Genomic DNA, 54173 nt, shown 5'->3' with positions numbered 1-54173 from the left:
TTTTGGCGCGGTGTTGACCAGTCTATCGCTGATGCACCTCGACACGCAGCGATTACCTGCTGCCCGCCACGGCAATACCGTGCGCGCGGGGCTACACTACATTATCCATGAACCCAATGTTCGCGCCCTCTTACTGCGCGCCGGTGCAGTAAGTTTTTTCTATTTCGTCCATATTCCGCTCTTACCGGTCTTTGCACGCGATGTTTTGCACATCGGTGCTGCCGGTTTGGGCTGGTTATCGGCCTCTAGTGGATGTGGTTCACTGTGTGCCGCACTTATCCTTGCCCAGCTCGGCGATCATGCACCACGCGGGAAACTTTTAACCGTTGCAGCCCTACTGTACGCCCCTCTCCTGATCAGTTTTACTCAAACCCGAATTGTACCGCTGGCCCTCCTGCTGATTGGACTGTGCGGTTGGGCAGGTGTTACCACGATGGCGCTCACCAATACCCTGATTCAATTGATCGTGCCCGACGATCTGCGCGGACGGGTAATGAGTGTATTTACCCTGTCACTGATGGGGATGAGTCCGTTGGGTGGGATGCTGGTCGGCAGTGTTGCTGAGCTGGTCGGTAATGTGCCGATGGTCGTCGCCGGTAGTGCCTTCATCGGATGGCTCTTGGTGTTGAGTGTAGAATGGCACGCGCCACAATTACGTCAATTGTAACCGCACCTGCGCAGGCTATGGTTGCCGTTCAATGATTTCAGCAAATCGTTCAAGCGGTTGCAAGCCGATCAGCCGAATCTCGCCTATCTCGAAGACCGGTTGCACGCGAATCCCACGCTGTCGTTGTTCGGCATCCAGTCTTTCGGCTAACTGTCGGGTAGCCCCCTCTGCCATACAGGTATCAAACGTTGTCACAGCAAGGCCTAATTCAGCCGCATACCTGCTCATCAGGTTCGGTAGATCAGCGTCGCGCGTCGTCGCTACCTCACTTTGCCGTTCAAAGAGTAATTCGTGCATCGGCCAGAAAGCATCTTGTTCCCCGGCACAAAACGCCGCCGCAGTGGTCACAAGTGAAGCAGTGCCGTGGTTGAGCACCGGACGGAAGATGTATAAAACTTTCCCCGTAACAACGTAACGCTCGATCAATATCGGTTCGACCGTCAACACGTGACGGCGACACGCCGTTCAGAGAAAGTCTGAATAATCGATCAGGGTGAGCGGCGCTGCCGGATCGCCGAGGGTGAATGCACCATTCGCATCACGGCCAACCAGTGCTCCCCGATAGGTTACGGCTAGCATTGGTGTTGGAGTTGCGGCTACTGCAACGGGAGATGGTGGCGTGATCGTTGGGTCTATCGTACTGGTTGGTTCAACAATGATCGCTGGTGACGTAGAAGGAGTTGCAGTGGGTAACGACGACGGCGATTCGGTCGTCGGTACTGATGAAGTGCAGGCCACCAGAATTAGCAGGATAAATAACCAAAAGAATGAACGTATCAAACAAACCTCCTCATCTAGGTGTGCGGGCCTCTGGCCCGCGTTGTACGATCTGCGAGTGGAACCTATCGTTTCCCCAGGCCCCCCGCAAACACGCTAGCCGGGTGCGCGGGCCGCCGACCCGCGTGGTACGAGCATCACGCGCCATTGCACCGTAACGCACGCTGCGCTGGGTGCGCGGGCCGCCAGCCCGCGTAGTACAAGCATCACGCGCCATTGCACCGTAACGCACGCTGCGCTGGGTGCGCGGGCCTCCGGCCCGCGTAGTACAAGTCGCGGCTGGAACCGATCACTTCCCCAGGTCCCCTACTCACCTCTATCACCTATCCCCCCATCCTACGGCGCCGGTACGCAGGATGGTCGGTCCGTCAACCATGGGGCAAAAGTGATATTACTGCCCACGGCATCGCCAGTCCCCTGCGGATTAACATCAGGTTCATACGGACCAGAAGCGTGCCCCCACCAGTTATTGCGCATATCAAGTGCAATCTCACTAGCAGCCCCGCGACCGATCCCATACGTAAGGTACGTTGGTCGAATCACTGGCGTGTGGCCTTCAAACAGATTTTGCTCGATCCGCAATGGCATCAGGAATCCACCTTCGGGCCTGACCTGTACGGTTTCACTGCGCAGACTTAACCCCAAATCACCCCCGATCAGGGCATTGCAGATCAAGGTACCCTGTAACATACCGTTCGTCGTGAGCTGTACATTTACACTACCATCGCGGAAGAGGTTCCCTTCTATTGTGAGATTAAGGGTTTCGCGTGCATTCTGATTCGCGATCCGCACCATCGGCGCACCAGCACTGAGACGATTACCGCCAATTCGGTTCCCGACGAGCGTTACGCTGTTGCCACGGCTGTACGCCGCCTCAAATGCAGCTCCAAAGGGTACATCATTACCGGCAATTTCGCTCTGCACTAGTTCGAGTCGCGAATCGACCACCAGGACTCCACCACCGTTATCGGTAATCCTGCTAAAACGCACTACCAGCCCGCCTTCTTCACTCACCAGTACGGTTCCACCCAGGCCACCACCACGAATGTCGGTATGCTCAAGCGCAATAAAACCGCCAGGACGGCCATAGATACCACTCCAGCGGGCGCCGGTAGCACCAATAAAACGCACCGGACGGCCAGGTTGGCCGAGAGCAATCAACCGACCACCATCAACATAAATCGAGACTCCCGGCGCCAGACGTACCTCTACGCCTGGTTCAATGATCAACTCGCTGCCGGGCGGCAGTTGTACATCTCGGTTGAGCACGATTGGCCCCTGATCACTCGTCCAGCGCGTGCTGCCACGTAATACCAGCGCCGGTACCGGTGTTGGCAGGGGTGTCGAAGTCGGCAACGGAGTCGCGGTTGGCGGCGGCGGATTGGTTGGGCTGTCATCAATGATGAGATCGGCGCTCGTTGGGGTGGGGGGCGGTGGGAGTGTTGGCGGTGGTGGCGCAGTTGGCAGTGGCGGGATCGTTGGTGGAGGCAGAGTTGCAGTCGGAATAATCGTTGGCGGTGTCGGTGGCGTGCCTTCCGGAACCGGATACGCCGGGACAGCGGTTTCGGTCTGCGTAGCCTCGGCCCGCACAGTTGCAGCCAGCGCAGTCGTTTCCAGCACGACACTGGTCTGGGTTAGAGCCAGGTCTACTGTTGGCGTCGTTGCCACCGGGTAGGCGGGAGGTGTTGGCACCACGCCTCCGGCCGGCGTTGTTGCTTCGGGATATGCAGCGCCCTGCGTCGGTGGACGAGCTAACGGAGAACCCGTCGGTGGCGGCACATTTACGTTGCTGCCAGGCGAAAAGAAAAAGGTGAGAGCAACTCCTAAGCCGAGCAATGTAAGTGCACCGATCAACAACCACGTATCACGGCTCAGACGGGGATTTGGCGCTGATGGTTCAGTCTCGGACACGAATCAGCCTCCGCTCTCATTCAAATGCCTTTCGTGTATCTTATCACATGACGCACGATGACGCTCAACCATACGCCGATCAGCCCTCAAACAATCAACCATGCTAGCTCTGTCAACATCTCAATTGAGGTTAATCCACCGTGCAAACCACGATACTCGAATGACCGACCAGGGGGATATTCCCAAATAATCGCTTCACCGGGCGCAGGTAGAATGACCAGCTCACCCAACCGTGACGCTAGCCGCTCGCCAGGCTTTGGCCCAAAATAGCCGGCTGCCATCAACTCAGCGCCGGTCACAACCGTTGCACGTTCACCGAGCAGGCGCTGCAAGTTTATCTGAACCTCACCAACAACTGCTGGTTGTACATGGAGCACCGTCACCCGCGGCGAACCGGAAGGAGGTAAAGGCCGCCGATCTCCCCCCTGACGGAGAAAACGCTCTAAGTCAGGCCATAGACGGTTAAGCACAATTACTTGCAGCGGATCAACCGCAACCTGCCCATGATCAGCAGTGACGAACAGCACTGCCGGTTGTGGAGCTGACTTTAACACCGGCAAAAGATGCTGCTCAAGCTGATCAAGAGTGGTCACAATTTCGGCATTAACCTGGGCAGATTCAGGACCGTACCGGTGCATCGCAACATCAACAGCATCGATGTATACGTGATAGAAGGTTGGATTCACCTGACGCTCAAACAACGTGTGCAAACGTCCCGCTGCATCAGCAATATGCTGAAACGGTACAACTAACGCACCACGGCACAAGGTACGGGTATACACCGAATGGGCAAGCGTCGTTGGCAACAGCACAACACTATCAACTGCTGCCGTTTTTAACTGGCGGTAGAAGCTCGCCGCAGGGTAGACTTCGCTCGGATCGACACCATACGCAACCAGACCATCGGCCTGGCGCTCGAAGTAGGGCGAGAAGAGTAACGAACCAATGACCGCCTGAAGATGAGGGTCAAAGATATGCCATTCATAAATCCCGCTCTGATCGGCTGCCAGACCGGTATGCAGCAAGGTCACGTGCACCGCAGTGGAAGAAGGAAATGCAGTTGTCAATTGGCAAATCTGCCCCTCAGTAAGGAAGCGGCGCAAAAAGGGGAGTCGTTCGAGATAGCGATGAAAGAAATACCAGCCAAGCGAATCGATCATCAGCAGCACCACCGTCGCCGGTCGTGATGGGAGCGCGTGAGCAATAGGTAGTGGTGGCAGGTCGGCAGCAGCTCCGGTCAGCAGATACGCCATAGTCGATGGAATCTGGGCAAATCCATACGAATTGTACAACGGAACAACCCGATCAGAACCCTGAAATGCAGCGGCTATCGCAGCAGTTGACTCTTCGAGCAGCATAGGAAACTCCTGATAGAAGACGGGTACATAGATACTGTAGCACAACAGAAAGAGAAGTGAGAGCGTCTGAAAAAATCCGCACGCTTATGAACAGATGGAAGGCTGTCGGATTACGTTCGATACGGTTCACTTACAGAGCAGCACCAACAGCCATTACCTCGCTGCCGATGACTCCGCACCCACGCAGTCGTCCAGATACACGAGCTGCCCGCCTTCTTGGTATGGTGAGCAAGGGGAAGACATTGGCTCGCGGATGAGCACATCATCGGGGACGGGTTTGAAACCCGCCCCTACCGTGCGTTGCCGGATACTATCGGCCTCCCCACAAAGAGTGTGGCCGCAGACCACGGTTGGAACAGAAAGCTGCCACTGCTACGCACGTTGCGGTGCGCGTTTCGCGTTCCCTCTCATCTCTTCGCACCTCTGATCGAGAGCTATAGGTTCCCTGGGTGCGCGGGCCGCTGGCCCGCGTCGGCCAGGAATGCTGGAGACGGACATTTCAGCGGGAGGGTTGAGAACCCGCCCCGACAAGGAAGGGACAGACGTTATCGGCGAGACAAACAGTGGTGGGCAGCGCAAAGTCAGAACGGAAAGCCGTGCGCCTCTACACGCACTACGGGATATGGAGAGAAACCCGCATCTTCTTCACGCTGCTACGCACGTTTCGCGTTCCCTCTCATCTCTTCGCACCTCTGCTCGGGAGGGTGAAAACGTTGAAAAGCTCTATCTGGTACAGACGTATCTGGAACACAGATAGCGAATGTGATATAATAGAAAAAAACGTTCTACCAATCTACATCATCTTTTGACGCGGGTATGCTCGCCTCTAAACAAAGGTATCTATCACATGAACGGCATGCTGTACCGCCGCAAAATTCTTTTAGCGTTCATCGACATCTTTGGTGGCACAATCGACAAGCTGTATCTGCAAAAAATGCTTTTCTTGCTTGGTCAGTATCAGGAAAAACCGGTCTACGAATTTATTCCCTACCACTACGGCAGCTATTCATTCACCGTACAGTGGGACATTCATGCGTTGTGTGACAGAGCGTTGTTACAGGAAGATGAGTATACGATCACCCTTGTGGAAAAACAGGATTACCTGCAAGGTCTTCATCCTCGTGATGCTCGGATGATTCAGACACTCTGGTCGAAATACCGAAAGAAATCGAGAAATGAGTTGCTGCGAGAGTTGTACGAGCAGTATCCATACTATGCCACTCGTAGCAAACTACTCAACGAAGTTTTGGGAAAGGAAGCTCAACAACGAGTAGAACAGTGCAGGCATGTGGAACAGCGTACCGTATTATTTACCGTTGGCTATGAAGGGCGCTCGCTTGAGCATTATCTCAATATCTTGATCAGAAATGGTATCAACCTGTTGGTAGATGTTCGGAACAATCCAGTGAGCATGAAACCGGGATTTAGTAAGCGTCAGTTAGAACGAATATGCAGAAATCTTGACATTGAGTACCGCCACTTTCCAGAAGTAGGTATTGTCGCTGAATTACGGAAAGGCCTACAGGCGCAAGATGATTACGACGAGCTGTTCGTTGCATATCGACGCACGATATTGCCGACCACACTCCCAACTCAGCGCGAAATCTTGAACCTGCTCCAGCAATACAGGCGGATTGCCCTTACATGCTTTGAAGCTGAGAGCCAACGCTGTCACCGTCGTCATCTGGCCGAGGCTATCAGCAAGTTACCAGGTTTTACTTACGATGTAATACACCTCTGAGGTTATCGTCATGCGAACGAAGGTGCTGATCACCGTTAAGACGTATCCCACCATCTCGGTCAAATACGATGAACTGGTCCGTACAGCCGGATTTCGTGAGGATGGTTCATGGGTAAGGATTTATCCAATTCCTTTTCGTAAAAAAACCTACGACGAACGGTACAAAAAGTATGACTGGATCACCATTGATTTGGAAAGAAACGAACGAGATTTTCGTCCAGAGAGCTATCGACCAGTACCCGGATCAAAAATAGAAGTTGTCGGCCATATCGATACGAAGCGTTTTTGGGAGGAGCGTAAGCGTATCTGTCTGAAAAAGGTCTACGACAACCTTGCTGAGCTGATTGCAGAGGCAAAGAATCCGCAGATTCGTACATCACTGGCTACTTTCAAACCTACAGAGATCCTTGATTTCTATGCCGAACCAACTGACAGAGAGTGGGATATGAAAAAAGTTGCGCAAATTCAGGCAAGCAGACAACAATTAAGACTATTCTCTGATGAAGAAGAAGACTTGGAGAAAGAATTTGAGATAGTACGGAAGCTTCCCTACACTTTCAAATATCGATTTAGAGATAGTGACGGAAAAGAAAGCAATTTGATGATAGAAGATTGGGAGACGGGACAACTTTTCTGGAATTGTCTGCTGAGACATGAAGGAGACGAACGAAAGGCGATTGAAGATGTTCGTCGAAAGTATTTCGATGATTTTGCTAAGACAAAAGACCTATACTTCTTCTTAGGGACGACGCTACAATATCATCAAAGGGCACCCAACCCATTTATCATCATCGGTACATTTCACCCGCCGAAGGATGAACAGTTGAGAATGTTCTGATAGGTTTAGTCACACCGCCAGCCATAATCATCGCTACGGCGCCGGTACTGCAATCGTGATCAGACGATGCGTAAGTTCAACCGTTCCATCAACGATGACCCGGTCGCCAATACACGATACAAGAGTCAATCGCTCATCACCCGTGGGCAGAATGTATTGCACTTGATCGGGAGTCACGCGCTCTTTGCGAGCCACGACGTAGCGAAACGTTGTCCCATCAGCACTGTAGAGGAATATCTCACTCCCAACAGTCAGGCGATCAATGTTGGCAAAGGGAGCTGGAATCTGAGGAGCTTTGCGAAAGCGCAGCACATGCCCCCACAACACGATATTCTCACCCTGCCCCGGCTTGGCGCTGTAGATGTACCAGCCGACGTCGTGATCGGGAACAACCGGCACATTGTTCGCATCAAGCCCTACCGGTATCAGGGTTCGGTCGAGTTTTATTTCTGGAATAACCAGCCGAACAGGTGTACGGTCGCCTACCGGTGATGGGGTTGCCAGAGGTGTTGCAGTTGCCGACAGCACGGGTGTGGAAGTAGGTGGTGCCGTCGGTGTAACCAAAGGTGTTGGGGTGCTTGTTGGTGGTGACACCGGTGTTGGCGATGGGGTAAACGTAGGCGTAATCGGTGTTGGCGTGATGATCGTGGCGGTTGGAGTATACGCTTTTGGCGAGAAGATCATTGGTGATGGTCTGGTAAGATCGGCGCCTGCGGTCGTTTCGCTACACGCACTCAAGATTAGGCAGCCGGTTAGCACTATCAGTAGCATTCGCATTGTGTTGACCTCGGTACTGTCAGGATACCCCTCTTTAGCCTACCACAAGTTTCCTTCCCGATAGCCCGGGCTGATCGGTTATACTGAGAACAGTGATCGGAAAAGGGCGCAATAGTTGACCTTTTCCCTACAGCGAGAGTCAGGAAAGGCTGCAAGCTATTGCAAAAAAGTTGTTTACCAACACGACTAGATGACACTAGTTAGATTTTCGCGTGATACTACATACTCCATTGGACAAGAACCATGTCAGTTAGGAATGAGAGAAATATGCGCACATTGACGGTATATCATCTTGGTCGTATCGCATATACTGCGGCATGGGATATTCAGCGCCAATTAGCCCACAAGCGTTCGCGCGGTCAGATTGGTGATGCGCTGCTGGTGCTTGAACATCCACCGACAATTACCCTAGGCAACAAGGCACGTCCTGAGCATGTGCTTGCCTCACCTGCCGAGTTAGCCGCACGCGGTGTGGTGGTCGTTCAGAGTGATCGAGGTGGGGAAGTGACCTATCATGCGCCGGGACAACTGGTTGCTTACCCGATCTTCAAACTCTCGCAGCACGGCAGTGATGTTGGCCGCTATGTGCGTGGGTTGGAAGAGAGTGTGATTCGGGTGTTAGCCGACTACGGTCTGATTGGCGAGCGTATCGCGGGCTTAACCGGGGTTTGGGTGCGAAACGGTGCGGCGAAAATCTGTGCCATTGGTGTGAAGCTTAGTGCAAGTGGCGTGACGACCCATGGCCTGGCGCTCAACATTGATCCAGACCTCAGTGGCTTTGAGTTGATCGTTCCCTGTGGGATCATGGATCGCGGTGTAACGTCACTGGCTAACGAACTCGGTATCGTACCATCCTTTGCCGAGGTTACTGAACGACTTATTGCAAGGATGTGCGAGGTGTTTGAACTGGTGCCACGTGAAGAGGTGTTGTTAATGGCATAGCTTGTTTTTCGAGGGTTGACATTTTATATCGAATATCTACTTTTATCTTATCTTTTTAGAGTTTGTATTTACTTCTATTTAGTGAAGACAAAAAATCTCTTTCTTCTCACCGGATTTTGCATTCTCGAATAATGACACCTTTCTTACCATTCATGATACAATAGCAACACACTGGCAATAAAAGATTTGTGCACAACAAACCTTTTCAGCCCAGAGCACTGGCATGTAGTTTCACTATTTGTATCGATTCGGAGGTATGTATGTCGAAAGATACGGTACAGGAGATAGTGGATGAACTTGGATTTGGAGTTATCCCGAATATCTTTGCCCATGCTCAAAGCACCGATATACAGACAGCACTCTGGAAAGCCTTCCGTCATGTGGTGCTGCGTGGAGTGTTGCCGCGTACAGTGAAAGAGATGATGGGGGTAATCATTTCACAGTCTCGTGGATCACGATACGCTGCCGAAATTCATCTGCATGCTTTGATGGTTCAGGGGTTGGAAGCGAGTTTGCTCGATTCGTTACGTCGTGGCGAAATCTTACCGACACTACCCACTCGTGTTCAGGCATTACTCCGTTTTGCTCAGGCTGCAACTGCTTCACCTGATACACATCTTCTGGAGGAACTGCGTGAGTCAGGTCTGAGCGATATTGAAGTGCAAGAGGCAGTCGCAGTCGTAGGGGTATTTGCGTTCATTAATACCTGGACGGATTTGCTGAACATTCCGGTCGATAAGGTATGAGTCTTGAGACGCTGTTAGTACGGTTGCTGCTCTTACACGAAACAGCAACCGGTTATACGAATCTGCCGGTTTCTGGTGTCCTCGACCACGCTCAACGCTATGTAGGCTGGATATTCGAGCTTGGGAAGCTCAGGGTGCTTGATCCTGACTCTGCCCAGGGACTTCCCAGCCGTGGTCGGATTGCCGGGGGATATGGCGCTTACTTTTTCGGCCCTCCTTATCCAATGTATCTTCTCCTTGAAATACCCAATATCGATGATCCAACAGAACTGCGACTAGCAGCTCTCTTCTGTGATTATTTACTTTCGGCTCTGTATGCCGCAGGATATCGCGAAGAACTTGAGCGACAGGCACGATACGATTGGCTAACCGGTTTAGGGAATCGACGTGCGCTTGAGCGGCGATTGGCGGATAGTCTTCCGACAGGATGGGGATTAGCATTCCTTGATCTCGATGATTTGAAAAAGGTGAATGATAGCCAGGGGCATCAGGCCGGAGATCAATTGTTGCAACGTTTTGCTGAAGCCCTGCGGCAGGCAGGGTTTGAAGCTTTTCGCTTAGGCGGCGATGAATTTGCCGTCCTCCTATCCAGACAGCAAGTAGAAAAGTTGTACCAAGTGGTGGGTTGCTTTCAAGTCAGCTATGGATTTGCCTGGGCTGAAGAAGGTTCGGGTGTAGTGTTACTGGCACTAGCCGATCAGCGAATGTACGAACAGAAGCATCGTAAAAAGACCGGTCGCTCAGTTTAGCATGATCTGCGGTACAATATGAATGCCAATTGAATTGTTATCTGATCGTGTGACCTAATCGACGATCACTGGAAGGCGAGAACGCCAATGGCAGAACTTATCCCACTTAGTGATGTAGGTGTGACGCAATCTACACCGACTGCAACCAACCGACCACGTCGCCCTGAATGGTTGAAAGCGCGGGCGCCGGGTGGTGTCAACTATCACGATGTGTTGCGCCTGATGCGCGAAAAGAATTTGCACACCGTTTGTGAAGAAGCCCGTTGTCCAAATATTGGCGAATGCTGGAATCATCGCACTGCGACATTCCTTTTGCTTGGCGATATTTGTACCCGTGGTTGCCGGTACTGTGCCATCGGTAAAGGGAAACCGAAGCCAATTGATGAACAAGAACCTGAACGAGTGGCCGAATCGGTTGCCCATCTGAAGCTGAAATTTGCCGTGCTGACCTCGGTAAATCGTGATGATGTACCCGATGGTGGTGCGCATATCTTTGCTCGCACTATTGAACTGATCCGACAGAAAGTTCCCGATTGCAAGGTCGAAGTGCTCATTCCCGATTTTGACGGCAATTGGGACGCGCTGGCAACAGTTTTAGCAGCCGAGCCGGATGTGCTTAACCATAACATCGAGACGGTGCCACGTCTGTTTCGACGGTTCCGACCGCGGGCAAAGTTCGAGCAGAGTATCGAGTTGTTGGCCCGTGCCAGGGCAGCTCGTCCTCATCTGGTGACCAAGAGTGGTATGATGGTGGGCGCTGGTGAGACAAATGAGGAAGTCTTTGAGGTGATTGATCGCCTGCGTGCGGTTGATGTGAATGTGCTGACGATAGGCCAATATCTGGCGCCTGATGCAAGCTACTGGCCAGTCCATCGCTACGTCACGCCTGATGAATTTGCCGAGTTTCGTCGTTACGCTCTGGCACGAGGCTTTACCCACGTTGAGAGTGGCCCATTGGTACGATCAAGCTACAATGCGCACCTTCATGTTGGTGCAGCTCAACACTAAGCGTTTCCAAGAGCGCAGGGTTCATCGGTAATCTGCGCCCTTGCCTATCATTTCAATGCGGTCGTATGATCGGACGATGCAGCGATTGGGGTGTCGCTGCTCCAGAAAAGAAAGGGTTATACGGTGAGCGAACAGGTATACGATCTGGTAATCCTTGGCTCAGGACCGGGCGGATACGTTGCAGCCATTCGGGCCGCCCAGCTTGGGATGAAGACGGCTATTATTGAAGTTAATGCGCTCGGTGGCGTTTGTCTCAACATTGGATGTATTCCCACCAAAGCGTTGCTGCACAGCGCCGATCTGCTGGAAGAAGTGAAAGAGGCGAAGCGTTTTGGCATTAATGTAGAGCACGTCACCTTCGAGCTGACCGGTGCGATGAAGCATAAGGATACAGTCGTCAAGCAGAGTACTGACGGTGTTGCGTTTTTGATGAAGAAGAATAAAATCGAGGTTGTTGCCGGTCGTGGTCGCCTGATCGGACGAGGTCAAGTACACGTGCAATTGAACGAGGGTGGTGAGCGCGTGCTGGCGGCCAAACATATCATCGTCGCCACCGGTGGTCGGCCTCGTCCCTTCCCCGGCATTCCTTTCGATGGCGAGCGGGTGCTCTCCTCAACCGATATGCTGAATCTGAAAACGGTTCCGGCCAGCCTGTTGGCTATTGGCGCCGGTGCGATTGGGGTTGAGTTTGCGTCGATGTTTCGTTCCTTCGGGAGCGAGGTGACAATTGTTGAAGCGCTCCCGCGGATTGTGCCTAACGAAGATGAAGAGGTAAGCGCTGAATTGACCAAGGCATTCCAGCGTCGTGGGATCAAGACCCTAGCCGGTGCGAAAGTCGAAGGGGTTGATGTCGGCGGTGATAAGATCGTTGTTACCGTAGTGGATAATACCGGCAAACCGCAACAAATTGCCGTCGAAAAGCTACTGGTCTCGATTGGCATTGCGCCAAATACCGAGAATATCGGCCTGGAAGAGGTCGGTGTCAAAGTGAACAGTCGTGGTTTTATCGAGACTGATGGCTTCTTGCGCACCAGCGCCGAGGGGATTTACGCAATTGGCGATTGTACGGCCAACACGCCGTGGCTGGCCCACAAGGCCAGTGCTGAAGGCATTCTGGCTGCTGAACATATCGCCGGTCATCATGTCACCCCAATTGATTATGGCAAGATCGCTGCCTGTACCTACTGCAACCCCGAAATTGCCAGCGTTGGTCTCACCGAAGCTAAAGCACGTGAGCGCGGCTATCAGGTAAAGGTGGGTAAATTCCCCTTCTCGGCCAATGGTAAGGCCCGGGTCATTGGTCAAACCCGTTTCGGCTTTATCAAACTGGTGGCCGATGCCCAGTACGATGAGATTTTGGGCGTTCACATGATCGGCCCGCGGGTGACTGAAATGATTGCCGAGGGTGGCATTGCCCTCAGCCACGAGGCTACCGGCGAGAGCCTGATGCAAACGATCCATGCCCATCCGACGCTCTACGAGGCTATTGGTGAAGCTGCCCATGCGCTGGTGCATGGATCACCGATACATCTCTAAATCCATGGTCGTTCGCGCCGACACCAGGAGAATGGCGAGACTTGCCAATCCTGTCGGTCGCCGTGCCATACGGGGCGTGATCGGAATCTGCCCCGTATGGTATGTTCGTGTGTTGCGCCATCGGCTGCATTCGCTCTCTGCACGGGCGTATCAGCGGTTGGTGTCTCCGGGTGATGACAGAAGCAGGTTTTTTCAGATACGCGCTAAGCTCATACGAAAAGGTCGGCGGTTGATACGCTCATCCTTCCTGCCCCTTCTGCTTCTCAAATAGAGGCAGAGGTGGTATGTGATTTTGGAATCTACATCTGTCGTCACTTGCCATTGCGGTTGAAATTGATATGCTCAACGTGGTTACGATGTAAAAGCAAGGTTTCAGCTATGCGTCGATACCTTCCTCTCTTGGCAGTACTGGTTTTTCTCAGTGGCTGTGCCGGTCGTTCGTTCATCCCTGAGCCGGTGCTGGCTCCCCCCGATGCAGCGGTGCAGGTGCAATACCTGCTCCCACCGACATTTGCTGATGACTACGATGTATTGCCAGAACCGACCCCCTTTGCCGATGCGAAGGGTTTTTTAGTTGCCCTGCGTCCACGTGGTGGGACGGCGACGATCACTATTGCTGGTGGTTCAGCAGCTCGTGGGATATGGGAGCAGTATCAACCGAGCGCGGGCAGTGATCGGGTGAAGCAGACGTTGTTACGAGGCGTACGTGGCATTGCTATCTTTGATCCAGACCTGATTACTATGGCCTGGGTGGCTGAGGGAGTGCCGTATTTTGTCTCGGTCACGACGGCTGATGATAAGACGGTGCAAATCTTTATTAACGCACTGGCCGTGTATGATAAGAGTACGTGGCAACAGCGGGTACTTCAGTAGATATGCAACACCGCTGGGCAGTTTAGGAAGTAGATTCTCGGAGTGATCTGCGACCAACCCTCTGTTGGCTCTACGATACGCACATCGGTACATTGCAGGGGCGGGTTCCTAAGCCGCCCCCATTGCCTGAACCGCAGTCGTTTGCATCAGTTCCCACAAAGCCGCTACATCAGCATGTTCGGTTGGCTCGGCACCGATACTGATGCGCACCATCCAGCGTCCATCGAGCATCGCCGGGGTTACATACGCAGCACCGCTGGCGTTTAGCATACCGACCCAGCGCAACGTATGACGATCAAGATCATCACCACTAAGGCCAGGCGGTTCGTGACGGACGCAAACTGTTTGTAATGGTACCGGTGCTAATCTTCGCCAGTACGGCGTAGCATCGATCTGTTCTGCCAACCAGCGGGCATTGGCGAGGTCACGACGTAAACGAGCGCGTAACCCCTCGGCGCCTTCACAACGCAAGAGAAAGTAGAGTTTCAAAGCGCGGAAGCGTCTTCCTAGTGGAATGCCCCAATCACGATAGTTCGTCACTGCACCATCAGCACTGGTTTGCAGGTAGCTCGGATTCGTCGACATAACCCTGATCAGGTGTTGTGGATCGCGCACGTAGTAGAGCGAGCAATCAAATGCGGCACCCAACCACTTATGCGGATTGAGAACCAGACTATCAGCGTACTCGATGCCCTGCCACAAATGCCGACATTCGGGGAGTATCATCGCTGAACCGGCCATAGCAGCATCGACGTGGAGCCAGATTCCCTCACGCTGACACAGTTCGCCAATCGGTTCAAGGGGATCACAGGCTGTTGTGGCAGTGGCGCCGATGCTGGCAACAACCGCACAGGGTACACGTCCGGCAGCACGGTCGGCGGCAATCGCCGCTTCAAGCGCATCAACGCGCAGTTCAAATTGATTATCGACCGGCAACAGGCGCAGGTTTTCGCGCCCAAAGCCAGCCAGGAGGGCAGCTTTTTCCACCGAGCTATGGCTCTGCGTTGAAGTGTAGACGACCAGCGGCTGGGGAAGAGCTTGCAGGCCACCGCGCACCTGACTATGGTCGCTGGTGCGTTCACGGGCACACAAGAGCGCAACCAGCGTGCTGGTACTGGCCGTATCCTGAATTACCCCACGCCAGGCCTCGCTCAGACCGAGCAACTGCCGCATCCAGTCAGTTGTCAGTTCTTCCAGCTCGGTCAAAGGAGGACTGGCCTGCCAGTTGAGTCCTAACTGACCGAGTCCACCGCTGAGCATATCACCGAGCAGCGAAGCCAGGCTGGCATTGGCCGGAAAGTACCCAAAAAAGCGTGGATGCTGCCAGTTAGAAAGACCGGGAATAATCAACCGTTCAACATCGGCAAGGATGGACTCTGGCGGTTCGGGATGTTCAGGGGGATTCGCCGGTAACTGGCTGCGCAGCTCACCGGGACGCAACTGTGACCAGACCGGTCGGCTGGCGATGGTCCTCCGATAATCGGCGATCATATCGACAATTTGATACCCGAGACGCCGGAATTCATCAGGGTGCATAGTGTACTCCTCAGAACTGTGTAGTGAGTTTACTGAATTGTACCGCATCACAGCCAGGAGACATACAAAACGCGAATCCGTGCAGGTTTGCGCGAGGCAATGCGGAGTGTGCCCAAAGACCACGGTGCTCGTATGCTAACATCACGTGAACGCCGTGAGAGAAGAAGAGTCTTTGTCTGTCAGGCATGATCTTGGCGCGTGAGACCGGCTAAAAGTAAAACAGCCGCCGAAACTGGCGGCTGTCTTATTGGCTCCCCAACCTGGATTCGAACCAGGAACCCGCTGATTAACAGTCAGCTGCTCTACCGTTGAGCTATTGGGGATTGATTTCACCTGAGAGTATAGCACAAGTTGCCAAAACGTGCAAGTGGCTCAATGGGTGTAGCGCCCAACGACCCTCACCTATCCCCTTGCCCTTTCAACAAAGGGGAAGAAGAAAAGGGAACAGCACTGCCTCTCCGATCCGATTCGCCCCCTTTTTCGCCCCCTTTCGGCGGTCGAAACGGGGAGCTACGCACCTCCGCAGATGAGTTGTGAACCCGCCTTTCCTCGCTCTTCGCTGTTCGCCAGACACTCTCTCGTATCTTTGACGTGAAGGAAAAAACATATTACACTTCAAACAACTTTCCTGGTGCTTTCAACCTGCCACTTGCTGTTCTACAATGTCGTTGCTTAACGAGAAAGGAGAGGGACATGATGTCACCACGCGAGTTTATTATGCCATCACAGATGGTGATTGGTTCAGGTGCCGTTGAACAGGTTGGCTCACAATGTGCGAAGCGGGGCTGGCAGAAGGCATTAATCGTTACCGATCAAATTATGCAAAAGCTCGGCGTGGTCGGTCAGGTCGAGCAGAATCTTGCCAACCACGGCATTAGCAGTGTAGTCTACGCCGGTGTCAACACTGAGCCGGTCGTTGAATATGTTCAAGAGGGGTTAGCAGCGTATCGTGAAGGTGGTTGTGATTTCGTCGTCGCCGTGGGTGGTGGCAGTCCAATCGATACGGCGAAAGCGATCGCCGTTCTTGTCACCAATTCCGGCTCAATCGAACAGTACAAGGGCATCGGTAAAATTCCTGTGCCTGGCGTTCCAGTTGTTGCTATTCCCACGACTGCCGGTACTGGCAGTGAAGCTACGATCTACACTGTAATCACCGATCAGAAGACCGATGTTAAAATGCTGATCGGTAGCCCTTATCTGATGCCTACGATTGCGATTGTTGACCCCATGCTAACCATCTCGTCACCGCCGAGTGTAACAGCAGCAACCGGTGTTGATGCGCTAGTGCATGCGATTGAAGCCTACGTTTCGGTTAAACGTCAGCCGATGACCGATGTCTTATGTCTGTCGGCTATTGAGCTGATCGCCGGCAATATTCGCCAGGCCTGGGCAAATGGCAACAACTTTGAGGCGCGCGAGAAGATGATGCTGGGCGCGACTCAGGCTGGAATTGCGTTCAGCAACTCATCGGTTGCCCTCGTTCACGGGATGTCACGTCCAATTGGCGCCTACTTCCATATCGCTCATGGGGTTTCTAATGCGGCACTCCTGGCCGTGGTCACAGAATTCAGCCTGGTCGGCGATCCAAAGCGCTACGCCGATATTGCCCGTGCCATGGGTGAACCAATCGAGGGCCTGTCGTTGATGGAAGCGGCTGATCGAGCGGTTGTAGCTATCCGCCGTCTGGTGCGCGACATTAAAATTCCTTCGCTCCGCCAATTGGGTGTTGAACGCGAACGGCTGATGGAACTGGCTCCGGCGATGGCCGATGCAGCTATCGACAGCGGTAGTCCGGCGAATAATCCACGCAAGCCCACCAAACAAGAGATTATCGAGTTATATGCAAAGGCATACGATGAAGGCGAGCGGATGGCGTAGAGGCCGGTGCGTGACGGGCATTTAGCCATAACAAAGGGGCGTGAGGGTTGATCGTATCACCCTGACACCCCTGACCAATCGTAATACTGGTTACAGATCAGTTACGCCACTTTCGGCAAATGATCGTCGTGCCCTCGCCCTCTTTTGACTTAATATCAAACTCGTCCATCAGACGTTTTGCACCGGGCAGACCCATACCCATACCGCGCGACGTACTGTAGCCATCTTGCATCACCAGATCGATATTGGGAATACCAGGACCCTGATCTTCACAAATAATCTCGATCCCCTTCCGTGAACCCCTCTCAATATCACGCACCGTAACGTTACCGGTGCCCGCATAGAGAAAGATATTTCGGGCCAGCTCACTCACGGCCGTCGCAATTCGTGCCTGATCGATTGGTCCAAAACCGAGCGCCTTGGCCATATCGCGAGCCATGGTGCGCGCGATGACAATATCAAGGTCACTTCGGATGACAGCAGTCTTACTCTGCGCCATCGTCGCTCTCCTCATTGGTCATCCGCTGCATCATAGCCAGACCCTTTTCGAGATTAAGGGCCGTGAGTACACGCGGTAATTCCAGTCCTAACTCAACCAACGTAATTGCGACCGCCGGTTGCAAGCCGGTGAGTACAACTCGTGCACCCATTAGCCCGGCCATCGCGGCAATATCGGCAATAAGCCGACCGATAAAGCTATCAACAACATCAAGTGCTGTTAAATCGATAATAACGCCTTTTGCCCGCGTGTCATGAATCTTTTGCAACAAGTCATCTTTAAACTGTACCGCCGAGGCATCATGTAATGCCACCTGGATCGAAGCGATCAGAATATCGCCAATTTTCAATATCGGAATACGCAGGTTGTCCAAGATGCCGCTCCTCTACCTTTTCAAGTGAGCGTCTGCCTCAGAGCTATATTATCACATAACTGCCAGCACTCCGGCAACGACAAAACTGGCCAGGAGTGGAACACTCAAGTTATCAGTTCCGTGGGGTGAGACTCCTTCGGCAATTGTTGCGGCCAAAGCAGCTACGAGACTTGCGATCAGGGCTGCATTAAAGCCTATCGGTACGCTTTGTGGACTAAGCGCCGATCCTGGCGTCAATAACAAGGTGAGCAGCATCGCCACAAAGCTGGCAGCGAACATAGCTGCCGATCCTTCAAACGAGCGTCGCCCTCGACCAATCTGGTAGTGGTGCCGTCCCCAACGTTTGCCAACGATAGCCGCCAGGGCATCGCCCCAGGTCATAGCCATTGTTCCGGCTGCGGCAATATATCCGCGATCATCAGGGGAATTGGTGCGCCAAAAGATCAGAAATAATAATGTGATTGACAGGGCGAAGTAAACAGTTCCAGGCGTACTGTCGGGCGCATCTACCGATTCCAGGAGCCGAAAACGGTAGAAGATAAAATTAAGCACGATAAAGGTAGCAAATGGGATGATTCCAATCGTCCAGTTTTCAAATAGCGCGAGGACACCGAAGACCCACATTCCGGCGCCAATATGGACGAATTTACGGGTGAAATCTTGTGGATAGCCTCGCCAACGGCGAATGACTTCAGCAATGATGAGGAGCCCAAATGCGTATCCGAATGAGGTCACCAGTCCGATGAGATCGCGTGTACTCATAGTGATGCCGGGCGCTAATGATGGCGAAACTCGCCTTCTATTCTATTCATGTACTGTCAAGTCGTCAATTGACGCCCGGTCATGGTGGTGAACATTTAATGACAAATTGCTATGCCTGTCGTTTAGAACACGGAAGGCTATGGCACAAGGTGGGGTACGGCACGCGGAGGGAGACTGGGAGTCATACCTTCTCGACCACAGGCGAAGACCATCACTGAAATCGCAGCTGTTTTTGCAGTCTTCTCCTCATCGTTTCGGTCTGAAATGTCTCTCGATCAATGATGCATTTTATTATACAGGCAGTTACCCCAACGCGCTCATCGTATAGCACACGAGAACACTTTCCAACGGTCTTTCCCTCTTTCTCTCCCCAAGCGGAAGCGGAAGGGAGCTAGGGAAATTGAGGCGGAGGCACGCCCCGCTGCACGGGCAACGAAAACACTGAAAACCTGACCATGCTCACGCTTTGTCGCAACCCTCAGCTATGGTACACTATCAAGGCAACAGCATATAATATAGAGTAACCTATGCTGGCAATAATCATCGTATCTTGGAATGTACGCGACCTGCTTCGTCGTTGTCTCACTGCTGTGCAATCGTCGCTCGCGGAGGGTAACCTGACCGCTGAGATCATCGTGGTTGACAATGATAGCCGCGATGGAACGGTAGAGATGCTCAGGAAGGAATTTCCTGCCGTGCAGCTTATTGAAGCGGGGGCCAACCTCGGCTTTACTGCCGGCAATAATCTTGCCCTTAGAACACTGCTTAAGCGACCAGATGGCGGCCCGGAGTTTATCCTCTTGCTCAACCCGGACACTGAACCGCAAGCGGATGCGATTCCCCAACTGGTTACTTTTTTGCAAGAGCATCCGGCAGCCATTGCGGTTGGACCCCGTTTACGTTACAGTGATGGCAGTCAACAATCATCACGCCGCCGCTTCCCGACACCGCTGACCATGATCTGGGAAAGTACCCCCTGGGAACGGCTCTGGCCGCATAACCCATGGGCACGTGCGTACCACTGTCTTGACCGCTCTCCCGATCGGGTGCAACGAGTAGGCTGGCTGGTTGGAGCGGCGTTGCTGGTACGAACAGCAGCCATTCGGAAAGCCGGTCTCCTCGATGAACGCTTCTTTATGTACAGTGAGGAACTGGAGTGGCAGTGGCGTTTACAGTGGGGCAGTCCGGTTGCTCCCCCACCTAACCGCTCCCGACGTGAGCATGTTGATGTATGCAGTCAAATCTGGTATCTGCCGACAGCGGTTGTGGTGCACCACGAAGGCAAAAGCAGTGAACAGGTTCCACTTACTCGCCACCGCTACTTTCAGCAGAGTCGTCTGCTCCTGGCCCGAATGTGGTATGGCTGGCTTACAGCAGCCTTATTACGCCACCTGATCTGTTTGGGGTATCAGTATGAATTACTCATAGAGGCAATAAAATTAGCGCTTGGTCACCGCCCTGAACTCCGCCGACAACGAATTGTACTATACCAACAAGTGTTGTACACACTACAGAATGATCGATAATAGCCACCGATTCTCGATATGTATTACGCCACACTGAACGATAATTGGCAGATTCGTCCGCTGAGTGAATTTTCACATGGCATTTACCCGCGCAACGATGACGGTTGGTTACCGGCCATCGTACCGGCACACTGGCAGCAACTGCCCGGCCTGGAAACACACAGTGGTAAAGTTGTCTACCGTTGCCGTTTTCCCTATTCAAAACCAGCCGATTCTATCCCCGATGAACGGTACTGGTTGCGGATCAACGGTGTATTCTACTACCGACACACCTACTTCAATGGTGTTGATTTGGGTGCTCACGAGGGTTACTTCGAGCCAACCGAACACGACATTACTGCGCTGTTACGAACTCACAATACGCTCATTATTGAAATCGATTGCCCGGATGAACACAACAAAGTTGGGAAGCGGATGATCACCGGTGTCTTCTCTCACTGGGATTGCTTCGATCCGCAGGCGAATCCGGGGGGAATCTGGTTGCCGGTTGAACTCCACCGTAGTGGGCCGGTCAGGCTCCATCACGCCCGTTTACGTACCGAGCACTGCGATGCCCACCTCGCCCAGTTGCGCTTCGCCCTCGATCTAGATGCTACTCAGGCCACGCCGATCCAGATTGAGATCAGCTTTGCCCCACTCACCTTTCACGGTGAAACCCAAATCTTTACCCTGCAACGCCGACTGCGCAGCGGCACGCAGACGGTGGCCGGTCTGCTGAAGCTCCGTGAGCCGCGCCGATGGTGGACACACGATCTCGGTCAGCCCGATCTCTATCAGGTAACTGTGCGCATCTGGCTCAATGGTATCTTGAGTGATGAGCAGTCATTTGCGTATGGTGTGCGCACATTCGAGTTGCGCGACTGGATTCCTCACCTTAACGGTGAACGCTTTTTAGCAAAGGGCAATAATTACCCTCCGGGAGATATGCGCATAGCCACGATGAACCGCGAACGGGCCGAGCGTGATCTGGCATTGGCCCGAGATTGCCACATGAATATGCTGCGGGTGCATGCGCATGTCGATCATCCTGCGTTTTACGATGCTGCCGATGCCGCCGGCATATTGCTCTGGCAAGACTTTCCTCTTCAGTGGCTGTACCGCCCAGAAGTGCTGCCGGCGGCCCGCCATCAGGCACGGGCAATGGTCCGTCTCCTCGGCAACCATCCCAGCATCGCAATCTGGTGTATGCACAACGAAGCCATTCATCTCGAAGATACCGCCGATGAATCATTGGCGGCACGTCTGCGTACCTACCAGTCGGCCTTCATTTTTAGCTGGAACCGGGATGTAATGGATGTGCAGTTGAAAAAGATTGTCGAAGAAGAAGACCCTACCCGCCCGGTCGTTCGTTCATCAGGTGAGCCAGACGTACCCTACGTGCGTACCGGTACCGATGCCCATGCCTACTTCGGCTGGTACCGCACCTATGGCACCCTGGCCGATGGAGAAGCTGTTCGAGCGCGTTTTCCCAGCAACTTACGCTTTGTCACCGAATTCGGCGCTCAGAGCTTTCCCAATCTCGAGAGCAGTCTGCGTTTCATGCCCGACCCACTCGACGACGACGCTATCAAGCGCCTGGTCGAACGGCATGGCCTACAGGCTGACATTATGTCGGCGTGGTACCCGTGGCGGCAAGCGAAATCGCTGGCCGAGGTGATCGAGTTATCACAAAATTATCAGGCTGAACTTAACCGGTTCTACATTGATCGGTTACGTTACCACAAATATCGCCCAACAGGTGGTATTATTGCCTTTCTGTTCGTCGATCCGTATCCCGCGGTCTTGTGGAGCGTTATCGATTATTGGCGAGTCCCGAAACGCTCATACTACGCCCTGCGTGACTGTTTCCGACCACAGTATGTCTTTACCCTCATCGAACCGCGCACGTTTACGATTGGCGAGGCAATCGATCTGCCAATTTATGCAGTCAACGATGCCCGTGAACCGCTTGCCGGCGCACAACTAACCATCAGATTGTGCGATCCAACCGACAGCGAACTGGCAACTGTTATCCGCTATCTCGATCTGCCCGCCGATTCGCTGGCGACAGAGATCGATCGGCTGCGCCTAACTCCGATTCGTGCTGGAGACTATACGATTGAGTTACGCCTGAGTGGGGCCGGGCCGGAGTTTACCAACCGCTATCGGTTGACGGTGGTCGCAACGGGCGAGATGACAACCCGGTGATTTTGGTCCGTCCCCGGCCAGATGTGCTACCATCAGAGGAATGCCGCTCCTGTTCCGACAGCGGTCTACTCGATCCCTGTTAGCGCGCCGAATCAGGTGCGTCACCGCAGCGATAGGGGCGGGTTCTACCCCTTGCCCCCTGCAAGCGGGGGCCAAGAGGGTAATGCAAATCCTGGGGGCAATAATGGTCTTTAGCCATACAGCGCCGGATGTAGGTCAGCAGCTCGCGCTCCTGGGGACAAGCTGTCAATCGGTTTCGCCTCTATTCAACCCGTGATAAACATTCTGTGCTATAATGATTACGCAGTGCGTCATACCACCATTTATGTACGTAGGAGGCGAACAATGACGATCGCAAGCGAGCGCGGTATCGATCTCTTTCGTTTCGATGAACTCCTCACCCCGCGCGAGCGTGCACTCCGTGATAAAGTGCGCGCATTTTGTAATGAGCATGTCATCCCGATCATCAATGATTACTGGGAGCGAGCTGAGTTTCCTTTTGAACTCATCCCGCGCATTGCCGAATTAGGCATCGTAGGCGGCACGATTAAGGGGTATGGGTGCCCAGGGTTCTCGAGTGTTGAAGTAGGGATCATCGCCGCCGAGCTAGCGCGTGGTGATGGCAGTGTTGGTACCTTTGTGGGCGTAACCAGTGGTCTGGCCATGGGTGCCATTGCTGCCTGTGGTTCAGAAGAGCAGAAACAGCGCTGGCTACCGGCTATGGCCCGTCTCGAGAAGATCGGGGCATTTGCCCTGACCGAGCCTCATGTCGGTTCTGATGCGGCCCACATCCGAACCACCGCCCGCCGTGTGAGCGGAGGATACCTACTCAATGGCGCCAAACGCTGGATTGGCAACGCCACCTTTGCCGACGTGATTGTCGTCTGGGCCCAAGATGAAGAGACCGGACGGGTCGGTGGTTTTCTGGTCGAAAAGGGCACGCCAGGGTATCGGGCGACAAAGATCGAGGGCAAGATCGCCAAACGTTCGGTGATCAATGCGGATATTACGCTTGAGAATGTCTTCGTCCCGGAAGAGAATCGATTACCGTTTGCGCGCTCGTTCCGCGATACGGCAAATATCCTTAAGAATACCCGCTACGGTGTGGCCTGGGAAGCCGTCGGCCATGCGCAGGCAGCTTACGAACTGGCCCGTGAATACACCCTGCAACGTGAGCAATTTGGGCGTCCCATCGCTGGCTTCCAGTTAGTACAGCAGAAACTGGTACACATGCTCGGCGATCTGACAGCCATTCAATTGATGGCGTGGCGGCTGAGCAAGCTACGTGACGAAGACGAAACGCAAGTGACGGAGGGAATGGCCTCACTCGCCAAGCAATATTGTGCAGCGAAGGCACGCCAGATTGTGGCCCTGGGGCGTGAAGTGCTCGGCGGAAATGGTATTTTGCTTGACCGCCACATTGCCCGCCATTTTGCCGATATTGAAGCTGTTTATACGTATGAAGGTACCAACGAAATCAACACTTTAGTCGTTGGCCGTGAGATTACCGGAATTGCGGCGTTCGTGTAGCGTTTCGTCCCCTGGGAGCGCGGGCCTCCGGCCCGCCTCCGCACCTCGCCTGGGAGTGCGGGCTAACGCCCCTGTACTGATGATTGTGGATGGACCCGATTTGGAACCATAACTCACTGCGTGATCCCCACACCCGGCATCCAGTACCTTCTTTTCCTTTTGCAGCAAGTTCAACATATGCTCTACAATCTGTTATACTACTCTCACGGTAAGGATAGCGTGTGGGGTTGTCATGGAGTCGCAGGTCGCAACGAGTCAGCTCTGTTTTCTCCCCGCCCGTTGGTGCGGTCTACGTCTGACCGCCCGCGGCTTTATGGCGGCTTGACCGCCAGGACATCACATTCCCCTTTGTTCTTTGGATCGAAAATTCCTATCTGTATCCCGGAGATGTTTCAAAGGAATTGGTATTTGAGGTGGTATGATGCCTGAACATATTCTGGTTGCGGTTGCCTGGCCGTATGCAAACGGCCCACGCCACATCGGACACGTTGCCGGTTTTGGTGTACCAGCCGATATTTTTGCCCGTTACCACCGATTACGGGGCAATCGGGTCCTGATGGTTTCAGGAACTGATGAGCACGGTACGCCAATTACGTTGGTGGCCGATAAAGAAGGGACAACCCCCCAGGCCATTGCCGATCGCTACAACAAAATTATCGGCGATGACCTCTACAATCTCGGGTTGAGCTACGACACCTTCACCCGCACAACCACGTCCAATCATTATGCAGTGACCCAAGACATCTTTCGCACCCTGTACGAGCGTGGCTACATTGTTCGCCAAGAGACGTTAGGTGCATTTTCGGTGACGACCGGGCGAACCCTACCCGACCGCTACATCGAAGGTACGTGTCCGATCTGTGGCTATGATGAAGCACGTGGTGATCAGTGCGATCAGTGTGGTAGCCAACTCGATCCCACCGATCTGATCAATCCTCGCTCGAAAGTTGATGGGCAACCGCCGGTTTTTAAACCAACAGAGCACTTCTTCCTTGACCTGCCGGCCTTCGCCGAGCAGTTGCACCGCTGGATAGAACAGCAGGGACATTGGCGGCCTAATGTGCGTAATTTTTCACTCAATTTTCTCAAAGATTTGAAACCACGGGCGATCACTCGCGATCTCGAATGGGGTGTGCCTATCCCGCTGCCGGAATACGCCAACCGTGACGACAAAAAGATTTATGTCTGGTTCGATGCAGTTATCGGCTATCTATCGGCCAGCATCGAATGGGCACACAACAGTGGTCAACCAGATGCCTGGCGTGAGTGGTGGCAGAATCCTGATGCCCGCCATTTCTATTTTATGGGAAAAGATAATATCGTTTTCCACACCGTAATCTGGCCTGCAATGCTCCTTGGCTACGGTGCCGGTGGGTATTACGGCACAACGACAGATGAGCGTTTTGCCGGTGTTCCGCTGCAACTACCCTACAACGTTGTTTCGAGCGAATTTCTGACCATGGAAGGGAAGAAATTCTCAAGTTCGCGCGGGATTGTGATATACGTGAACGATTTTCTCAGTCGGTACGATGCCGATGCCTTGCGCTATTTCCTGACCATCGCCGGGCCGGAGAATCAAGACACCGATTTTACCTGGGCCGAATTTGTGCGCCGGAACAACGATGAACTGGTTGCAACGTGGGGGAATCTGGTCAATCGCACGCTGACCAATGTCTACAAAAACTTTGGGAGTGTTCCGCAACCTGGCCCCCTGACCGTGGCCGACGAACAGATATTGGCCGAAGTGACCGGTGGAATCGACACCGTTGGCGACCTGCTGGCGACGGCAAGATTTAAAGCGGCCTTGAGCGAAGCAATGCGCCTAGCATCACAGGTCAATATCTACCTGAGCGAACAGGAACCGTGGAAGGTCATCAAGAGTGATCGCGACCGTGCAGCAACTATCTGGTATGTGGCCTTACGTTGTGTTGACACGCTCAAGATTATCTTTACCCCCTTCCTACCCTTTTCCAGCCAGCGGTTGCACGAGTATTTAGGCTACGATGGGTATATCGCCGGTCCTCTCTATTTCCGTGATATAACTGAAGCCGATGGTCGTACCCACCGCGTACTGACCGGCGACTACGAGCAGTGGGTTGGTCGTTGGGAAGCTTCGGCGTTACCGGTAGGACAGATGTTACGTCAACCACAGCCATTGTTCAAAAAGCTCGACGAATCGGTTGTGGAAGAGGAATTGGCGCGGATGCAGAGTCGGGCATTACGATGAGGGAGACAAACGGGCGGATTTGGACAAGGAGAGCGGCGGGTTCCAAACCCGCCTGCTACGCTTTTCAGAATAATCACACGACACCAACCAGAGGCCCACGCTCTCAGGCAATCTCGCGAAGCCGAGGTATGCCGGGAGGGTAGATGACAATCATCGTTCACGGCTTTTCGTTTGCAGGCATAAAACCTGAAAACTTCAAAAAGCTATACGTAAGCGGTATCATGATCATGATACTTGACTCGAACATCCTCGCGCAGTTCACAAAATCCTCGCAACTACAGAGGTCTTGCATGCATCGTGTTTGTCTGATAAGTGTCGTGCTTTTGCTCGTATTCAGCATCGGAAACGTATCGGCTGACTCATCAGGACAGAAGATCATCGCCGCATTTTTTAGCGAAACTCACAACTGGATCGCACCACCATTCTACAGTTTCTGGGATCGAAATGGAGGCGTCCGCATATTCGGTTATCCGCTGTCCCCTCCAGCCCTGCTGCATAGCCCTGAGGATGGTCATCTGTGCGTAACCCAAGATTTCGAGCGTCAACGGCTAGAGTATTGTCCTACCCACCCGGAACCCTATCGCGTGGTACCCATCCGAATTGGCGTTGAAGTGTTGCTCAAGCAAGGACGCAACTGGGAAGACCTTCCTAAAGGCACACCAACTCCTGGATGTGATTTCTTTCCTGAAACGGGTCATACCCTCTGCGAACCGTTCCGCAGCTTCTGGTACAGCCATGGGTTAGATTTAGGAATGGGTGGAAGAGCCTGGGTCGAATCACTTGCTCTCTTTGGTTATCCTATTTCGGAACCAATGGTAGAGACGAATGCGGAAGGGGCGACGGTGTTGACGCAGTGGTTTGAGCGAGCACGGTTTGAGTATCATCCTGACAACCCACCACAGTACCGCGTCTTGCTTGGCCTGTTGGGGAAGGAATTATACGGTAGCTATCGAACAGGGGTTGCCTCGGTAAGTGGAATTGTTTATGTCGAGCGCGTTGCCAGAGCGTTTGTTGAGTCAGGCCTTTTTTGGGATATGGTTCATCGGCCAGATAGTGGAGTCAACATTAGCAAAGCGTCACTCTCGATTCGTGGGCCGATCTACCCGTCCGATCATCCTCTGGCTGGAGTCGGCGACAGCTGGTTCAACATTCTGGTTGACATCAGACCGGATAGTACCTTTGCCTCGCCTGCGGATTTTGTGCCGGAAACACCTGGTGGGGTTATGGAAATTCGCCCCGGTATGCTCGAAGGCACCTGTGATAGCGGCGGAAACGCCGCTTTTTTTCCTTACAGTAGTAAGCAGTTTTCAGTTACAGGGAGACAGTCGCTAGAGAATGTGATCTTTCAAACGGATATTGTGTGTAGTGATTTCTTTCCTTGAACATACCTTGAATATCTTCAGCAGTGACACTCCCAGGCCTTTTCGATAACATGTACTTCAAGACCAGATGCTCTCAGCGAGGGTCTGAACATACTCTTTAGCTTGTGTCGGCGTTTCTTATTCAGAAGGGTAGGTTTTGCCTCACCTGTTAAGCAAAGCTTTTGCGGTCATCACACTCCGAGATGTGAAGAGGCAAGGCATACCATACCCCTTCGCCAACCCTATCCAGATCGCGCCATACCTCACTTACCCTAATGCTTTCCTGGCTTCAGCAATCACTTCATCGTAGTCTGGTTCGTCGCCTAAAGATGGTAAATAGTTGACATAGGTTAGCCTTCCGTCACGACCAACGATAAAGACAGCGCGCCGTAGATAACGGCGCTCCTTAATGAGCAGGCCATATTTCAAGCCGAATTCGGTCTCGACCACATCGGAGAGCACTTTTACCCTGTCAATGCCTGCTGCGCCACACCAACGCTTTTGGGTCATCGGAAAATCGGTGCTGATGGTATAAATGATGATCTCATCACTCAATTTGGCTGCCTCTTCATTGAAACGCCTCGTCTCGCGATCGCAGACATTCGTATCGAGTGAAGGAACTGCGGAGAGGATAATAACCTTTCCCTTGGATTCCTGTAGGGGATTTACAGTTGACCAATCAGCAGCATGAACAGTAAACTCGGGAGCAATATCCCCAACCTGTACTTCATCTCCAAGCAAGGTGACGAAGATATCGCCCACTTTGAAAGCATTCTTACGGACAGTGATCATCGTTAGACTCCGTAGCGTGATGCTTATCTAGCGTGCAGCGACGCCAACAACCGACTTACCGCAAAACACGTCGAACGTTTCAAATGTACCTTCTTCACCAAAACCACTCAAACCCCAGGCTGGACGTGGTGCGTCAACGTTGAGTTCGAGCAGGCTGACGCCGTTGATCTTCACCCCGCCTGTGCGTAGTCTACGGGCGATGTGGAAAGCGTGTTCTTCATCTGCTGAGAAGACATATCCGCCCAATCCGTATGGCGACTGATTGGCAAGTTCGATAGCCTCTTCATCTGTTCGGAAGGGATGTATTGCGGCAACGGGACCAAAGATTTCTTCTACAGTATCTTGCGGATTGGCATCCGTCAAGAGCGTAGGGGAAAGGTAGAAACCGTAGGTTGGAACAGAGGCAGTAACATGAATGCGTGCACCTTTGACTTCCAATTCGCGAATGGCAGCTTCTACACGGGTCTTGTGAACCGGATTTGCCAACGGTCCAAGTTGGGTTTCAGGATCGAGGGCATCCCCCACACGCAAGGCTCTCAACTTTTGTAAGGCTGTCTCCAGCACAGGTTCGTAAATTGTTTCGTGAATGAGCAACCGTCCAAGCGCACGACACCATTGACCATTGAGTGTGATCAGGCTGGAGACAATGCCATCTGCTGTTTTTTCAATATCTGCATCAGCTAAGACAATCATTGCATTATTGCCGCCGAGTTCTAGTTGAACAGACTTGAAATCGTGCGCACATGCCGCAGCTACAGCACGACCACCCTGGAGACCGCCGGTGAATGAAACGGCACGTGTGCGTGGGTCATTCACTAATCTTTGCCCAACTTCAGCGCCACCGTTCACAATCTGGAAAAGTCCTCTGGGCAAACCGGCAGCTTCAAGTCCTTCAACTAACAATAGGCAAGAATAGGGCGCCCACTCGCTCGGCTTAAGAATGACAGGACAACCGGCAGCTAATGCGTTGGCTACTTTGTGCGCAGCGAGTGCAGCAGGTGAGTTCCAGGGAACGATAGCTACTGCTACTCCGCGTGGCTTGCGCAAGATTTCGACATCACCACATGGCCCTGGAACTTTGCTAACCGTATATCCTTGACGAAGAACGCCCGCTGCTGCCTTGAATGCCAGCCAGACAATATTATTGACGAAATGAGTCGTACTGAGAATAACACCGGTCGTGTAGGACTCTATGGCAGCGATCACGGGCACAAGCGTCATAAGATGGTTGGCAGCATGTTCAAGTATTTCAGCACGCACTTCAGGTGGGATATTTGCCCACATACCGGTTTGATGCAGCCGAGATGCAGTTTGCAGCGCACGCTCTAATTGCTCTGGGCTGGTTGCTTTTTGGGAAGCAATTGGCTCACCTGTGCTTGGGTTATACACAAACGAACCCAATTCAACCGTTGGCGGAGTCCGTTCACCATCTATGTAGTCGAACAGGACCAGATGTTTTCTAATCTCCTCCAGAGAAGGAACCTTGATTTCCGAGGGTGTCATAGTGTCTCCTTTCCACATATCGCAGAAATCCGGCAGTATGCGTTGCTCGGCTATCATACCCATCAACCGGTGTCACTGCACGACAAATGTCCTCGTCTCTGCTCCTTCAACGATGCTCTTCGCTGCCTCAAGGCGTCCACGCTCAGCAGGAAATCCCATAACCAGACTCATAGCAACATCACGGAACATGCGGGCAATTAAACCACGATTAGCAGTACCACTAGTACCGGTCATTTTCAGAGCCATTTTGGTAACTTCAAAGGCGCATTCAGAAATCATTCCCTTTGCCAGACGCCAGTGCCGTATGACTTCAGTTTTTGACGCAATTGGCGGATCGCTGGTCTCCAACTCAACCTGGTGACGCAGCCACAACCGGGCCGTCTCCAGTTTAGCCGCCATGTTCCCAATTAATTCCTGATGGAATGAACTGGTGGCGATCGGCAGGCCGGTATCTTCGAACTTCATGTGCATCGTTTTTTCTAGAGCGTAGTCATAAGCAGCCTTTGCCGCCCCCAGATAGATCGCTGAAATAGCCGGTTGATTACCCATCAGCGATCCCCGGCTGGTCTCCATTAATCTGACAAACGCATTGGGAATAGTTAGAGCTTCTTCATCAGGCACAAAAACATTTTCTAGAATAATGCCATGAGAAGCAGTGGCGCGCATTCCCAACGCATCCCATGGTGGCCGTTCCCTTACGCCTAGTGCGTTACGAGGCACAAAGAACATGCACAGACCTGCTGCAGTATTGAAATCCTTACGCTTTGCCACCACTAAATACGCATCTGCTACCCCTGTATTGCAACCAAACGATTTAACGCCGTTAAGTACCCAACCACCTTCGACTTGTTCAGCTTCGGTGGAAATCAGCACGGCACTTTGCGAAGATTTGACTGTTTCGCTGGCGAAGTTGCCTAAGAACTGATTTTTGGTTCCCATACGGTGCAGCAAATTCTCAGCGAAGCGCCGAACGATTGGGACCTCTTCAGAGCTGAATTTGCCTTCTTTGATGGCTTCAAGCGCCAAAAGTCCACGTGAGGCTGTCGAGCAATGAAAAAAATAAGCCAGTGCCGTTGAAGGACAAGCGGTTCCCATCGCAAATGTTGCTGCCGCAAGGTCACGTAAACCGCCACCTAGTCCACCGAACTCAGCGGGGATGATCAAGCCGAGCAGCCCTGCATTAGCCAGAGTTTCACGGTGTGGCTCATAAAATCGTCCACTTGCATCTGCTTCTTCGGCATGAGCGCGTAATTCGGGTAGAATCGACTCTACGCGCTCAGCACGTGCTCGTTCAGCGGGTGTGAGATCATCAAATAGAAATTCGGCAGTCAGTTGAGTCATTGTCGCCTCCGTGCTCGAGCTAGAATAACAAGCTGCTGGTTTCAGGTGGTCGCTGGCAGTGTCGTTGGTCTGCGCAGGTATTGTCCGCGGGGAACTCCGACAGTGTTCCCATTCTCGAACACCTTTTGTCCGCGCAAAAAAGTAACCTTCACACGTCCGGTAAGTTCATGCCCCTCAAACGGCGTATAACCCTGCGCCGAGAAGGATTCAGCGGCACGAACGACAAACGTCTCGTTAGGATCAAACAGAACTATATCAGCATCGAACCCTTCAGCCAGATCGCCCTTTGACAGCAGGCCGTAACGCTGGGCAGGATTCCAGCAAACCAGTTCGGCCATGCGATTGAGGGATAAGCCGCGCTTCCTACCTTCGCTGTGCAATCCTGAAAGAAGATACTCCGTGCCACCAAACCCTGATTTTGCGACCCAAATGTCTTCGGGATGTTGGGCGTTATACTTGACCTCTGCCGAACAGCAGGCGTGATCGCTAACCACCCAGTCTACCTCTCCACTCAGCAGCTTCTCCCACAGGAACTCCACGTCCTCACGCGGGCGAATGGGAGGGTTAACTTTTGCCAGCACACCAGTGGGTGCGTCTACATCGAGCAGTAGATGACCAATCGTTACCTCGCGCTTGAAGTTGATGTGTGGGAACAGATCACGCATCATCAGAGCAGCTTCAAGTGCTTTGCGCGAACTTAGATGCAACAAATTAATGTTCATACAGCGTGTTTCGTAAGCCAGATACGCTGCAACGAATACTGCCAATCCCTCGCTATGGGGGGGACGAGCAGCATGATAGGCGTGCAAGCCCTTTAGCTTACCCTCTTTCTGGACGATGGTAGTATAGGCATCCAGAATATCGGCGATTTCGCAGTGCAGACTCAAACTTAGATAGGGTGCATATTCTGGATTCCCCTCTATCATCTCGCTTAACTTGCGCATGATGAACTCGAAATGTGCAAAATCGTATTTCTCATCCTCTTCTAGCATCAAAAAACTGCGCTGTTGGTCTGATTTGCCATGCAATCCATGCCCACCATAAAACATGAAAATTTTGAAGGAAGACACACCAAATTCTCGAAACAAGAATGGCATTTCGTCAATATGAATTCGGTTGATAGGAGCAAGATGGTAGGAGTAATCTACCCAATAGTTGCCTTCTGAACGCCTCAGCACTTCGGGGAAAAATTCGCGATACGGTCCACCCTTGTTAAGATAGTACTGGCCAGTCCGAATATACGTTATTGTGGTCGTCACTCCACCCATTGCAGCAGCTTTAGATTCTGTTACCGCATCTCTTTCTAGCGGCGAGTAAATTCCAACATGCATATGCGCATCAATCAGGCCGGGGAAAGCAAGTAACCCCTGGGCATCATGGATTTGGGCAGCGTGCTCCGCTGGGATTTCGGGAGCGATTCTGGCAATCTTCCCCTGATGAACGGCTATATCCGCTGTAGGTACGTCATTTCGGTTAGGGCGCACGATTCGAGCGTTTTTGATAAGCAGATCGTACATATTCTCCCTCCAAATAGTGCCAGTTTGTTTGATGCGTCAACTGAAAAAGGTTTATTCGGCAGCAATTACACCCGATGTTATCAATTGCTCGATTTCCTCCTGACGTAACCCTATATCGCTCAGGATAGCTCGTGTGTGCTCACCTAGCCTGGGAGGGTTGCATTTCAAACCTGCGCCTGTACTATTGAGAAGCAAGGGTAAACGAGGCAAGTATGTCTGTGTACCGTTAGGTAGAACAACCGGCAGCAAGCTGCAACCTTCAATGAGCTGTGGGTCAGTAAACAGATCCTCTGGTTTAGCTACTGGTGAGAACGGAATATCAGCTTGTTCGCAACGCCTGATCACTTCGGCTTTAGAATACTGCGCAATCATATCTTCTATCGCAGGTAACAACCAATCACGTTGAGCAATACGCTTGTTATTAGTGGACAATCGTTCATCTGCTAGCCAATCAGGTCGCTCAAATGCTTCGCAGAATCGGACCCATTGCTTGTCGCTCGTGACACCGATAAAAACCAGGTCACCTTCAACAGTAGTGAACGTGCGGTAAATTGCCCAGGCACTCACTCGCTCCGGCATAGGCGGTATGGGTTGCTGGCTCAGGGCAGCGTAAGCCATGTGATGCCCCATAATAAAGGCAGCCGTCTCAAACAAAGCGCTACTCACCATCTGTCCTTTACCGGTTCGATCACGTTCGCGCAATGCAGCTAAAATCCCTATAACGCCCATCATGCCAGATGCAATATCGATGATAGATGCTCCTGCACGAAGGGGCTGTCCACGCGGGCCGGTCATGTAAGCTAGACCACTCATCATCTGGACGACTTCATCTAGGGCCAGCCGATTTGCATACGGGCCTGGGAAGAACCCCTTGAGAGAGCAGTAAATGAGACGGGGGAACATAGCCGAAAGCGCTTCATAGCTTAATCCAAGTCGCTCCATTGTACCAGGAGCAAAGTTTTCGATGAGCACATCAGTGCGTTCAAGCAATTTGAAGATAATTTGGCGACCTGAATCGGTCTTAATATCAACAGCTATGCTCTTCTTGTTGCGGTTGAAGAAAGGATAGTAACCTGTGCCAAACCCTTTGAGATTACGGGTAGGATCCCCTGAAGGAGGTTCGACTCGAATCACTTCCGCACCTAGTTCAGCTAGGATAAGCCCACAAGCTGGACCGAGGACGGCATGGGTAAACTCAAGAATGCGAATAGAAGAAAGGGTTTGCAGCGTCATAAGATCCACGTTAATAGCAAATATTAAAGTCCGAATAATTCGGTGGATGGATGATGATTTTTTCAGCAATGGTTTGTTTCATAGACGCTTCTCAACCTGAGGCACGGGTTCGAGCAATTTGTGCATTTTGGCGGGGAGGTCTCTGCCCAAGAACACCTCCATACGGCGCGAGAGACCTGCGACAGCAGAAATGTCGACGCCGGTATGGATGCCCATTTCGTGCAACATGTGAGCGGTATCTTCAGTAGGGATATTCCCTTTGGCTGAGGGAATGAACGGACAGCCACCCAGACCGCCGAAAGAAGTATCAAACATTGTCACACCCGACTTAAGTGCGGAGAGCACGTTGGCAAGCCCCTGACCACGTGTATCATGTAGGTGCAAGACGAGCGGAATATCCCCTGCAAGCGGTAACACTTCCTGAACCATCCGGCGCACCGATTGCGGATTACCCAGCCCTGCCGAGTCGGCCAGTGAGAGTTCATCAATCCCCATTGCCAGAAAGCGACGCGCCATCGAAACCACTCTGGCAGGGTCAATCTTGCCTTCATACGGACAACCGAACGCTGCCTGAACACCTGCGCGTACACGCATCCCATGCTGATGGGCTATGTTGACCATCTCGGCAACTTCGGTCATGCCCTCCTCGATGGTAGTGTTGGCGTTTTTCCGAGCCAGGGCTTCACTGGCAGGTACTCCCATTTCCACTTGCCTGACACCCGCTGCAATTGCTCGTTCTAGACCCTTTTTGTTCAGGACGAGAGCGCTGAACGTCACATCTTTGCGATCTGGAAGACGGGCAAATACTTCTTCGGCATCGGCCATCTGCGGTACGATTTTGGGATGAACAAACGACGTAACCTGTATATGTTTCAACCCGGCATCGGCCAACCGTGTAGCAAACTCAACCTTCATCTCAGTTGGGATGAACTTCTCTTCACGCTGGATCCCATCACGCAAGCCAACTTCGATCAGGGTGGCCTGGAGGGGAACTGTAGGAACCTGTAGCGACTCACTACGCCGCCATAACCGCTTGTAGTACAGAAGTGGCATATCGCGATCTGAGACAAACAGGTCACGCACTTCACCGACGAAAATGGTATGATCTCCACCGTCATACATCGCCCAAACAGTACAGTCTACCCAGGCCAGGGAATCAGGAAGCAACGGACTACCCGTGACCGCAGTTTGGGTCTTTAATCCGGCAAAGCGGTCTTTGACCCCTAATCGCATACCGGCAAAGCGAATAGCAATTTCTAGCTGCTGAACCGAGAGCACGTTAACGGCAAAAATGCCACTTTCTGCAATCGCGTTGTGAGTGAACAACTTCTTATTCAGTGAAACCATTACCAAGGGTGGTTCCAGGCTGAGGCTGCTGAATGAGCTTGCTGTTATCCCTAAAGGCATCTGATTGTATCTGGTCGTCACGATCGTGACACCAGATGCAAATTGTGACATTGCGCGTTTGAAATCCTGAATGTCAACGTTCATTCGTATCTCCTCTTATACCAATTTGGCATATGGTTTTGACCATTATTTCTCACGCCAGGTCAATACACCAAAGGTAGTGTATTTCATTCGATCAGATTGATAAAACTGCCAGACAACACTTAGGGTGAAATTGTCGTCAATAAGAAATTCGCGGCCCTTAATTTTTAAGGCTTCGCCGTAGAAATGCTGGCTGGTATACAGTGCTCTCCCGTAACCGAAACTGTTACCGAACACATCAGGACCTTCAAAAAAGTGACGATTGAGATTGCGATAACGGTTGAATTTATATTTTTTCTCAAATACACCGCTTATCGAAACACTCATCTCAGACCGTAGCAAATCGAGAGGGCGATAATCAATATGAACCCAGTTCACACCGAGCGCTTGCTGGTCAGGGCCATAGACCATCATTTGGCCGCTCCATTCACCACTCTTCTTGGAAGGCAATATATGCGGTTTACGTCCGTTCACCCGTTCCATCTCACAAAAGGCATCGATACGTGCCCGAGTTTCGGCATTGGTGGGATAATCGTGAGCAACCTTGTATATACCGTTAAAGACAGCGCAAATCTTAGGCCCATCGTAAAGGAGTGACGAGTACACCTGCGTTTGCATATCAGGCAAAATGTGAACCATTGTGCGCAGGTCAGCCGTCCAAAGTGGGGAATAGTAGTGAGCATCTACCAGCATACCGTAAGGATGACCTGCGCCGATAAAGTCAGGCCCCAGATAGATGCGGTCTCGGTCTGAGTCGATGACGCCAAAGGCAAATGTATCTGAAACTTCGAAGCGTGCTGCTAACGGGCCGACAGCATCTTGCAGGCGCGTGTCCATAACATAAGTTGTTCTCCCAGTTTCTGGATCGAACACCGAGGCCCGAGAGACCTTGTTGTACCCAATGTGATTGCCCTCTGCATCGAAGATAGAAGGGAATCCATACCACTCGCCCTCAATAGTCTTTTGCCAGTTCGAAGGTTGACCAGACATGGCGCTCTCCTCTATAGAACCCTGGTTTTTACCCTATTCCTCCACACCCTGATTACACAAAATGCTGCGCATCCTCGCACCCATCTCGGCACCGACCAATCGTTCGACTTGTGCCCAAACCTTATCCACACTGGGGTTAAAGATGGCAGCACGGTTCAGACGATCACGCTCGGCCAGATCGCCAGCAGGTAAGGCTTCGACAGGCAGACCATGGTCTACCAGATAGAACCAGTGTTCCAGATACGCATTGACCGGTTCCTGAATGCGCTCAAACGCTGATTCGTTCGCTCGATAGGCTAACATCCAGGGCGACATCAGTGCGTACTGCTTAGGGGTGAGCTGAGCAGGGGTCAGTCCTTCGATTTGCCTGGACCGTTCAAAGATGGGGGTCAGTGCATCAAAGATAGCATTCATGTAAGCCAGATTGGCGCCTAAGTCGGCGCGTGGGATTAAGTCGAGGTGAAAGGCGAAATGTGGGCCTGCCAGAACCGAATCAAGAGTGAAATGTGGAATTGGACTTTCGGGTGCAGTGAAGGCAAAGATCATATGGGAGTCTAACCCGATAGGCGGCACGATCAGCCCGATGTAAACCATCTTGCGCACCTTCTCTCCGCGAAACAAACGAAGTGCACCGACCGGAACCGTGCTCATCGGCGAAGAAAGGCTGATATAGGGCGCGCCAATTTCTGTCATGTTGCAACGGGTTCGTATCTTCTCTAAGGTATTGAGCGAAAGTTGTTGGGGTAGTGACATTTTTTCTCTCCTTAACTACAGGATTGGATGTCCATCAATCACTACTTTTCCTGGGCTGTACTGTCGGCACTTCCTTCATGACCCAGGCACGGGCCAGTTCGGGAACTTCGCGGCGGGATGGAGATGGGATAACTACCGCACGTTGCCGGCCATATTCTTGCTTGATACGGCGAACATCGATCTGCCAGCCTTTATCGATATATTTCTGGCGCATACGGCGATAGGCAATTTGAATTACGTCGGATTTGACAGAAAGCTCGGCGCCAATATCGTAAGGCAACAATTCGGGACGTTGGGCCAGAACGACAGGGTAATCCTGATTGAAAATTTTCAACACACGCTTTAAAGCATCACCATCAGCCCAGTTCCCCTTGAAAAAGGTGCGCATTTGTGTCCACTTGGTAATGGTGGTATATTCGTCAACCGGTATATGACAGTTGAACAACACCATTAATCCCAGCGGCAGATTTACTTCCAATAAAGTGATACACGGCATCCAAAAACCGGTGCGCGTTTTCACATCAGGACGATCTTCCTTGTAAAGGAAATTCCACAATCCCTTCATGTTACGTTTGGGTGGTTTAAGCGTGACTGTTGCTTCTGCACCGTATGGGTGGAGAATAACTTCATAATCGGGAACTTCCGGCTCTTCGCGGTTGCCAAACGCGCCACCGTGTACGAAGGGAGCGTGTGCTATATCAAGACTATTCTCCAGGGCGCGCTCGTAATACACTGGCCACTCGAACTTCCCACGGATGACCTTAAAGCGCGGATCGTCGAAATGTGGTAATTCAGGCAGGGGTGGACGTTCTGCTTCTGGCAGATCACCCAAAAATGCCCAGATGTAACCGTATCGTTCAACCGTTGGGTACGCATCAACCCGCGCTTTCTTAGGGGGAACCAGGTCGGGATGGGCAGGAATTTTTGCACACGCACCATCTGCTTTATATTCCCACCCGTGGTATGGGCAGACAATACAATCACCGCTGATCCAACCGTCTGAAAGTGCACCACCACGATGCACACATAAATCGCTCAGCACGTGTGCTTTTCCATCCGAAGTGCGATAGATGACAAATTCCTGCTCTAAAGCGGTTACACGAACCGGCTTGTCTTTGACAACATGTGAGAATTCTAAAGGCCACCAGAAATTCATGAGCATGGAATTTCCTCCTTTCTTGGATCGGTTCGCTGTTACTTCCTCCGAACAACTATATGCTTTCCATTCAGAGGCTTTTTTTGAAGAAATGCCAGAATCAGTCTGGCAATTTGCCTGCGAATCTGCGCAGCCGGTCGAGACATCGGCATGTCCAGAAAAGAGCGACCTGTTGTATCGTCCAGCGGATGTGCAATAGAAAAGTGATTTGCGCCCTGGATTAGTACATCATATGCCTGACTTCCTGCGGACTCCTGATACGCTTCGTCAAACGTTTTCGCCACCGGATCGTCTGCTCTCTCCTCCATTCCGTATCGGATGCGGCTACCGGCAATGACTCCATCGCGATCGCCACGTAGGAGCAGGGTGGGCTTACTGGCAATCTTTAACACGGTGCCTGCCGCAAAGCCAAGCATCGTGGAAGCCATTGTGTGACCTGCATACGAAAAAACAGCCTTGACCTGATCAAAGAATTGTCCATTTTGGAGGGCTACTGTACCACCTGCAGAATGACCACCCAGAATGATATTGCTCAGATCTAATGCGCGATAGAGAGGGCTTTTCTCATCCTGGTTGAGTCTGGCCAGACAATCCAAAATCGGTTGAATGGCAGGGCAGGTAGGAGCACTGCCGTAGGTGTCGGGTCGCACTTTGGATAGATCAATACCGGGAGTAAGGCCAATAATACCGGGGAGGGTCTCTGCAACATATGTGTAAAGAACTGTTACTAAATTGGCATGTGCCAGTTTGAGTGCCAGCCAGTGATAGCTTTCGATGCCAATGTTAATGCCGTTGAAGAAGAGCACAATCGGCATAGGTGCATGAGACAGATCTGCCGGTATTATACCCGTCATGTACTCTGCTTGACTATCGGTACAACTAGCACGATAGTACACTTTCAGGTATAGCACGTTGAAAGGTTGACTGGCATTTGGTAAAGTGACGGCGTAGTACAGCGAACGAATCATGGCCTCTCCTGGTTATCCATAACCAACACGAGAGCAGTTTTTACCATCGACAAAGTGATGGTCTATGCAGCCAACATATAAACCCACACCTGATAAAGTTTTTCGTCCTGAACTATTTTCCAAAAACCCGCAATCTGCCCACTAACCTGGTCACTGACTTCTACAGCCGAAACGATTTGCCCTGGGTCGGCTACAGCCTCCCACTCAGTTAGCGCACCATAATGTTTTACATTACCTTGCATTCGACTCCGTGTGGCATCGATATCTTCATTAGTCACAGCGAAGTTTTCTAGCAATTCACCTGCTGGTGAGATCACTTGACAGAAGCCGCGAAAACATCGCGGCGAGGATACCGGCTCGATCACCGGAAATCCTTCAGAAACAGGACCGGCAACACCAAGTAACGTAGCGATCTGCTGATTGGCTAAAAAGAATTTTCCGCCCGTTACCTGCCGCCTGGAATTGAGCAGGATTGAGAAAGAGGTAAAATTACAGCCGAAACGCGGCCACATTCCACGTGCAGTAAGAACTCCCTCACACCACAAAAATCCACCGCCAATGACATCTGGCCCAAGGTAGTGACGTGCCCTGCCTACTGGTCTCAAATCGAACACAAATTCACCAACGCGCCTATTCATTATCGAGACAACTTCCTGGGCCTGGGGCGAAATCCCTTCTGCAATTTGCACAGGTTCACATATCTGAACAACCCGAATCACCCCTCCTTGAGGTTGCAACCGGCGGCGCTGACAAATGACACCCACGTATTCACCCGCTGGGGTGTATAAATATTCGCTCACAAGCCAGTCTCCGATAAAGGAAGGTGGTGTATTCATTGTTACTTCTACCGTCTGATGAATGACGCTTGATCACGTGTTAGGATTTGCTATTGCGTTGAAAGTTCATCTGTTTGCTCGAATTCCAGCACTCCAAACTGCGAGCCGATTCGCTGTCCGCCACGATACCAATGCTGAATGATCGCCTTTTGTTTCCCGTCCAGTGTTGTTACTTCACGCTGCCAGCAGCGCAGATGAGCTTCACGATAATAGAACTGACCGCTCAAAGCGCGACCACCACTGAGCGAATAGCTGCCGACAATCGCCGATTCCTCGGTTGCCCATGCCTGCCATTGATTCGTTACAAAACAGGCGCTGTGTGGGTAATCATTGAATGCACCGCCTGCTATCTGCATACATAGGATTTGCGGACTGCGCAATTCTAGCGCTTGAGAATATTCAAATTCACCTAATGATTGACCTGCCTGATCAAGGGCAGTGAGTATGCCGCGCCAGACACCTGAACGGTGCAAAAGGATCTCACCTCGGCCACAGGTAGGATCCTCGCTTAAGTCGTAGTGCGTTCCGCTGACCAGGGTAGGCTGCGGGTCAGGTATATTCTCTGGCACGCGATCGTTTTGCCCCACGACAACGTACATTAGATGCTCACCACGGGACATTTGAGCTAAAGAGAGTTGCAATTGGTCGCCAACGATCATCAAGAAAAATCGTTGGCTCAGCCCAAGAGCAGGCCAGTAGGCGTTGGCATCAACCAGATTCTCGCTGAGAACTTCCGCATAGCCGATATTCGCTGGTCCTTCGTACAAACGATACCTATCCCGCTGTTCAATGAAGTAATGACCACTATGCTTGAATGGCCCAATGAAGGAGACATTAATGCGTATCCGCCCATCGCCCATCAATTGCACATGGCGGTAGTCAGATCCATTACCGAGGAATCTACCGAACGAATCAAACACCTCAGCGTTGCCTACCCATCGCCCAAAACCCTGAAATTGCATAGTCGGCCTGGCCATAGTCATCAATAGTTAACCCTGCGTCAGCCTGTAAAACTGTTTTTGCTTAGGAGTGCTCTCAAAAAGAACCTTGAGATTGGTACCGGGCGGCTGTGGCGCAATGTAACGTCCTTCGACGAAGATCTCGAGAGTGGCTGTTGCAAATACCCACGGCGTGAGAACGTATGTCTCATCAGAACGCGGCGAAATGCTAATCGTATGGTCTCTTCCTTTACCGTCAGGAACATTCAGGAATCTGCCTTTGGTTCGCGACTCGGGATGGGTTGTCTGGAAGTAGAGAGCCAGCGTATCGAAGAACTGCAAAAGTTTGTAGTTATCGAGCAGAGCCTGGTCTTCAACCCAAGGCATTGACACAGGATCAGACCGCAGAATCTCCTTGAGGCGGTTCTGCCGTTCCAGTTCCCGAATCAGCATGGCATCGGCAGCAGGTTTGTACTCAGGAGGGATCTTGTCAATAAAGATGAAATCTGAAAGCCCATAACGCCCGTTGTATAGACCATACGTGTGCATTGAGGAGAGCAAGCCACAAAAAGGATGATATGCCTCATTGAAATCTGGTGAACCCTGGCTGGTTTGAATTAGGTAGGGCAAGGGCGTTTCGGTGAGATGATACGGCAAACCGGTGTCAGGTGATTGCTCACACCGAGAGTCAATCGCAGCCCAACCTTCGTCATGATGCTCGACAACATAGATCACCAGATCGCGAGGAACAGGAGATTTGAACTCCGAATTGCCAAACGCCCGAGCCAATTGACCACAAGTACGAGCATGGTCAACTTGCTCGATAACAAAGCGAGGAAGACCAGATGGTGCAGATTGAACAATCATAGTCGAGCTTCCACTCTCACGAATGAAGAGAACACCTATATACGCCAAGGTTGTTGGATTCTCACGAAATCCTGGATTTGAAAGACGTAAGTCTTTCCATTCTGCAACTTGTGGGTGATAATACGTCGGGTATTAGGGTCCAGGAAGTAGTGGTTATTGAAAACTAAAGTATTTGAGACTTTACTGTCAATGACGAAGACGTAGTTAAAAGGAGTCAGTTCTGTACCTTCCAAGCTAAGCTGGTCACTGACTGCCCAGCAGTATTTTCCTTCTACGAAGATATCGGTGTGAAAGACTGTCTTACCAACCTCATAGAGGTTTTCAAAATCCTCCATCAGATGCCATGACTTGCCAACCTCATTCCAATACACGTCCATGTGAACCGCAGCGGCTTCGATAAACTCTCCTCTCGGGCTGAAAGTCTTGCATAAACCTTCCCAGCGTCCCATAAAGCATTGATAGGGAATGGTTGAAGAGGGGTCGCCATAATTTTTCATACTCATATGCTCCTCACGCCTGAAAATGGTGTATCTCCTGTTTAAGTGCTAATTTGATACTTAAAGCGATCACCGCGATAGCGCGCTTGCAGAAATTCAATAGGTTCACCGCTAGGACTGAAGACCGTGCGTTGAATCATCAGTACTGGACTACCGTGCGGTATTTGAAGTAATTGCTCATCTAGCTCTGAAGCAGCCACTGCTTCTATGGTACGCAGGGCACGACTATTATGCATTTGTGGCAAATGGCTTATGTAATTGAGCGAACCTCCTTCGAGAAGTGCGTTTTCGTTAATTTCTGCGGCAAGCGCTTCAGGCAAGAACGCAATATGATGTCCAATAGGCTCATCGTCAGCCAGGCGTAGACGCCGGATACAAAAAACACGAGTGTCTGACGGCACATTAAGTTGGGTTGCTATTTCCCTGGAAGCTTCCGTAAAATACTTTTCAATAACCCGCCAACCAGGGCGAATGCCCATGGAGAGCATGAATTCGGTCAACGTATGTCGTGCTTGCGGACTGTGAGTCATTTTGGGCGGAGCCACGAATGTTCCTCGTCCACGTTCACGCAAAAGCAAGCCCTCATGAACCAGATCACTGAGCGCTTGTCGAACAGTAATGCGGCTCAGCCCAAACATTTTTTGTAGTTCCTGTTCAGAGGGTATCAAATCGTTCGGCTTCCATTCCCCACTCTCGATTTTCTCAAGTAGGATCTGTTTAAGCTGGTAGCGAAGCGGCAATAGCGAAGTACGGTCAATAGATGTCATAACGCTCTCCTGAAATGTTATAACATTATAACAATAATACATGAAATGAAAGTGCATGTCAAGGCCTTGCAGGCCCATGTAGGACGTTTCGAGGAGATAGGAATGAGCGATAGGGGTGAGTTCCCGACCTGCCCTAGGCAGTGCGTTGATACCGCGATCGATGGTTTCAGCCTCCCACCACAGGACGCAGGTCGGTGACCTTACGCTTCCAGGCAAAGATGTGCGTCGAGAACCATCGTAAGCGAGTGCATGACGTTCGTCAGTGCCTCGCCGGCTCTATAAATTCGACCGGATTTTTTTCAAGGTTCAATAGGATATTGCACTAAAAAATACCAATCCGAAGGTAATTACTCCGCGCTCCGTATATGGGGGAAACTATGACTCAACAGCCTCATGGTCTCCTGACGATGTTGGCAAATTGAAAGGGGATAATTTCCAGAGAGACAGACCTGTCGCTTCGTGCATAACACGCTGGACAGGTACGCCATCATAAGCAGCCAGGGTAAATTCGACGGCAAATGCAGTAGCACGAGCAGCATGACCACCGATCAGGGAAATACCGTTGGGTGCGGTTTCGTCACGAAATGATACAACAAGATGGATGTGGACATGTGGCTCGGAATCAAGCCATGAAATTGTTCCATGACCTGCCACAATTTCCATTGGACGGGCAAAAAAGAGAGGTGGTTTGCGAATTTTGCGGACAAAGTCGTATTCGACGAACTCTACTTCCGTCAATCCACCGAGCAAATCCAGCGTCGCTGCAAAGATTTGTTCTTGTTGCGCAATCCTCGCAAAGGCGGTATGCAAGGACTCGCCTTCCGTTAACGTTCCCATGAATACCCGTATCGCTCGTGTATTGATGTGGGTAAGAGAAATCATGCCGGGAGTCTTCCTTATTTTTACTTTCCAAGAAAATCTTTCGCCCCGTTCAACACCAGAGTTTGGGCAACTCCTAAAATCATGGTAGCACCGCGAGCGATCTGTTTTTCCACTTCAGCTTTTGTCGTAGCAATGATTCCTACAGCGATACCGACTTGTTTACAGATAGCAATGGCCTCGTCTATCTTCTCTTGAACTTCAGGATGATTCGGTCCATCGCTAAAACCCATCTTGAGCGCGAGATCGCGTGGCCCGATCACAACAGCATCTACCCATGGTTGGGAAATCATCACTTCTAGGTTTTGGAGTAAATCAGGGTCTTCGAACTGCAAGATGACCATTGTCTGCTCATTGGAAAATTCAACGTATTGAGACGCTTTTCCGCTGTAGGCCATATATCCAGAAGCCCTTGATACACCAATGCCCCGCTTTCCAACAGGTGGGTACTTTACGGCTTCGATCAGCATTTCTACTTCAGTCTCACTTCGTAGATCTGGCATCATGACACCTACCATACCGGCATCAAGATATTGCAAAACCAACTTTGGGTCTTTGGAACCAATTCGCACCAAGGGGGTCATGCCGGTTAGCTCGCAAACACGAATAACACTGACAGACCGCTCGGGATGCAACAAGCCATGTTCAGCATCAAGGATGTAATAGTCAAAACCTGCCAGGCCAAACAGCTCTGCCAGTTGCGGATCATCGGAAGAAGAGATGATGCCGACAGCCACCTGACCTGATCTCAACTTTAGTTTGAGGCGGTTTTGCTGAATGAACATTACCATCTCCGAAATGATTTTACCTGTGGGTAATTGTTCGATTTAAATAACACATTTCGCTCGAAGAAATTCGAGTTCTTCATCACTTTTACCAAGTAAAATTTGATAAATCTCTTTATTGTGCTGACCAAGTAAAGGTGGTGGTGTGTAACAATCCTCGTAGGTATCTGAAAGCTTAATGGGGTTACCAGGCATCTTAGTAGAGCCACCGAGGGGATGATCTACTTCAATGACCATGTTACGTGCAATAACCTGTGGCTCTGATAGTGCCTGGGCGAGATTATTAACCGGTGCACAGGGAATACGTTTGCTCCGCAACAGCTCAAGCCAATATTTTTGGGTATTGGTGGAAAATATCTCATTTAGTCGCCGGTTAATAAGATCTCTATTCTTCCAGCGCCCTGGTTGCGCTTTGTTTTCTTCGGTATCGATATCCGGAGCATCCACAACTTCCATGAGGGCATCCCAAAAGGTATCGGTAATCACTGCAATAATGATATATCCATCAGAGCAGCGAAATGTATCGTAAGGTACGTGGACAAAATGGGCATTGCCGAGCTTATCGGGGATTTCGCCGGAGAGAAAATACATAGTAGCCATATAGTTTAGTAAACTTATCTGGGCATCGAGCATAGAAATGTCAACATGCTGTCCGCGACCGGTCACGTGACGAGCTTGCAAAGCGGCCAGTACGCCGATCACTGCCATCAATCCGCCACCTAGATCGCCGATGGGAATTCCGGATCGCGTAGGCGGGCCATCCGGTTGACCGGTGATGCTCATGCCACCTCCCATCGCTTGAGCAACTATATCGAAGGCTGGCAGATGTCGGTCAGGACCTGTTTCGCCGAAACCGGTAATTGAACAGGTAATAATTCTTGGGTTGATTTGTGATAGGTGAGCGTAGTCTATCTTCAACCGTTCAGGGACGCCTGCGCTGAAATTATTGAGGACAATATCAGATAATTCGACCAATTCATAAAAAATTCGTAGCCCTTCCTCGCTTTTTAAGTTCAAGGTGATACTTTTCTTGTTCCGGTTGAGCGTCATAAAATAAGCTCCGAAACCGTTCAAGCTATTCTTGGGGTCTTTCTCCAGTAAACGACGGGTTCCTTCACCTGTCACAGGCGGTTCAACCTTAATCGTTTCTGCACCGAGATCGGCAAGCATCATTCCAGCGTATGGGCCACTAAGCATGTGGGTTAGGTCGAGAACGCGAATTCCATGCAAGGCTTTCATAACCTTCCTTCTAGAAAACTCTCGAGTGCGAAAAAGCTGGCCTACGGCCTGGCTTTTGGTACGCTGATGTCATATCGAAACAGCTTGAGCGGTACGCACGGGGTCTGTACCGAAATTGTTACGCACATACTGATACATTTTGGACGTAGCAAACCAAAACACCAGCCAGGAAATAGCATTGATAGATTGCTCAAACCATTGTAAGGCTATAGTCTGCTCCATACGAGCCATGCCATTGAGAACAAAAACGCCAATTAAGTTAAGGATAAGCAGCCAACCTGCCAGTGGCAAGTTTTGGCGAAAGGCAAAGATGATAAGCAAGACTCCTGTCACAGTGGTTGCCAGCACCATGACGCTCAGCAGGAGACGCTCCCAGGCAGGAGAAGATGGGTACGCTATGTAAAGAGCGATGGATCCCGCAAAGGTCAGGGCAATCAGAGTGGCGGGAGGAAGCCAAGCATGGAACGTCTTCTGCTGACGTACCATGCGAGAGGTCTGCCAGACGCTCCAGGCAATAAGTGTGTAGCCTGGCGCCATCAGAACAAACAGTGCGTCATCAAGCAAAGTCAGGTTAACCTGACTTTGCGAGAGCGCCATAACGAGCTTCCAGCTTGCTTTCGACAGCCCTCCTGCCACTGTTAAAAGGACACCTACTGCTGCTACCCGTCCCTGGTGTGGATTGATATGCGCTACCATCCGTACAACGAAGTACAGTCCGATAGCAGCAAACAGAACCGGCAAAAAGTCCACAAGCGCTAAGGAGAGAGTGTAGGTTTCCATCCTAGCCCCCTATCGTTGTTCGTCAGACCAAAAAATCTCCGCGCCGTCAGTACACTAGCCAGGCAAAGCATAACTTCGCCTAGATTGCCGATATAAAATGTGTCGCCCATACCCAGTCCGGCAGCGATGAACATCAGCAATGCTCCGACTGCCAGCCACCACCAACCAGACTTGCGCCACAGAACAACTCCCCACAATATAAGTAGGAGTATTGTCAACAAAGCCGGAATAGGAGACCCTCTTAACCCACCTTCGTTTGTATAACGTAACGTGTCCATTACAACACGCGGCTGCAGATCGAGTGCTAGAACATCTTCATAGACCCCCAATCCTATGAGCAAGGTAGTGAGAACGCAGATAAGAACGTGACTCATTCTTCTCTGTGTCCAACCTACTCCGGCCCGACGCAGAATACCAAAGCCAAAAATGATCAAAAAAGGCGTGGCGATGCCGTGCACCAGGTATCGGCTGGCGTTGAGCGTCTTCAGGAGCGCACCTTCTCCGATGAAGCGACCCAAGAAAATGATCAGCGTATCATAAGCCAATCCGGCAAGGACGATGATCAACAACAGGACATACGACGTTCGTCCGTGACGATAGATCTGTAGCGCCTGCCATGTAAAATAGGCAAAGGTCAATACGATGACGAAGTAAAGCAAAGTTAGCATTTTGTTCTCTCCTTTGTGGTGCGCTCAATCCGCAGCTCCTACCAGAAAAGTGCGAAGTATTTGCGCAACTTCTAAGGCATTTTGATCACAAAGATAGGGACCGGCGCCTGGAATAATACGAATTTGCCCATTTTTCAGGAGCGAATAGGCAGGTTCTGCTGAATCTCGAAGTGTATCGTATTCACCGCTTATTATCATGGTAGGTTGCTGCAGAGCAGATAATTGTTGTTCGACCGGTTGCTCAAAAACCGCCTGATAGGCTCGTTGAGCTACTCTGCGCGCCATCTGGGTGAGCAATACCTCACGGTGCACAATCTCAAGTGGCAGTGAAGGATCACGTTGGCGAATGCGATGCCAAACGGTCGTCAGGTGTGTTCCATCTTCAACAAGTTCTATCGGTTTCAGGCTTGCTCTTAGTCGATCCTTTTGGGCTTCACTGAGTAGCGGCGGGCCAGAAAGTACTACCTTCCGGACAAATTCAGGCTGGGTATAAGCCATCTGGACAGCAATTGCCGCCCCTGTATGATGACCGAATATGTAGCAAGAGGGAACATCCAGTGCTTCTAGCGCTGCATGAAGTGAGGAGGAAAGAAATTCAATAGAGAACCCATCAGGGGGAAGAAACGAATTTCCAAATCCGGGCGTATCAGGAGCAATGGTGTGGAAGTCATCGGCGAGCAAACTCATCAGACGTTCAAACATTTGTCCTGAGCTGGCTGTTTGATGCAACAGTACCAGCACAGGTTGATCAACCTGCCTGAGTTGTCGGTAGTGAATTTGCCCATATGGTGTATCTGCGTAGCCATTACGAATAGTTGACATTTTTACACTCGAAACATTATAATGTTATAACATTATATAGCGTAATGTGAAGACAGATAGCGAACGAACACGACAACCTCTCACCAGCAAATGGCCCGTTGACCTGACTGATGTTACGCCGTGAGTAGAGTGAATATGGCTTTGAGACCGATCTATATGTTATAATGTTATAACATTTGAACGGCCTTGTCAAGACATAGTCCACGTCTGGTTCGCGGCAATCGTATGTGCAGAAAGGAGATTCTACGATGCCAGACCAACTCGGTTATCGCAAAAAGTTTGGCGTGATCATCCCCAGTACGAATACGATCGTAGAGCCTGATTTTTACCGTATGACGGTGCCAGGTGTAACAGCGCATATTTCGCGCATTCACATTCGTAATCAGGACTTGAGCAGTGATGAAGCGTTTGTAAATCTGCTGAAGCAAATTCGCATGGAAATCAAGTATGCTATAGAGCGAGTGCTAACCGCCGAACCGGATTACATGGTAATGGGCATGAGCGCCGAAACCTTCTGGGATGGCGTGGAGGGGAATCGCAGATTTACCAAAATGATTTCCGATTGGGCTGGCGGCCTGCCCGTGGCCACCGGCGCCGAAGCCTGTGAGCGTGCACTTAAGGTGTTCGGTGCAAAGAAGATTGGCGTCGTAACCCCGTATCAACCAATCGGCGACAACAACGTCGTGCGATTCTTCAATGACCTGGGCTTTGAAGTGACAGCTATTAAGGGGCTTCGCTGTCTAACAGCGGTCTCTATCGCTCATGTAACCCAGGATGAATTGCGCCGTGCGCTTATAGAGGTCAATAAAGATGCTGATGCACTAGTCCAGGTCGGCACAAACTTGAGCATGGTCAGTCTTGCCGACGAGGCCGAGCGCTGGCTAGGTAAACCGGTTATTGCGATCAATGCGGCAACATGGTGGATGGCCCTACGTGATAACGGAATTATGGATAAGGTGTACGGATGCGGAACGTTGCTGCGGGAATACTAATACCAATGCTGTCAAGCAGAACCAGGTATCATCGCGAGAGCGTTATATCCCACAATATTCCGCGATGGTCGGGGCACGGCATTGCCGTGCCTCTACAGGCGGTATCGGGGATCGATCAGCGCACACCTTCTAAGACCACGCTCAGGTGTCACGCACTTGCGTGCGGCGCGCCAGCACAGGATCGATCAGCGCACACCTTCTAAGACCACGCTCAGGCACGGCATTCTACAAACGGTTCGGCAATCGTCGGCGCACGGCTGTAGTTGTAGGGGCAAGGCGCTGTCTTTACCCTTGCCCCAGCAACACCCGATAGATAACACGGATCAGCGTGATGCCCAGGTTAACGAAACTCTCAATCCTCTTACGTTCATTGCACATTGCCAGCGCATAAACGCCGAATGCCTGTCCCAACTGCACCAGCAGCGGTGAACAGTTCTCAAGACGGATAGCGGTTAGATTATGTTCGTCGTTCGGGCTGACCGATTTTTCGTATCTCGAGCGCAAAACCGGCGATCTCGTTGGTGCGATTGGCAATCACTTCGTTGATGCCTATGTTACGGCTAGCGCATACAATGTGCTCTGGTATGCACTGCGTTTCGAGTAGATGTGTCGCCTGCACAAAACGCCCATGTATTACGCTGCACGTTCTTCCGGTATGCGGGCACTAAACATGGTATAATAATGGTGTCTCGACCGGTTTTCCCTGAGGAGGATCATTTGTGAGCCGGCGCCTCAATATTGTGCTGCTTGTGCTGGACACCCAACGTTACGACAGACTTTCGTGCTACGGCTATCCTCGACCGACCTCACCCTACCTCGATGAACTTGCGGCTGACGCGACACTCTTCCGTCGTGTCTATGCCACTGCACAGTGGACGATCCCATCACACGCTTCGATGTTTACCGGTCTCTATCCTTCGGAGCATGCAACTAACCAATCGGCGGCGGTGCTCCCTTCTAGCATTCCGACACTGGCAGAACGGCTGCGGGAAGGCGGGTACATGACGGCGGCGTTCTGTAACAACCCGCTGGTGGGCGTCGTTAACAACGGGTTGCGGCGCGGTTTTGAGAGTTTTTTGAATTACAGCGGCCTGCTGACCTCGCGTCCGAATCAGGCAGGCGCACATCCAGGACTGATCGGGCGCTATCGGCAGTGGTTTAAGGGGCGTTTAGCAATGCTCCTTGACCGCATTCAGAACTCATTTGCGCATTCTGAACTGCTGCTGGAATTTGCGTTTACGCCACTGATGGTGCCAATCTGGCAGACGGCGCTTAGTTTTAAGGGTAACACACCCAAATCGCTCAACGATGCTGCACGTCTGCTGATCGAACGGCGCGGCGTTGAGCCGAATCAGCCTATTTTTGCCTTTATCAACCTGATGGGTGTTCACACACCGTACCATCCGGATCGGCGGATGCTCGAACGGTTTGCGCCAGAGGTGATCCGTGATCGGGAAGCGGCGCGCTATGTGCGTCGGTTCAACGGCGATGTGTTCGGCTGGTTTGCCCCGTTCTCTGGGATAGATGAGCGGTATCATCACGTGCTTAGTGATGTGTATGATGCCGAGGTTGCCACACAGGATGCCCATCTTGGCGTGTTCCTACGCCGCATGCGCGAGAGCGGCGCCCTTGACCGTACCCTGCTGCTAATATGTGCCGATCACGGCGAACACCTGGGTGAAAAAGGTCTTGTCGGGCACATGATGTCGGTCTACAACGAACTGATCCACGTTCCACTGATAGTGCGTGATCCGGTGGGTGACTTTCCACGTGGTGCAGTAGTTGATCACCCGCTATCGCTGCGACGAGTCTTCCACACCCTGCTAAGTGCCGCTGGGATTGCCGGCGGCATCGAGCGTGATCTTTCACTGGCGCAATCGCCTGCTGCTGATCCTGATAGTGGCATAGTCTTCAGCGAGGCAGAACCGCCGCAAAACGTTTTGGGAATTATGCTACGACGACGGCCTGATCTTGTGCATGTGCGCCGCTTCGATCAACCACGTCGTGCAGTGATTAGCGGTTCGCACAAATTGATTCAGATCGGCGAAGACCAGGTTGAGCTGTATGATGTCGATGCTGATCCCCGCGAAACAGTTGATTTGGCAGCAATCTTGCCAGAAAGAGTCGAAGAACTGCAGGCGAGCCTCAGTGCTTTTCTGCGTCGCACCAGTACTACGGCACCGCTCATCCAACGCACTGAGGAAGTGGATGATCCGATTGTGCAGCGACGTTTGAGAGAGCTGGGGTATCTTGAATAACGACCATGTATCCTCCTGTTGATCCAGTTATCGTTCAACTTGGTCCACTGACGCTGCGCTGGTATGGCGTGCTGATCATGGCTGGCGTTATACTGGCAGCATGGGTTGGTGCCCGCCATATTGAGCGACGTGGGCTGGATCGCGACTCAGTGTGGGATCTGTTGCTTTGGGTATTGATTCCAGGATTGATCGGCGCACGCCTCTACTATGTGTTCATTCAGTCACCGCGTGGGCCAGAGGGGTTGGGACGCTTTCTAAGCAATCCGGCGAGCATTCTGGCGGTATGGGAAGGGGGGTTGCACATTTTCGGTGGGTTCATCTTTGGTGCGCTCGGATTGTGGGCGTTTGCACATCTACGGAAGGCGCCACTTCTCGTGTATGCCGACGCGACTGCACTCGGTCTACCCCTGGGCCAAGCAGTTGGACGATGGGCAAACTTTATCAACCAGGAGCTTTATGGGCCGCCGACGACCTTGCCGTGGGGGTTGCGTATCGACGCCGAACATCGTATCGGTCCGTACCGCGACCTGGTTGCATTCCCAGAAACGACCCGCTTCCATCCGCTGTTTCTGTACGAATCGATCTGGAACCTGATTGGCTTCGTGGTCATTTTTTCCATCTGGCATCGCTATGGCGACCGGCTGCGCGATGGAGACATCCTGTTCATGTATCTGTTGTGGTATCCACTGGGACGCTTCTTTATCGAGTTTCTCCGTACTGACTCCTGGTTTTTTCCCGGAACGCCATTCAATGTTGTGCATATTCTTTCGCTCATTGCAGTTGTTGTCGCATCCGTGTTGCTCTACCGCCGATACCGATATTCAACAGGAAGTGCTAAAGCCGAATCATGAGCTCTTCTCCCCGTCTCATCATTCTCGGCCTCGACTCCGCCGAGCCATCGCTTGTGTTCGATCGCTGGCGTACTGATTTGCCCACCCTTAACCGTCTGATGGCGGAGGGGGTCTACGGTGAACTGGAAAGTTGCATCCCGGCGATTACCGTTCCTGCCTGGAGTTGCATGATGAGCGGGCGCGATCCGGGTGAACTTGGCGTTTACGGGTTTCGCAACCGCATTGATCGATCCTATGGCCGTATGGTTGTCGCCGATAGCCGTGCTATTCGGTTTCCACGTTTGTGGAATATTCTCGGTGAGGCAGGATGGCGTGTGGCGGTGATCGGCGTTCCCGGAACCTATCCACCGTCTGTTGTGAATGGTGCGCTAATCTCTTGCTTTCTTGCACCGTCGACGGCTGTGAACTATACCTTTCCTCCGACACTCGCGGAGCGCATTGACTCCTGGATTGCGAAAGTGACACCGGGACGCTCATACCTACTTGATGTTCCTGATTTCCGCTCCGATGATAAAGAGCGCATTGTGCGTGACATCTATACGATGTGTGATCAGCGCTTCGCGGTTGCCGCAGCACTAATTGAGGAAGAGCATCCTGATTTCCTCATGCTGGTTGATATGGGGATTGATCGGATTCATCATGCGTTCTGGAAACATATGGATCCACAGCATCCATTGTTTGTTCCCGATTCGCCCTTTGCCGAGACGATTTACGCATACTATCGCTACGTAGATGCGCAGATTGCCACTTTGCTATCATGCTGCGACCGTCAGACAGCAGTACTAGTGGTATCCGACCACGGTGCGCGTCCGTTGATGGGTGGCGTGCGGATCAATCAATGGTTGATCGCGCAGGGTGAGTTGATATTACGCACAATGCCTGACGAGCCGACCAGCCTTGATCAGGCAGACGTTGACTGGTCGCGTACCCGCGCCTGGGGTGCAGGTGGTTACTACGGACGCATCTTTCTCAATGTGCGCGGACGTGAGCCGCAGGGCGTCATTCCGACAGCAGAGTATGAACATGTGCGCGCTGACCTTGCGGCGCGCCTGGAAACGATGCCTGGTCCAGATGGTCATCCACTCGGAAACAGGGTCTTTGTGCCCCAGCGCCTCTATCGCACTGTACGCGGTGTTGCTCCCGATTTGATCGTCTACTTCAGCGATCTTGCCCGGCGGGCAGTGGGAACGGTAGGCGGCGATGGGATATTCACGCTAGAGAACGATACCGGCCCCGATGATGCCAACCACGCCCAACGCGGGCTATTCATCTGGCACGACCCACAGCGCCCCGGCGGTGGACGACGATTCGATAATGTGCAGATTTACGATATACTGCCTACCCTGTTAAGACGGTTCAACATATCGATCCCTGAGGGACTGCGCGGGACGGCGCTGGAATTGTGATGAGTTTATGCTGTTGATACCGTCTCACAAGGCAGTCATATTTAT

Annotated in this window: 49 protein-coding genes and 1 tRNA gene; 19 read left to right on the top strand and 31 right to left on the bottom strand. The window is 51.8% G+C overall.

Going from position 1 to position 54173, the window contains the following annotated elements; genetic code table 11:
* The coding region (locus tag JE47_RS0104800) for an MFS transporter (RefSeq protein WP_035419012.1) at positions 1-667 on the top strand (667 nt) is incomplete at its 5' end.
* A gap of 15 nt (positions 668-682) precedes the next feature.
* Here the strand turns inward: JE47_RS0104800 and JE47_RS22410 are convergent.
* The 3 genes from JE47_RS22410 to JE47_RS0104780 form a co-directional block, all read right to left on the bottom strand.
* The gene (locus JE47_RS22410) at positions 683-1447 is read right to left on the bottom strand and encodes an Rcas_1661 family thioredoxin-like (seleno)lipoprotein (RefSeq protein ID WP_256440066.1); all 765 of its coding nucleotides are present in this window, start codon (positions 1445-1447) and stop codon (positions 683-685) included.
* A 333-nt stretch (positions 1448-1780) separates the two neighbouring features.
* Positions 1781-3355 (bottom strand): hypothetical protein, encoded by a 1575-nt coding sequence (locus JE47_RS0104785; RefSeq protein WP_031458654.1) that lies wholly within the window; start codon positions 3353-3355, stop codon positions 1781-1783.
* A gap of 86 nt (positions 3356-3441) precedes the next feature.
* Positions 3442-4713: an alkaline phosphatase family protein gene (locus JE47_RS0104780; protein ID WP_031458653.1), complete on the bottom strand. Its 1272-nt coding sequence runs from the start codon at positions 4711-4713 to the stop codon at positions 3442-3444.
* Between the two features lie 847 nt (positions 4714-5560).
* Between JE47_RS0104780 and JE47_RS0104775 the strand changes: the two genes are divergently transcribed.
* On the top strand, positions 5561-6454 hold the full coding sequence (locus JE47_RS0104775) for a DUF488 domain-containing protein (protein ID WP_152555997.1): 894 nt from the start codon (positions 5561-5563) through the stop codon (positions 6452-6454).
* A gap of 10 nt (positions 6455-6464) precedes the next feature.
* Entirely contained in the window at positions 6465-7292 is an 828-nt protein-coding gene (locus JE47_RS0104770) for a hypothetical protein (protein WP_031458651.1), read from the top strand.
* A 33-nt stretch (positions 7293-7325) separates the two neighbouring features.
* Here the strand turns inward: JE47_RS0104770 and JE47_RS0104765 are convergent, their stop codons facing one another.
* Positions 7326-8069 carry a class F sortase gene (locus JE47_RS0104765; RefSeq protein ID WP_031458650.1) on the bottom strand — a complete coding sequence of 248 codons (744 nt, stop codon included), beginning with the start codon at positions 8067-8069 and terminating at the stop codon, positions 7326-7328.
* A gap of 267 nt (positions 8070-8336) precedes the next feature.
* Between JE47_RS0104765 and lipB the strand changes: the two genes are divergently transcribed.
* The 6 genes from lipB (at position 8337) to JE47_RS0104735 (ending at position 13923) form a co-directional block, all read left to right on the top strand.
* Positions 8337-9011, top strand: a complete 675-nt coding sequence (gene lipB / locus JE47_RS0104760; protein ID WP_031458649.1) for a lipoyl(octanoyl) transferase LipB — start codon at positions 8337-8339, stop codon at positions 9009-9011.
* Positions 9012-9271: 260 nt separating this feature from the next.
* Positions 9272-9757: a carboxymuconolactone decarboxylase family protein gene (locus JE47_RS0104755; protein WP_031458648.1), complete on the top strand. Its 486-nt coding sequence runs from the start codon at positions 9272-9274 to the stop codon at positions 9755-9757.
* The gene (locus JE47_RS0104750) at positions 9754-10506 is read left to right on the top strand and encodes a GGDEF domain-containing protein (RefSeq protein WP_031458647.1); all 753 of its coding nucleotides are present in this window, start codon (positions 9754-9756) and stop codon (positions 10504-10506) included. Before JE47_RS0104755 ends, JE47_RS0104750 begins: the two co-directional genes overlap by 4 nt.
* An 87-nt stretch (positions 10507-10593) precedes the next feature.
* Positions 10594-11514, top strand: a complete 921-nt coding sequence (gene lipA / locus JE47_RS0104745; protein ID WP_031458646.1) for a lipoyl synthase — start codon at positions 10594-10596, stop codon at positions 11512-11514.
* A gap of 123 nt (positions 11515-11637) precedes the next feature.
* The gene (gene lpdA, locus JE47_RS0104740) at positions 11638-13050 is read left to right on the top strand and encodes a dihydrolipoyl dehydrogenase (protein WP_031458645.1); all 1413 of its coding nucleotides are present in this window, start codon (positions 11638-11640) and stop codon (positions 13048-13050) included.
* Between the two features lie 378 nt (positions 13051-13428).
* Complete coding sequence (locus JE47_RS0104735) at positions 13429-13923, top strand: hypothetical protein (RefSeq protein ID WP_031458644.1); 495 nt, start codon at positions 13429-13431, stop codon at positions 13921-13923.
* 108 nt (positions 13924-14031) lie between these two features.
* On the opposite strand, the gene JE47_RS0104730 is transcribed toward JE47_RS0104735, so the two are convergent.
* Both JE47_RS0104730 and JE47_RS0104725 read right to left on the bottom strand, forming a co-directional pair.
* On the bottom strand, positions 14032-15459 hold the full coding sequence (locus tag JE47_RS0104730) for a pyridoxal phosphate-dependent decarboxylase family protein (protein ID WP_031458643.1): 1428 nt from the start codon (positions 15457-15459) through the stop codon (positions 14032-14034).
* A gap of 248 nt (positions 15460-15707) precedes the next feature.
* Positions 15708-15782: transfer RNA gene (locus JE47_RS0104725), tRNA-Asn, on the bottom strand.
* 370 nt (positions 15783-16152) lie between these two features.
* On the opposite strand from JE47_RS0104725, the gene JE47_RS0104720 reads away from it, so the two are divergent.
* Positions 16153-17337: an iron-containing alcohol dehydrogenase gene (locus JE47_RS0104720; protein WP_031458642.1), complete on the top strand. Its 1185-nt coding sequence runs from the start codon at positions 16153-16155 to the stop codon at positions 17335-17337.
* A 97-nt stretch (positions 17338-17434) separates the two neighbouring features.
* Here JE47_RS0104720 and JE47_RS0104715 read toward each other — a convergent pair whose 3' ends face one another.
* Genes JE47_RS0104715 through JE47_RS0104705 form a run of 3 tightly spaced genes read right to left on the bottom strand, consistent with a single transcriptional unit; the run spans position 17435 to position 18971 of the window.
* Positions 17435-17836, bottom strand: a complete 402-nt coding sequence (locus JE47_RS0104715) for an anti-sigma regulatory factor (protein ID WP_031458641.1) — start codon at positions 17834-17836, stop codon at positions 17435-17437.
* Complete coding sequence (locus JE47_RS0104710; protein WP_031458640.1) at positions 17823-18209, bottom strand: STAS domain-containing protein; 387 nt, start codon at positions 18207-18209, stop codon at positions 17823-17825. Before JE47_RS0104710 ends, JE47_RS0104715 begins: the two co-directional genes overlap by 14 nt.
* Before the next feature lie 51 nt (positions 18210-18260).
* The gene (locus JE47_RS0104705) at positions 18261-18971 is read right to left on the bottom strand and encodes a diacylglycerol/polyprenol kinase family protein (RefSeq protein ID WP_031458639.1); all 711 of its coding nucleotides are present in this window, start codon (positions 18969-18971) and stop codon (positions 18261-18263) included.
* 527 nt (positions 18972-19498) lie between these two features.
* Between JE47_RS0104705 and JE47_RS0104700 the strand changes: the two genes are divergently transcribed.
* The 5 genes from JE47_RS0104700 to JE47_RS20940 all read left to right on the top strand — a co-directional run bounded on the left by JE47_RS0104700 (position 19499) and on the right by JE47_RS20940 (position 27823).
* The gene (locus JE47_RS0104700) at positions 19499-20497 is read left to right on the top strand and encodes a glycosyltransferase family 2 protein (RefSeq protein ID WP_031458638.1); all 999 of its coding nucleotides are present in this window, start codon (positions 19499-19501) and stop codon (positions 20495-20497) included.
* 18 nt (positions 20498-20515) lie between these two features.
* Entirely contained in the window at positions 20516-22684 is a 2169-nt protein-coding gene (locus tag JE47_RS0104695; protein WP_031458637.1) for a glycoside hydrolase family 2 TIM barrel-domain containing protein, read from the top strand.
* Between the two features lie 345 nt (positions 22685-23029).
* Positions 23030-24214, top strand: a complete 1185-nt coding sequence (locus tag JE47_RS0104690) for an acyl-CoA dehydrogenase family protein (protein ID WP_031458636.1) — start codon at positions 23030-23032, stop codon at positions 24212-24214.
* 421 nt (positions 24215-24635) lie between these two features.
* A complete protein-coding gene (gene metG, locus JE47_RS0104685) occupies positions 24636-26441 on the top strand; it encodes a methionine--tRNA ligase (RefSeq protein ID WP_031458635.1) in 1806 nt (601 codons plus the stop codon).
* Positions 26442-26731: 290 nt separating this feature from the next.
* A complete protein-coding gene (locus JE47_RS20940; RefSeq protein WP_051871066.1) occupies positions 26732-27823 on the top strand; it encodes a hypothetical protein in 1092 nt (363 codons plus the stop codon).
* 246 nt (positions 27824-28069) lie between these two features.
* Here the strand turns inward: JE47_RS20940 and tpx are convergent, their stop codons facing one another.
* The 21 genes from tpx to JE47_RS20935 all read right to left on the bottom strand — a co-directional run bounded on the left by tpx (position 28070) and on the right by JE47_RS20935 (position 48621).
* A complete protein-coding gene (gene tpx, locus JE47_RS0104675; protein ID WP_031458633.1) occupies positions 28070-28594 on the bottom strand; it encodes a thiol peroxidase in 525 nt (174 codons plus the stop codon).
* A 27-nt stretch (positions 28595-28621) separates the two neighbouring features.
* On the bottom strand, positions 28622-30097 hold the full coding sequence (locus JE47_RS0104670; RefSeq protein ID WP_081909990.1) for an aldehyde dehydrogenase family protein: 1476 nt from the start codon (positions 30095-30097) through the stop codon (positions 28622-28624).
* A gap of 72 nt (positions 30098-30169) precedes the next feature.
* Positions 30170-31438 carry an acyl-CoA dehydrogenase family protein gene (locus JE47_RS0104665; protein WP_031458631.1) on the bottom strand — a complete coding sequence of 423 codons (1269 nt, stop codon included), beginning with the start codon at positions 31436-31438 and terminating at the stop codon, positions 30170-30172.
* A gap of 41 nt (positions 31439-31479) precedes the next feature.
* Positions 31480-32955, bottom strand: a complete 1476-nt coding sequence (locus JE47_RS0104660) for a dihydroorotase (protein WP_031458630.1) — start codon at positions 32953-32955, stop codon at positions 31480-31482.
* Positions 32956-33006: 51 nt separating this feature from the next.
* On the bottom strand, positions 33007-34188 hold the full coding sequence (locus tag JE47_RS0104655) for a CaiB/BaiF CoA transferase family protein (protein WP_031458629.1): 1182 nt from the start codon (positions 34186-34188) through the stop codon (positions 33007-33009).
* Positions 34189-34266: 78 nt separating this feature from the next.
* On the bottom strand, positions 34267-35679 hold the full coding sequence (locus tag JE47_RS0104650) for a hydroxymethylglutaryl-CoA lyase (protein ID WP_081909989.1): 1413 nt from the start codon (positions 35677-35679) through the stop codon (positions 34267-34269).
* Between the two features lie 42 nt (positions 35680-35721).
* Entirely contained in the window at positions 35722-36666 is a 945-nt protein-coding gene (locus JE47_RS0104645) for a hypothetical protein (protein ID WP_031458627.1), read from the bottom strand.
* A 33-nt stretch (positions 36667-36699) separates the two neighbouring features.
* Positions 36700-37419, bottom strand: a complete 720-nt coding sequence (locus JE47_RS0104640; protein ID WP_031458626.1) for a hypothetical protein — start codon at positions 37417-37419, stop codon at positions 36700-36702.
* A 34-nt stretch (positions 37420-37453) separates the two neighbouring features.
* A complete protein-coding gene (locus tag JE47_RS0104635) occupies positions 37454-38581 on the bottom strand; it encodes an aromatic ring-hydroxylating dioxygenase subunit alpha (RefSeq protein WP_031458625.1) in 1128 nt (375 codons plus the stop codon).
* A gap of 32 nt (positions 38582-38613) precedes the next feature.
* Positions 38614-39543, bottom strand: a complete 930-nt coding sequence (locus tag JE47_RS0104630; RefSeq protein WP_051871065.1) for an alpha/beta hydrolase family protein — start codon at positions 39541-39543, stop codon at positions 38614-38616.
* A gap of 62 nt (positions 39544-39605) precedes the next feature.
* Entirely contained in the window at positions 39606-40379 is a 774-nt protein-coding gene (locus JE47_RS0104625; RefSeq protein WP_152555995.1) for a hypothetical protein, read from the bottom strand.
* Between the two features lie 50 nt (positions 40380-40429).
* Positions 40430-41356, bottom strand: coding sequence for a hypothetical protein (locus JE47_RS0104620; protein WP_152555994.1), 927 nt, complete (start codon positions 41354-41356; stop codon positions 40430-40432).
* Between the two features lie 12 nt (positions 41357-41368).
* Entirely contained in the window at positions 41369-42184 is an 816-nt protein-coding gene (locus JE47_RS0104615; protein WP_031458621.1) for a DUF3891 family protein, read from the bottom strand.
* Positions 42185-42219: 35 nt separating this feature from the next.
* Positions 42220-42681: a hypothetical protein gene (locus JE47_RS0104610; protein ID WP_031458620.1), complete on the bottom strand. Its 462-nt coding sequence runs from the start codon at positions 42679-42681 to the stop codon at positions 42220-42222.
* Positions 42682-42722: 41 nt separating this feature from the next.
* A complete protein-coding gene (locus JE47_RS0104605; protein ID WP_031458619.1) occupies positions 42723-43448 on the bottom strand; it encodes a GntR family transcriptional regulator in 726 nt (241 codons plus the stop codon).
* 375 nt (positions 43449-43823) lie between these two features.
* The gene (locus JE47_RS20340; protein ID WP_035419000.1) at positions 43824-44330 is read right to left on the bottom strand and encodes a PPC domain-containing DNA-binding protein; all 507 of its coding nucleotides are present in this window, start codon (positions 44328-44330) and stop codon (positions 43824-43826) included.
* A 20-nt stretch (positions 44331-44350) separates the two neighbouring features.
* A complete protein-coding gene (locus JE47_RS0104595) occupies positions 44351-45112 on the bottom strand; it encodes an HpcH/HpaI aldolase family protein (RefSeq protein WP_160173274.1) in 762 nt (253 codons plus the stop codon).
* A gap of 42 nt (positions 45113-45154) precedes the next feature.
* The gene (locus JE47_RS0104590) at positions 45155-46351 is read right to left on the bottom strand and encodes a CaiB/BaiF CoA transferase family protein (protein WP_031458616.1); all 1197 of its coding nucleotides are present in this window, start codon (positions 46349-46351) and stop codon (positions 45155-45157) included.
* A gap of 69 nt (positions 46352-46420) precedes the next feature.
* Positions 46421-47131 (bottom strand): hypothetical protein, encoded by a 711-nt coding sequence (locus JE47_RS0104585; protein WP_031458615.1) that lies wholly within the window; start codon positions 47129-47131, stop codon positions 46421-46423.
* Positions 47107-47799, bottom strand: a complete 693-nt coding sequence (locus tag JE47_RS0104580) for a hypothetical protein (RefSeq protein ID WP_031458614.1) — start codon at positions 47797-47799, stop codon at positions 47107-47109. Before JE47_RS0104580 ends, JE47_RS0104585 begins: the two co-directional genes overlap by 25 nt.
* Positions 47800-47823: 24 nt before the next feature.
* A complete protein-coding gene (locus tag JE47_RS20935) occupies positions 47824-48621 on the bottom strand; it encodes an alpha/beta fold hydrolase (RefSeq protein WP_051871064.1) in 798 nt (265 codons plus the stop codon).
* 248 nt (positions 48622-48869) lie between these two features.
* Between JE47_RS20935 and JE47_RS0104570 the strand changes: the two genes are divergently transcribed.
* A complete protein-coding gene (locus JE47_RS0104570; protein ID WP_031458612.1) occupies positions 48870-49613 on the top strand; it encodes a maleate cis-trans isomerase family protein in 744 nt (247 codons plus the stop codon).
* Positions 49614-49898: 285 nt separating this feature from the next.
* Here the strand turns inward: JE47_RS0104570 and JE47_RS0104565 are convergent, their stop codons facing one another.
* Positions 49899-50117, bottom strand: a complete 219-nt coding sequence (locus JE47_RS0104565; RefSeq protein ID WP_031458611.1) for a hypothetical protein — start codon at positions 50115-50117, stop codon at positions 49899-49901.
* Positions 50118-50332: 215 nt separating this feature from the next.
* Between JE47_RS0104565 and JE47_RS0104560 the strand changes: the two genes are divergently transcribed.
* The 3 genes from JE47_RS0104560 to JE47_RS0104550 are packed head-to-tail and all read left to right on the top strand — an operon-like array spanning position 50333 to position 54128.
* Complete coding sequence (locus JE47_RS0104560; protein WP_031458610.1) at positions 50333-51871, top strand: sulfatase; 1539 nt, start codon at positions 50333-50335, stop codon at positions 51869-51871.
* Positions 51872-51876: 5 nt separating this feature from the next.
* Positions 51877-52722, top strand: coding sequence for a prolipoprotein diacylglyceryl transferase (lgt, locus tag JE47_RS0104555; RefSeq protein ID WP_031458609.1), 846 nt, complete (start codon positions 51877-51879; stop codon positions 52720-52722).
* Complete coding sequence (locus tag JE47_RS0104550) at positions 52719-54128, top strand: alkaline phosphatase family protein (protein WP_031458608.1); 1410 nt, start codon at positions 52719-52721, stop codon at positions 54126-54128. Before lgt ends, JE47_RS0104550 begins: the two co-directional genes overlap by 4 nt.
* Positions 54129-54173 lie beyond the last annotated feature (45 nt).

Source organism: Chloroflexus sp. MS-G (assembly GCF_000735195.1).
Classification (GTDB): Bacteria; Chloroflexota; Chloroflexia; order Chloroflexales; family Chloroflexaceae; genus Chloroflexus.
This window is presented reverse-complemented; position numbering and strand designations above follow the sequence as displayed.

Bases quoted from the DNA above. Each gene is read 5' to 3' on its own strand.
- JE47_RS0104595 (WP_160173274.1), bottom strand. From the start codon at position 45,112: ATGTTCATTCAGCAAAACCGCCTCAAACTAAAGTTGAGATCAGGTCAG.
- JE47_RS0104570 (WP_031458612.1), top strand. From the start codon at position 48,870: ATGCCAGACCAACTCGGTTATCGCAAAAAGTTTGGCGTGATCATCCCC.
- JE47_RS0104665 (WP_031458631.1), bottom strand. From the start codon at position 31,438: ATGACTCAACTGACTGCCGAATTTCTATTTGATGATCTCACACCCGCT.
- JE47_RS0104610 (WP_031458620.1), bottom strand. From the start codon at position 42,681: ATGAAAAATTATGGCGACCCCTCTTCAACCATTCCCTATCAATGCTTT.
- JE47_RS20340 (WP_035419000.1), bottom strand. From the start codon at position 44,330: ATGATTTCTCTTACCCACATCAATACACGAGCGATACGGGTATTCATG.
- JE47_RS0104660 (WP_031458630.1), bottom strand. From the start codon at position 32,955: ATGTACGATCTGCTTATCAAAAACGCTCGAATCGTGCGCCCTAACCGA.
- JE47_RS0104615 (WP_031458621.1), bottom strand. From the start codon at position 42,184: ATGATTGTTCAATCTGCACCATCTGGTCTTCCTCGCTTTGTTATCGAG.
- JE47_RS0104670 (WP_081909990.1), bottom strand. From the start codon at position 30,097: ATGACACCCTCGGAAATCAAGGTTCCTTCTCTGGAGGAGATTAGAAAA.
- JE47_RS0104605 (WP_031458619.1), bottom strand. From the start codon at position 43,448: ATGACATCTATTGACCGTACTTCGCTATTGCCGCTTCGCTACCAGCTT.
- JE47_RS0104590 (WP_031458616.1), bottom strand. From the start codon at position 46,351: ATGAAAGCCTTGCATGGAATTCGCGTTCTCGACCTAACCCACATGCTT.
- JE47_RS0104695 (WP_031458637.1), top strand. From the start codon at position 20,516: ATGTATTACGCCACACTGAACGATAATTGGCAGATTCGTCCGCTGAGT.
- JE47_RS0104645 (WP_031458627.1), bottom strand. From the start codon at position 36,666: ATGTCTGGTCAACCTTCGAACTGGCAAAAGACTATTGAGGGCGAGTGG.
- JE47_RS0104775 (WP_152555997.1), top strand. From the start codon at position 5,561: ATGAACGGCATGCTGTACCGCCGCAAAATTCTTTTAGCGTTCATCGAC.
- lgt (WP_031458609.1), top strand. From the start codon at position 51,877: ATGTATCCTCCTGTTGATCCAGTTATCGTTCAACTTGGTCCACTGACG.
- JE47_RS20940 (WP_051871066.1), top strand. From the start codon at position 26,732: ATGCATCGTGTTTGTCTGATAAGTGTCGTGCTTTTGCTCGTATTCAGC.
- JE47_RS0104625 (WP_152555995.1), bottom strand. From the start codon at position 40,379: ATGAATACACCACCTTCCTTTATCGGAGACTGGCTTGTGAGCGAATAT.
- JE47_RS0104750 (WP_031458647.1), top strand. From the start codon at position 9,754: ATGAGTCTTGAGACGCTGTTAGTACGGTTGCTGCTCTTACACGAAACA.
- JE47_RS0104630 (WP_051871065.1), bottom strand. From the start codon at position 39,543: ATGATTCGTTCGCTGTACTACGCCGTCACTTTACCAAATGCCAGTCAA.
- JE47_RS0104585 (WP_031458615.1), bottom strand. From the start codon at position 47,131: ATGGAAACCTACACTCTCTCCTTAGCGCTTGTGGACTTTTTGCCGGTT.
- JE47_RS0104700 (WP_031458638.1), top strand. From the start codon at position 19,499: ATGCTGGCAATAATCATCGTATCTTGGAATGTACGCGACCTGCTTCGT.
- JE47_RS0104635 (WP_031458625.1), bottom strand. From the start codon at position 38,581: ATGCTCATGAATTTCTGGTGGCCTTTAGAATTCTCACATGTTGTCAAA.
- JE47_RS0104690 (WP_031458636.1), top strand. From the start codon at position 23,030: ATGACGATCGCAAGCGAGCGCGGTATCGATCTCTTTCGTTTCGATGAA.
- JE47_RS0104770 (WP_031458651.1), top strand. From the start codon at position 6,465: ATGCGAACGAAGGTGCTGATCACCGTTAAGACGTATCCCACCATCTCG.
- JE47_RS0104755 (WP_031458648.1), top strand. From the start codon at position 9,272: ATGTCGAAAGATACGGTACAGGAGATAGTGGATGAACTTGGATTTGGA.
- JE47_RS0104650 (WP_081909989.1), bottom strand. From the start codon at position 35,679: ATGAACGTTGACATTCAGGATTTCAAACGCGCAATGTCACAATTTGCA.
- JE47_RS0104640 (WP_031458626.1), bottom strand. From the start codon at position 37,419: ATGTCACTACCCCAACAACTTTCGCTCAATACCTTAGAGAAGATACGA.
- JE47_RS0104735 (WP_031458644.1), top strand. From the start codon at position 13,429: ATGCGTCGATACCTTCCTCTCTTGGCAGTACTGGTTTTTCTCAGTGGC.
- JE47_RS0104620 (WP_152555994.1), bottom strand. From the start codon at position 41,356: ATGGCCAGGCCGACTATGCAATTTCAGGGTTTTGGGCGATGGGTAGGC.
- metG (WP_031458635.1), top strand. From the start codon at position 24,636: ATGCCTGAACATATTCTGGTTGCGGTTGCCTGGCCGTATGCAAACGGC.
- JE47_RS0104655 (WP_031458629.1), bottom strand. From the start codon at position 34,188: ATGACGCTGCAAACCCTTTCTTCTATTCGCATTCTTGAGTTTACCCAT.
- JE47_RS0104780 (WP_031458653.1), bottom strand. From the start codon at position 4,713: ATGCTGCTCGAAGAGTCAACTGCTGCGATAGCCGCTGCATTTCAGGGT.
- JE47_RS0104730 (WP_031458643.1), bottom strand. From the start codon at position 15,459: ATGCACCCTGATGAATTCCGGCGTCTCGGGTATCAAATTGTCGATATG.
- JE47_RS0104705 (WP_031458639.1), bottom strand. From the start codon at position 18,971: ATGAGTACACGCGATCTCATCGGACTGGTGACCTCATTCGGATACGCA.
- lipB (WP_031458649.1), top strand. From the start codon at position 8,337: ATGCGCACATTGACGGTATATCATCTTGGTCGTATCGCATATACTGCG.
- JE47_RS0104550 (WP_031458608.1), top strand. From the start codon at position 52,719: ATGAGCTCTTCTCCCCGTCTCATCATTCTCGGCCTCGACTCCGCCGAG.
- JE47_RS0104580 (WP_031458614.1), bottom strand. From the start codon at position 47,799: ATGCTAACTTTGCTTTACTTCGTCATCGTATTGACCTTTGCCTATTTT.
- JE47_RS0104720 (WP_031458642.1), top strand. From the start codon at position 16,153: ATGATGTCACCACGCGAGTTTATTATGCCATCACAGATGGTGATTGGT.
- lipA (WP_031458646.1), top strand. From the start codon at position 10,594: ATGGCAGAACTTATCCCACTTAGTGATGTAGGTGTGACGCAATCTACA.
- JE47_RS20935 (WP_051871064.1), bottom strand. From the start codon at position 48,621: ATGTCAACTATTCGTAATGGCTACGCAGATACACCATATGGGCAAATT.
- tpx (WP_031458633.1), bottom strand. From the start codon at position 28,594: ATGATCACTGTCCGTAAGAATGCTTTCAAAGTGGGCGATATCTTCGTC.
- JE47_RS0104765 (WP_031458650.1), bottom strand. From the start codon at position 8,069: ATGCGAATGCTACTGATAGTGCTAACCGGCTGCCTAATCTTGAGTGCG.
- JE47_RS0104715 (WP_031458641.1), bottom strand. From the start codon at position 17,836: ATGGCGCAGAGTAAGACTGCTGTCATCCGAAGTGACCTTGATATTGTC.